General features: G+C 62.4%; 47 protein-coding genes and 1 other RNA gene (1 of these 48 running past the window's edge). 19 read left to right on the forward strand and 29 right to left on the reverse strand.

Going from position 1 to position 57,671, the window contains the following annotated elements:
- The 14 genes from AB5Y50_RS18060 to AB5Y50_RS18125 all read right to left on the reverse strand — a co-directional run.
- Positions 1-298, reverse strand: a 298-nt coding sequence (locus tag AB5Y50_RS18060) for a recombinase family protein (protein ID WP_368163135.1), incomplete at its 3' end; no start/stop codon positions are given.
- Between the two features lie 13 nt (positions 299-311).
- Positions 312-524, reverse strand: a complete 213-nt coding sequence (locus AB5Y50_RS18065) for an Hha/YmoA family nucleoid-associated regulatory protein (RefSeq protein ID WP_010673871.1) — start codon at positions 522-524, stop codon at positions 312-314.
- A gap of 378 nt (positions 525-902) precedes the next feature.
- Complete coding sequence (locus tag AB5Y50_RS18070) at positions 903-1,706, reverse strand: DUF5677 domain-containing protein (RefSeq protein WP_127904506.1); 804 nt, start codon at positions 1,704-1,706, stop codon at positions 903-905.
- Between the two features lie 245 nt (positions 1,707-1,951).
- Positions 1,952-2,599: a hypothetical protein gene (locus AB5Y50_RS18075; RefSeq protein ID WP_010676217.1), complete on the reverse strand. Its 648-nt coding sequence runs from the start codon at positions 2,597-2,599 to the stop codon at positions 1,952-1,954.
- Between the two features lie 88 nt (positions 2,600-2,687).
- Positions 2,688-3,836, reverse strand: a complete 1,149-nt coding sequence (locus AB5Y50_RS18080) for a site-specific integrase (RefSeq protein WP_010674959.1) — start codon at positions 3,834-3,836, stop codon at positions 2,688-2,690.
- 97 nt (positions 3,837-3,933) lie between these two features.
- Positions 3,934-4,030, reverse strand: an RNA gene (ffs, locus tag AB5Y50_RS18085) — signal recognition particle sRNA small type.
- A gap of 102 nt (positions 4,031-4,132) precedes the next feature.
- A complete protein-coding gene (locus AB5Y50_RS18090; RefSeq protein ID WP_010674601.1) occupies positions 4,133-4,921 on the reverse strand; it encodes a sulfite exporter TauE/SafE family protein in 789 nt (262 codons plus the stop codon).
- 92 nt (positions 4,922-5,013) lie between these two features.
- Positions 5,014-6,450 (reverse strand): arginine-ornithine antiporter, encoded by a 1,437-nt coding sequence (arcD, locus tag AB5Y50_RS18095; RefSeq protein ID WP_368163152.1) that lies wholly within the window; start codon positions 6,448-6,450, stop codon positions 5,014-5,016.
- Positions 6,451-6,815: 365 nt separating this feature from the next.
- Positions 6,816-7,577: an SDR family oxidoreductase gene (locus tag AB5Y50_RS18100; RefSeq protein ID WP_010674599.1), complete on the reverse strand. Its 762-nt coding sequence runs from the start codon at positions 7,575-7,577 to the stop codon at positions 6,816-6,818.
- Positions 7,578-7,648: 71 nt separating this feature from the next.
- Entirely contained in the window at positions 7,649-8,569 is a 921-nt protein-coding gene (gene mmsB, locus AB5Y50_RS18105) for a 3-hydroxyisobutyrate dehydrogenase (protein WP_010674598.1), read from the reverse strand.
- 27 nt (positions 8,570-8,596) lie between these two features.
- Positions 8,597-9,697 (reverse strand): enoyl-CoA hydratase/isomerase family protein, encoded by a 1,101-nt coding sequence (locus tag AB5Y50_RS18110; RefSeq protein ID WP_029314467.1) that lies wholly within the window; start codon positions 9,695-9,697, stop codon positions 8,597-8,599.
- A 78-nt stretch (positions 9,698-9,775) separates the two neighbouring features.
- Positions 9,776-10,567 (reverse strand): enoyl-CoA hydratase, encoded by a 792-nt coding sequence (locus AB5Y50_RS18115; protein ID WP_010674596.1) that lies wholly within the window; start codon positions 10,565-10,567, stop codon positions 9,776-9,778.
- Positions 10,568-10,685: 118 nt separating this feature from the next.
- Positions 10,686-11,843 (reverse strand): acyl-CoA dehydrogenase family protein, encoded by a 1,158-nt coding sequence (locus tag AB5Y50_RS18120; RefSeq protein WP_010674595.1) that lies wholly within the window; start codon positions 11,841-11,843, stop codon positions 10,686-10,688.
- An 81-nt stretch (positions 11,844-11,924) separates the two neighbouring features.
- Positions 11,925-13,436 (reverse strand): CoA-acylating methylmalonate-semialdehyde dehydrogenase, encoded by a 1,512-nt coding sequence (locus AB5Y50_RS18125; RefSeq protein WP_049636828.1) that lies wholly within the window; start codon positions 13,434-13,436, stop codon positions 11,925-11,927.
- A gap of 257 nt (positions 13,437-13,693) precedes the next feature.
- On the opposite strand from AB5Y50_RS18125, the gene AB5Y50_RS18130 reads away from it, so the two are divergent.
- The 8 genes from AB5Y50_RS18130 (at position 13,694) to AB5Y50_RS18165 (ending at position 25,688) form a co-directional block, all read left to right on the forward strand.
- Entirely contained in the window at positions 13,694-14,842 is a 1,149-nt protein-coding gene (locus tag AB5Y50_RS18130; protein WP_049636827.1) for an isovaleryl-CoA dehydrogenase, read from the forward strand.
- Entirely contained in the window at positions 14,839-16,455 is a 1,617-nt protein-coding gene (locus tag AB5Y50_RS18135) for a carboxyl transferase domain-containing protein (RefSeq protein WP_049636826.1), read from the forward strand. Before AB5Y50_RS18130 ends, AB5Y50_RS18135 begins: the two co-directional genes overlap by 4 nt.
- A gap of 9 nt (positions 16,456-16,464) precedes the next feature.
- Entirely contained in the window at positions 16,465-17,313 is an 849-nt protein-coding gene (locus AB5Y50_RS18140; RefSeq protein WP_049636825.1) for an enoyl-CoA hydratase-related protein, read from the forward strand.
- Positions 17,314-17,422: 109 nt separating this feature from the next.
- Positions 17,423-19,387 (forward strand): biotin carboxylase N-terminal domain-containing protein, encoded by a 1,965-nt coding sequence (locus AB5Y50_RS18145; RefSeq protein WP_010674589.1) that lies wholly within the window; start codon positions 17,423-17,425, stop codon positions 19,385-19,387.
- Positions 19,384-20,355, forward strand: coding sequence for a hydroxymethylglutaryl-CoA lyase (locus AB5Y50_RS18150; RefSeq protein WP_010674588.1), 972 nt, complete (start codon positions 19,384-19,386; stop codon positions 20,353-20,355). Before AB5Y50_RS18145 ends, AB5Y50_RS18150 begins: the two co-directional genes overlap by 4 nt.
- A 54-nt stretch (positions 20,356-20,409) precedes the next feature.
- A complete protein-coding gene (locus AB5Y50_RS18155) occupies positions 20,410-20,823 on the forward strand; it encodes a MerR family DNA-binding transcriptional regulator (RefSeq protein ID WP_010674587.1) in 414 nt (137 codons plus the stop codon).
- Positions 20,824-21,106: 283 nt separating this feature from the next.
- Complete coding sequence (locus AB5Y50_RS18160) at positions 21,107-24,001, forward strand: DUF748 domain-containing protein (protein ID WP_041201608.1); 2,895 nt, start codon at positions 21,107-21,109, stop codon at positions 23,999-24,001.
- A 1,090-nt stretch (positions 24,002-25,091) separates the two neighbouring features.
- A complete protein-coding gene (locus AB5Y50_RS18165; protein ID WP_029314465.1) occupies positions 25,092-25,688 on the forward strand; it encodes a GPR1/FUN34/YaaH family transporter in 597 nt (198 codons plus the stop codon).
- A gap of 80 nt (positions 25,689-25,768) precedes the next feature.
- Here AB5Y50_RS18165 and AB5Y50_RS18170 read toward each other — a convergent pair whose 3' ends face one another.
- Positions 25,769-26,578 (reverse strand): zinc-dependent peptidase, encoded by an 810-nt coding sequence (locus AB5Y50_RS18170; protein WP_029314463.1) that lies wholly within the window; start codon positions 26,576-26,578, stop codon positions 25,769-25,771.
- Positions 26,579-26,596: 18 nt separating this feature from the next.
- The gene (locus AB5Y50_RS18175; protein WP_010674583.1) at positions 26,597-26,965 is read right to left on the reverse strand and encodes a GNAT family N-acetyltransferase; all 369 of its coding nucleotides are present in this window, start codon (positions 26,963-26,965) and stop codon (positions 26,597-26,599) included.
- Positions 26,966-27,340: 375 nt separating this feature from the next.
- Here AB5Y50_RS18175 and AB5Y50_RS18180 point away from each other — a divergent pair, with 375 nt between their 5' ends.
- The gene (locus AB5Y50_RS18180; protein ID WP_010674582.1) at positions 27,341-28,840 is read left to right on the forward strand and encodes a sodium:alanine symporter family protein; all 1,500 of its coding nucleotides are present in this window, start codon (positions 27,341-27,343) and stop codon (positions 28,838-28,840) included.
- A 67-nt stretch (positions 28,841-28,907) separates the two neighbouring features.
- Here the strand turns inward: AB5Y50_RS18180 and AB5Y50_RS18185 are convergent, their stop codons facing one another.
- The gene (locus tag AB5Y50_RS18185; RefSeq protein WP_010674581.1) at positions 28,908-29,714 is read right to left on the reverse strand and encodes a crotonase/enoyl-CoA hydratase family protein; all 807 of its coding nucleotides are present in this window, start codon (positions 29,712-29,714) and stop codon (positions 28,908-28,910) included.
- A gap of 158 nt (positions 29,715-29,872) precedes the next feature.
- Here AB5Y50_RS18185 and AB5Y50_RS18190 point away from each other — a divergent pair, with 158 nt between their 5' ends.
- The 5 genes from AB5Y50_RS18190 to AB5Y50_RS18210 all read left to right on the forward strand — a co-directional run bounded on the left by AB5Y50_RS18190 (position 29,873) and on the right by AB5Y50_RS18210 (position 36,163).
- Positions 29,873-31,660, forward strand: a complete 1,788-nt coding sequence (locus AB5Y50_RS18190) for a putative nucleotidyltransferase substrate binding domain-containing protein (RefSeq protein WP_041211372.1) — start codon at positions 29,873-29,875, stop codon at positions 31,658-31,660.
- 2 nt (positions 31,661-31,662) lie between these two features.
- Entirely contained in the window at positions 31,663-32,289 is a 627-nt protein-coding gene (locus AB5Y50_RS18195) for a 3'-5' exonuclease (protein WP_029314461.1), read from the forward strand.
- 107 nt (positions 32,290-32,396) lie between these two features.
- Positions 32,397-32,708 (forward strand): DUF485 domain-containing protein, encoded by a 312-nt coding sequence (locus tag AB5Y50_RS18200; RefSeq protein WP_010674578.1) that lies wholly within the window; start codon positions 32,397-32,399, stop codon positions 32,706-32,708.
- The gene (locus AB5Y50_RS18205) at positions 32,705-34,360 is read left to right on the forward strand and encodes a cation acetate symporter (protein ID WP_010674577.1); all 1,656 of its coding nucleotides are present in this window, start codon (positions 32,705-32,707) and stop codon (positions 34,358-34,360) included. The genes AB5Y50_RS18200 and AB5Y50_RS18205 overlap by 4 nt, the downstream gene beginning before the upstream one ends.
- 210 nt (positions 34,361-34,570) lie before the next feature.
- Positions 34,571-36,163 carry an ABC-F family ATPase gene (locus tag AB5Y50_RS18210; protein ID WP_010674576.1) on the forward strand — a complete coding sequence of 531 codons (1,593 nt, stop codon included), beginning with the start codon at positions 34,571-34,573 and terminating at the stop codon, positions 36,161-36,163.
- A gap of 201 nt (positions 36,164-36,364) precedes the next feature.
- Here AB5Y50_RS18210 and ppiD read toward each other — a convergent pair whose 3' ends face one another.
- From ppiD to tig, 6 genes are all read right to left on the reverse strand, one after another.
- Positions 36,365-38,278: a peptidylprolyl isomerase gene (ppiD, locus tag AB5Y50_RS18215; protein ID WP_010674575.1), complete on the reverse strand. Its 1,914-nt coding sequence runs from the start codon at positions 38,276-38,278 to the stop codon at positions 36,365-36,367.
- 149 nt (positions 38,279-38,427) lie between these two features.
- Positions 38,428-38,700, reverse strand: a complete 273-nt coding sequence (hupB, locus tag AB5Y50_RS18220) for a nucleoid-associated protein HU-beta (RefSeq protein ID WP_005315375.1) — start codon at positions 38,698-38,700, stop codon at positions 38,428-38,430.
- Positions 38,701-38,940: 240 nt separating this feature from the next.
- On the reverse strand, positions 38,941-41,295 hold the full coding sequence (gene lon / locus AB5Y50_RS18225) for an endopeptidase La (protein ID WP_010674574.1): 2,355 nt from the start codon (positions 41,293-41,295) through the stop codon (positions 38,941-38,943).
- Between the two features lie 139 nt (positions 41,296-41,434).
- A complete protein-coding gene (gene clpX / locus AB5Y50_RS18230; protein ID WP_010674573.1) occupies positions 41,435-42,709 on the reverse strand; it encodes an ATP-dependent protease ATP-binding subunit ClpX in 1,275 nt (424 codons plus the stop codon).
- A 70-nt stretch (positions 42,710-42,779) separates the two neighbouring features.
- Positions 42,780-43,403, reverse strand: a complete 624-nt coding sequence (gene clpP, locus AB5Y50_RS18235; RefSeq protein ID WP_005324106.1) for an ATP-dependent Clp endopeptidase proteolytic subunit ClpP — start codon at positions 43,401-43,403, stop codon at positions 42,780-42,782.
- An 86-nt stretch (positions 43,404-43,489) separates the two neighbouring features.
- Positions 43,490-44,800 carry a trigger factor gene (gene tig, locus AB5Y50_RS18240; RefSeq protein WP_010674572.1) on the reverse strand — a complete coding sequence of 437 codons (1,311 nt, stop codon included), beginning with the start codon at positions 44,798-44,800 and terminating at the stop codon, positions 43,490-43,492.
- Positions 44,801-45,230: 430 nt separating this feature from the next.
- Between tig and AB5Y50_RS18245 the strand changes: the two genes are divergently transcribed.
- Both AB5Y50_RS18245 and yfbR read left to right on the forward strand, forming a co-directional pair.
- Positions 45,231-45,665 (forward strand): YccF domain-containing protein, encoded by a 435-nt coding sequence (locus AB5Y50_RS18245; RefSeq protein ID WP_010674570.1) that lies wholly within the window; start codon positions 45,231-45,233, stop codon positions 45,663-45,665.
- 84 nt (positions 45,666-45,749) lie between these two features.
- Positions 45,750-46,340, forward strand: a complete 591-nt coding sequence (gene yfbR / locus AB5Y50_RS18250; protein ID WP_010674569.1) for a 5'-deoxynucleotidase — start codon at positions 45,750-45,752, stop codon at positions 46,338-46,340.
- 130 nt (positions 46,341-46,470) lie between these two features.
- Here yfbR and lolE read toward each other — a convergent pair whose 3' ends face one another.
- The 3 genes from lolE to AB5Y50_RS18265 are packed head-to-tail and all read right to left on the reverse strand — an operon-like array spanning position 46,471 to position 49,686.
- Positions 46,471-47,712: a lipoprotein-releasing ABC transporter permease subunit LolE gene (gene lolE / locus AB5Y50_RS18255; RefSeq protein ID WP_010674568.1), complete on the reverse strand. Its 1,242-nt coding sequence runs from the start codon at positions 47,710-47,712 to the stop codon at positions 46,471-46,473.
- Positions 47,712-48,410, reverse strand: a complete 699-nt coding sequence (gene lolD, locus AB5Y50_RS18260; RefSeq protein ID WP_010674567.1) for a lipoprotein-releasing ABC transporter ATP-binding protein LolD — start codon at positions 48,408-48,410, stop codon at positions 47,712-47,714. Before lolD ends, lolE begins: the two co-directional genes overlap by 1 nt.
- A gap of 40 nt (positions 48,411-48,450) precedes the next feature.
- On the reverse strand, positions 48,451-49,686 hold the full coding sequence (locus AB5Y50_RS18265; protein ID WP_010674566.1) for a lipoprotein-releasing ABC transporter permease subunit: 1,236 nt from the start codon (positions 49,684-49,686) through the stop codon (positions 48,451-48,453).
- A 76-nt stretch (positions 49,687-49,762) separates the two neighbouring features.
- Here AB5Y50_RS18265 and AB5Y50_RS18270 point away from each other — a divergent pair, with 76 nt between their 5' ends.
- A complete protein-coding gene (locus AB5Y50_RS18270; RefSeq protein ID WP_010674565.1) occupies positions 49,763-50,338 on the forward strand; it encodes a PilZ domain-containing protein in 576 nt (191 codons plus the stop codon).
- A 42-nt stretch (positions 50,339-50,380) separates the two neighbouring features.
- The gene (gene mfd / locus AB5Y50_RS18275) at positions 50,381-53,845 is read left to right on the forward strand and encodes a transcription-repair coupling factor (protein WP_029314454.1); all 3,465 of its coding nucleotides are present in this window, start codon (positions 50,381-50,383) and stop codon (positions 53,843-53,845) included.
- 585 nt (positions 53,846-54,430) lie between these two features.
- Here mfd and fbp read toward each other — a convergent pair.
- On the reverse strand, positions 54,431-55,465 hold the full coding sequence (fbp, locus tag AB5Y50_RS18280) for a class 1 fructose-bisphosphatase (protein WP_029314452.1): 1,035 nt from the start codon (positions 55,463-55,465) through the stop codon (positions 54,431-54,433).
- Positions 55,453-55,695, reverse strand: a complete 243-nt coding sequence (locus AB5Y50_RS18285; RefSeq protein WP_125117245.1) for a hypothetical protein — start codon at positions 55,693-55,695, stop codon at positions 55,453-55,455. The genes fbp and AB5Y50_RS18285 overlap by 13 nt, the downstream gene beginning before the upstream one ends.
- Before the next feature lie 143 nt (positions 55,696-55,838).
- Here AB5Y50_RS18285 and AB5Y50_RS18290 point away from each other — a divergent pair, with 143 nt between their 5' ends.
- Positions 55,839-57,455 (forward strand): peptide ABC transporter substrate-binding protein, encoded by a 1,617-nt coding sequence (locus AB5Y50_RS18290; RefSeq protein WP_010674562.1) that lies wholly within the window; start codon positions 55,839-55,841, stop codon positions 57,453-57,455.
- A 47-nt stretch (positions 57,456-57,502) separates the two neighbouring features.
- Here AB5Y50_RS18290 and AB5Y50_RS18295 read toward each other — a convergent pair whose 3' ends face one another.
- Positions 57,503-57,671, reverse strand: partial view of a DMT family transporter gene (locus AB5Y50_RS18295; protein WP_010674561.1) — the 3' portion only. 752 nt of this gene lie beyond the right edge of the window; the window shows 169 of its 921 coding nt (coding positions 753-921); its start codon lies off the right edge, out of view; its stop codon occupies positions 57,503-57,505.

Below are 57,671 nucleotides of genomic sequence, written 5' to 3' on the forward strand. Positions count from 1 at the left end.
TCGTCTCTAAGTTCTGGTCCAGTACACGCAGGGTCACGCCCTTGGCTTCCAGTTGTTCCGTAATGTCCAGCAGGTCAGCGAGAGAACGGCCCAGACGGTCCAGCTTGGTGATCACCACATCGTCCCCCTCTCGGACATACCGCAGGAGTTCGGCTAGTTGCTCACGGCCATCTGTGCTGGTCCCTGATACCTTCTCTTGGTACACACGCTCACAACCGGCCTTTGTCAGCTTATCCAGTTGAACATCCAACGATTGACCGACAGACGACACACGTGCATAACCGATAACCTGTCCCATCACTCTCTCCTACTCAATCAACCAATGCCCAAGCTGTCATAGGGACTTTCCCCGCATCAAAATGCCTTCCAGCAGCTATCTCTGCTTGCCGGTGGTCAATCGCTGCGATGACCTTCAGCTCCTCTTGGAGGCCCGTAGCAGCAGCCTTATCAAGCATCCTTGGGGCAACTCTATCCAGTGACTTCCTGTCCTTGAATCGGCGAAGCCTGATAACCAAGTCATTCATGCGGAAATCTCCTTCATCTTCTTCCTATTGCTTCAACGTGAGTCCTTGTCGGTGTTACGCTGTCACATTAAGGTCTTGATCCAATGGGACTTAGATTATGAAACAGAAATGAGACGGTCAATCCCCCACGTGAAAAATCGTCTCACTGGGTATACCAATTGGGACGGTCGGAATGATAGAAGATAGAGTTGGACAAATCTGTAGATAAACCCAGAGTGAAGGTGGCAGATCATTAGAGTCACATGACAGGGAAGAGAGCTGGAAGTTTCATGGATGACCCGCCAGCATACCCCCAAGGGGGGGAATGAAGATGCTGGTGATTCCTTGAAAGGGCCTATAAATTTTTTTCAAAAATCACCAACATTGTCTTTTCAATGGTTATTTAATTTTGAGATGCTCAAGACCATTAAAAAGAACAGAGAAGTTGTTATTTGCCATACTAAAAATCGGAACCAACCATTCGAGGATCATGATGTGATAGTACAATTCTTGAGCACAATAAACCCCTTTCCCTCTCTCATGTTCTGCAAGCCGATAGAATGCCATGGGAAACGTATGGACTTGAGATGATAGAAATCGGTAGATCGCTCTAAATGATGGAGTTGAGATGCCTATTTTTGTTACAAGATCATCTTGGGACATGTTGAATGCTTCAACCCCACGTAAATAGTGATTTCTCTTCTTCTCAGGTAACGCGGAAAAAATTGGATTAGCATTTAACTCATCCTTACAGATTAACAGAACTTCATTATCCTTTAATAATTCTGCTTTTTTCTCTTCATTTGCTTCCAAGTCACATGTGAATTTAATCCGTGAAACATGGTCGTGCAGATTAAGAAGTCGCCATCTGAAATCCCACTCGTCCTTTGATACATCATCAATGCACAAGTAGAAAAACATCAGGTAGTTCTCAAGAAACACTCTACTTAGGGATGCAACAGATGCAAAATCCCAATGCTGTATTTCGAGCTTACGATTTGAGTTTGGAAGAATTTTTTGCATTGACTTGCCTGTCACACATAACTTCGTGAACAATGCTGATGCGTACCAATGCTTCCCCTCAGGCGCAGGGATTCTGCTGTATTTTACAGACAGAGCAATTGCTGTATTTAATAATGCAGAAAACTCGTCATAAAAATCTTTATACATTGGCCCGTTATAACTAATGTTTAATTTTTCCATTTTCTCTACACTATTTTAGTGAAAATTAAATTGGCATTATGTCCTCGCCATGGAATGCCGCGCAATTAAAATGAAAGGATCCTGTGAATCTTGCCAGCTAAACCTCAGGCCATCCTTCCAGCCCTGCATACGGTCAGCCTTCCTGTACTCACCGACCAGTAGGCTCTCTCACACATTCTCATCTCCCCCTTCCTCAGATGTTTTTGTGACGTACTAGGGGGTAAACATGGCGAGCTTATTGACCATTATTCCACTTTCGGCGATTGGATAATACTGGTGTTTCCCCTATTATCAGCAGGCTCGCCAGGTAAGAGTCCGGATAGTAATAAATGCTCTCCATCAGGGGAGCTCATAAACTCTATCAGTTCACTCTTGGCTTTTTCGGCGACAGTCAGGAGAGAATGTAACGCCTCTCTATTGTCCTTGATGATGCTGGCTGCAATCGCCAAATAGCGGATTGCCTCTTGGCAATTGGCCTCCGAGTTCAACGTAAATTGTGACAGGAAATGATGCACCAGCTCATTTCGTAACCCGACCAGCTGTTTGAGTTTTTCATTCATCCACTCCCCGCCTTCCAGGCCAAAACTGAAGCGGAAGTAAACTCGGCCGTTCAGAGCGTCATCATCAATTTCTTGCTCATTCTCCAACGTCGTTCTTTGGTTCCACTGACCAACCAAATACCCCAATGTTTTTCCGCCTAGAAGCTGACGGTCACGTTCTACGTTACGAGCCAACTCATCGGAGAACCCGCTCACCTTTAGAGTGGGCAGGGCTGCTTTGAGCATCAATTCAAACTGTTGCAACTGGAGGAGACATCGCCCGTACTCCAACGCAATTTGCTCTTTCAGGTCATTCAAACCAGATTGAGCCGTGTCAGGCCTATGGTGTTCCAATGGAGCTCTTCCTTGTGCTCATTAGCATCCAGCTAATAGTGGCTATTTGAGTTGAAGTACCTACTAGATGTTCACCAATGTAGCGCGTTCATAGTGCGACTTCGATAGCTGCCTGTAGCTTCTCGACTGCTATTCCACCACCATACCTGTCGTAGCTGATGGCACCATTGGTATGCCCCAAGATTGCCGCTGCATACTGTAACGGCACCCCATGATCCTTCAACACTGTTGCCACAGTATGCCGCAAGCTGTGGAAGTCTTTGTCTACAGGACGATGACGACTGAACCACTGCCCCCAAAGATGGCTGTAACCGTCTTGTCGATGAGGTAGCTCAGGGAACAACCGTCCCCCTTCCCTTTCCTGCACAAAGTCGATAAAGCCACCAGCAATCAGCGAGGAGTGAATAGGGATCAGGCGGGCACTGTTGGCCGTCTTGAGCTTCTGGTCTGGGCGGTTGTCTCTGATGTTCAGGCACCACACCCTGTCGACCTGCTGCACATCGTCCGCGTACAACTGGCAGATCTCATTGGCTCTCGCTCCGGTATACAGGCCGAGCAGCGCAATCCACTTGCGGTATGGCTCCTGCTGCTTCGCCCATTGGATCAACCGTTGCTTCTCCGCAGATGTATAGCTACTTCGAGCATTGACCTCTTTGACCCGTTGTAGCTTGAGCCCAGCGAAGTGATTAACGATGCCTTCGTGGTGATTGCCGAGCCAAACGAACAACAGAGAGAGCTTCTGGAGGTACTTGTTGATAGTCGTCGGGCTCTTGCCTGAGTTCAGCAATTCGTCCTTGAACTTGACCACATCGGCCTTGCTGTAAGCGGTGGGAGATCTATCCCCCAGCGACTTGATGAAGTAACCGATGTAGTTCTTCTGGTTACTAAGCTCTTTTGGTGCCCAGGAGAGCGCCTTCTCTTTCAGATAACGGTCACTCAGTTCTGAGAGTACTGGAGATGCAATGGCAGAGGGACCCACAGGGGCAGAACTGGCCGCTGAGGGTGTCTGTTGCTGTAGTCGCTGAGGCTCCGGCAGGGAGCTTGGCTGAGGTTCTGGCTGGACAGTCTCAGGCTTTACCCGAGAACGCGCACAGGCGAGCAACTGAGCCACCTTGTCACGTGCGACCAGCTTGTCCCGAGTACGGAGAGATTTCTTGATGTCCTTGCGGCGTCCACACGAAAGAACGGTCACCTTGCGGTAGTACCAGATACCTTGCGGAGAGAGCCAGAGATTCACGATGAAGACTCCTGATTCATCCACACAAAGTGGATTACCAAGAGGTCTTAAGGGGGCTATTAGCTGTAACTTATTGAATTGCAGAAACAAGTGGTGGCCCTACCAGCCACATCCCGGCACTCGAGTCCCCCGCCTTGGCTGCTACCTTCCGGTCCTGACCAGGTCGACGGGTTATCAATGCGAGAGGACCAATAGGACCACCGGCGAGGAGAATAGGCAAACTGGCCCCTCAATGCAATGGCTTTCTACCGCATCGCGAGCCGTTCGCCTTATTTTTCAACAATCTGGCCAAGGGTTCAGCTAAAGAGCATGAATTTGGCACCCACCAGCAACATGAGCAGGGCAAAGGCCTGCTTGAGCCGCCGGGGTGACATACTGTGTGCCAGTCTGGCGCCCAGACGGGCAAACTGGGTGCTGGTGAGCACGATGCCAAGCAGGGCCGGCAGATAGATGAATCCGACGCTCCACTCGGGCAGATCGGCGTCTCCCCAACCGGCATAGAGGTAGCTGAGGCTGCCTGCCAGGGCGATGGGCATGCTGCAGGCGGCGGAGGCGGCCACGGCGTTGCGCATGGGCACCGAGTTCCAGGTGAGGTAAGGCACGGTCAGCGAGCCGCCACCGATGCCGAACAAGGCCGACATCCAGCCGATGACGGTGCCGGCGATCCCGGTACCAAGGGGGCCCGGCATGTGTCGCTCCGCTTTTGGCCTCAAATTGAGCCCCATCTGCAGGGCCATGGTCCAGGCGAAGCAGCCGATGATGATGTTGAGGGTGCTGGCGCTCAGCAGATTGGCGGTCATGCCGCCGAGCCAGGCACCGACCAGCATGCCGGCGCCCAGGCGCCGAATCATCCCCCAGTCCACCGCTCCTGCCTCCTGGTGCGCACGCAGGGAGCTGAAACCGGTGAAGATCATGGTGGGCAGCGAGGTGCCGAGGGCCAGATGGGTGATGATCTCCGGCGCCACGCCCTGTGCGTGAAAACTCAGGACCAGCACGGGGACGATGATGAGGCCGCCGCCGATACCGAACAGCCCGGCCAGCATGCCCGCGAAGGCCCCCAACACCAGATAGCCCACAAACAGCATAAACATTCCTTCAATAACGAAACAGCGGTCAACTTGACCGCCATTGCCCATAAAAAAAGAGATGGCATCTTGCCATCCCTTTATTGTGCCGATTAATGCAGGGGAATGGTACCGTCCATCACCTTGTAGAACGCCAGCACGGCGCAACCGAGCAGGGCTGCCGTCATCCCCTGCTCCAGCCGGTTGAGGCTGCGCAGGCCGTGGTGCTGGCGCGCCTTCCAGTAGATGAAGATCCCCGGGCTGTAGAGCAGCGCCACCAGCAAGAGGTACTCCACCCCGGCGGCATAGACCAGCCAGCAGCCATAGACGGTGGCCACCAGGGCCAACAGCAGGTCGCGCTTGCGCTGATGGGGCTGGCCCGCGTAGGTCTCCCCTTTCAACGCCAGCTTGAGGCCGTAAGCACCGGAGAAGACATAGGGCACCAGGGCCGCCGAGGTGGCGATGTTCACCAACGCCAGATAGGTGCTGTTCTGGAAGTAGATGATGATGAGGAAGATCTGCACCAGGCAGGTGGAGCACCAGAGCGACACCTTGGGGGAGCCGTTCTTGTTCTCCTTGGCGAACCAGGCCGGGAAGACCCCGGTCTTGCCCGCGATGTAGGGCACTTCCGCCGCCAGCACGGTCCAGCTCAGCAGGGCCCCCATCACCGAGATCACCAGGCCGATGTTGATGAGCCAGGCACCCCAGGGGCCGACCACGGCTTCCAGGATCATGGCGGTGGAGGGGTTCTTGAGGGCCGCCAGTTGCGGCTGGTTCATGACCCCCAGGGAGAACAGGGTCACCATGACGTAGAGCGCCAGGGCCCCCAGCAGCGCCAGCACGGTGGCGCGGCCCACGTCCTTGCGATGGCGGGCACGGGCGGAGACCACCACGGCCCCCTCGATGCCGATGAAGACCCAGAGGGTCACCTTCATGGTGGACTTCACCTGATCCATCACGGAGCCGAGCTCGGGACTCCCCTGCCCCCAGAGATCCAGGGTGAAGGTCTCCATGTTGAAAGCGAGCAGGATGGCCACGCAGAAGACGATGAGGGGCACCATCTTGGCGATGGTGGTGACGATGTTCACCAGCGCCGCCACCTGGATGCCGCGCAGCACCAGGGCATGCACCGACCAGATGAGCAGGGAAGCGAGCGTGATGGCGAGCGGGGTGTTGCCGTCACCGAAGATGACATTGTCCGGCGTGTCGAAGAAGTAGCTCAGCGCACTGAACACCACGATGGCGTAGGAGACGTTGGCCAGCAGCTGGCACAGCCAGTAACCCCAGGCGGCGTTGAAGCCGACGAAATCCCCGAACCCCGCCTTGGCGTAGCTGAAGATGCCGCCATCGAGATCCGGTCGACGCATGGAGAGATTCTGGTAGACCAGGGCGAGGCAGATCATGCCGATCCCCGTGATGGCCCATCCCAGGGCGACTGCCCCGGCACTGGCGTGCGCTGCGATGTTTTGCGGCAGACTGAAAACCCCGGCACCGACCATGGAGCCGATCACCAGCGAAATGAGGGCACCCAGCCCCAGTTTCTTGTCCATCTCAAACCTGTTTTATTAGGCGGCGGCTGAGCATCCGTATTCATACAGCGCGCGACATGGGAGGGGCTAGAAATCCGTACCCCGTGAAAAAGGCGGCAACTATATTGCATGACTATTCCGGCCGCAATCCCTCTTGCCGTCAATCATGAGCCGCCTTGACCGCGCGCAATTTTACAGCACTGACCCGGGGTGCCTGTGAGCTGGTTCAAATTAAGAAAGACCCGTTGATATTTCACGACTTTTCATGATGTCGCCCCGCTTTTCAAAAGCCGGACCTGCATGGCTATGCACCCTTGCACTGGGGCCTTTCCCCTGCAAAAACGCCCCTGCAGGAGGGGCGTCAGAGAGGGTATATGCAGGGGGGACTAGAGCCTCAAGCCGCCGTCCAGCTCGATCATCCGCCCGGACAGATAGTCGTTGGCAAGGATGAACTGCACCGTCTGGGCCAGCTGCGCCGCCTGCCCCAGGGTGCCCACCGGGATGGCCTGTTGCATGCGGGCCATGGCTTCGGGCTTCATCGCCGCCGTCATGTCGGTGGCAAAGACGCCGGGGGCGATGCCCATCACCCGGATGCCGTGACGGGCCAGCTCCTTCCCCCAGGTGACCACCAGAGAGGCCACCCCCGCCTTGCTGGCGGCATAGTTGCTCTGGCCCATGTTGCCGGCCCGGGCGATGGAGGAGATGTTGATGATGACGCCCCCCTCCCCGCCGGTGGCCATCAGCGCCGCCCCCTCGCGCCCGCACAGGAAAGTGCCGGTGAGATTGACGTCGATGACGCTCTGCCACTGGGCCAGGCTCATCTTCTCCGTCAGTGCCCCCTCCTTCACCTTGATCAGCATGCCGTCGCGCAGGATGCCGGCACAGTTGACGAGGCCGTGCAGCGCACCGAACTGATCCTTGATGGCGGCGAAGGTCGCCTCGACCTCTGGCTCGCTTGCCACGTTGCAGACGAACAGGGCGCAGCGGCCGTCACGGCTGCGCACTTCTGCCTCGGTCACCTCCAGATCGGTGCGGTTGACATCGATGAGCGCAAGCACGGCCCCCTGCTCCGCCAGACTCAGAGCGATGGCGCGGCCCAGCCCCCTACCCGCCCCCGTGATGGCGATGACTTTCCGTGTGATATCCATAAATGCTCCTGGTGAGATGGCCGGTGACTGTCGAGTCAAAGACTATCGGGTAAATAGGTAGATAGCGGCCCTTAACCCGGCGCTGTCTTGTCCCGATAGAGCTCGAGGATGCTGGAAAAATCCTTGTTCTCCTGGCCCAGGCTCGCGTGCAGGTTGAAGAGGTTGCGGGCCAGGGCCCCCATGGGCACGGCGCTGTGGGCATGTTCCGCCAACGCCATGGCGAGCCCCAAATCCTTGACCATCAGCCGGGTCATAAAGCCCCCTGCATACCCACGGGACGCCGGCACGTTCTCCATCACACCGGGCCAGGGGTTGTAGCGCTCCAGGCTCCAGTTGTTGCCCGAACTCTTGCCCATGATGGTGGAGAGCACGACGGGATCCAGCCCCTCCTTGACCCCGAGCGCCAGCGCCTCGGCGGTGCCCGCCATGTGGATGGCGAGCAGCATGTTGTTGCACATCTTGGCGATCTGGCCGGCGCCAAGCGCCCCGGCGTGAAACAGGTTCTGCCCCATGCAGGCGAGCACGGGTCTGGCCGCTTCATAATCCGCTTGTTCGCCGCCGACGATGAAAGTGAGCGTGCCCGCCGCCGCACCGGCCACCCCTCCCGAGACGGGGGCATCGAGAAAACGGATGCCGCTCGCCTTCGCCGCCGCCCCCACCTGACGGGTCGAGGCCACGTCTATGGTGGAGCAGTCGATGACCAAGGTGCCGGGCGACAGGGCCGCCAGCAGATCCTGGCCACCCCGCTCACCGACACTCTCCCCCAGCCAGAGGCTGCGCACGTGCTCCCCCGCTGGCAGCATGCTGATGACCAGCTCGCAGCCGCTCACCGCTTCCCGGGCATTCCCGGCGGCAATGCAGCCAGCCTCGATGGCCCGGCTCAGGCTCTCGGGCACCAGATCAAACACCTGCATCCTGTGCCCCGCCCTGGCCAGGTTGGCGGCCATGGGGCCCCCCATGTTGCCAAGCCCGATAAACCCAATCCTTGTCATGGTGTGCTCCTTGTGTGTGATCCCGCGTCAGCGGAGGCGCAAGGGGTTGTCCCCCTCGGGCCAGCGATAGAAGGCATCCAGCCAGGCCTCGCCCGCCTGCGGGGCCTGCCAGCGAGGGGATTTGTCCTTGTCGATGAGCAGAGCCCGCACCCCTTCCACGAAGTCCCCTCTGAGCACGCAATTGACCGAGAGGGTCAGCTCGTCGGCAAACACCTCGGCCAGGGACTGGCGCCGTGCCTGCCAGAACTGGCGCCAGAGGATGGCGCGGCTGATGGGGCTGCCGCGAAGGCAGGTCTCCCGCCCCTGAGTCAGCGCCGGTTCGTCCAGCTCGGCGCCCTCGAGGCGTGCCAGCACCCCTTGCAGAGAGCGGCCAGCCAACAGCGCATCGATGCGGGCCTGGTGGGGCAGCAGTACGGGAGGGGGCAATGCCTGACCAGGGACCTCCTGCAAATCGGTGAGCAGCACCTCGATCTGCTCGCAGGGGTCGCCTGCGGACCAGTCGAGGGCGGCGAGGCGCGCCGGCAGCTCCACCCGCTCGCGGCTCCCCATGGCGTGATCCGCGAGCCCCAGGCCGATGGCGTCCGCCCCGTTGAAGCGGGCACCGGTGAGGCCGAGCCAGAGTCCGAGCCGCCCCGGCATCCGGCTCAAAAACCAGCTGGCCCCCACATCCGGATAGAGGCCTATGGTCACCTCCGGCATGGCGAACAGACTCTTCTCTGTCACCACCCGAAAAGCGGCCCCGGCAAAGAGGCCGATGCCGCCCCCCATGCAGATGCCGTCCGCCACGCAGACAAGGGGCTTGCCGTAGCAGTGGATGTGATGATCGAGCCGGTACTCCTGCAGGAAGAAGTCGCGGGCATAGCCGAACAATTCAGAGTGGCTCGCCTCCTGCTTGCGGTAATAAAAGGAGCGGATGTCACCACCGGCGCAGAATGCCTTCTCGCCGGCCCCTTGCAACAACACGCAGACGATGGCCGGATCCTGCTCCCAGCGGGTCAACGCCCCCTGCAACAACTGGATCATCTCAAGGCTCAGGGCGTTGAGGGAGGCGGGGCTGTCCAGAGTCAGCATGCCGATGTGGCGGCCATCCGCCGTGGGGTGGGTCTCGATGAGCACGGGCTCACTCATGGGCAGCCCCCGTAGACCGGGTATCTGCCCCTGCGACATGGCGGGTCGCCATCAATACCTCATTCATCCTTCGCTCCCTCACTCTTTCGGTTTGGATTGGTCGTAACGCCAGCGCGGGGCCCGCTTCTCCAGGAAGGCCGCCACCCCTTCGCGCTGATTGGCATCGTCAAACAGGGCGAGAAAGAGGCTGCGCTCGAGTGGCAGCGCCGCGTCCCTGTGGGTGCTTCGCCCCTGATTGATGAGCTGTTTGCAGGCGCGCAGGGCGCTCGGGCTCTGGCGCTCCACCAGCTGGGCCATCTGCTGCGCCGCCTCCCAAGCGTGCCCCTCGGTCACCACCTCCTCCACCAGCCCCATCTCGTAGGCCAGGGTGGCGCTCACCTTCTCGCCGCAGAGGATCATCCGCTTGGCCCAGCCCGGCCCCACCAGCTCGGTGAGGCGCTGGGTGCCGCCGGCGCAGGGCAACAAACCCACCGAGGCCTCTGGCAACCCCAGCTTGGCCTGCTGCTCGGCGATGCGGATGTCGCAGGCCAGCGCAACTTCGAGCCCCCCTCCCATGGCATAGCCGTTGATGGCGGCGATGCTGACCCCGTGAAAGCGGGCCAGCGCCTCGAAGGCGTGGCCAAAGGCCTCGGCCACCTCGCGGGCATGCGCCAGGCTGCCGTCGGCGAACATCTTGAGATCGGCGCCGGCGCAGAAGAATTTCTCTCCAGCACCGCGGATCACCAGGGCCACCACGTCGGGGCGACCATCCAGCTCCACCATCATCTGTAAGAAGGCTTTCAGGCTGGCGAGCGTCCAGGTGTTGGCGGGTGGGTGATCGAGGGTGATGTAGGCCACGTGGCCGTGATATTCGAGCCTGATCCTTGTCATTGCGTTGTCCTTGTCAAAAAACCTGCCCCATGATGACAGGGTTGAATGGAGCCAACCTGCACCTGGCTCACAAAGCCTGAGGACGCGCCGACTGCGTCCTCAGAGCAGGCCCCTCCCGCTACTCCAGCGACAGGCCAGGGTCGGCCAGCAGGCGGCGGGCGATGATGAGCCGCATCACTTCATTCGTCCCTTCCAGAATGCGGTGCACCCGGGTGTCGCGCAGATAGCGCTCGAGCGGATACTCGCGGATATAACCATAGCCGCCAAAGAGTTGCAGGGCGTCGTCGCAGATGCGGTGACCCACGTCGGTGGCAAAACGCTTGGCCATGGCGCACCAGGCGCTCTTGTCCGGGCTGCCCCCATCGAGTTTGGCGGCCGCCTGGCGCACCAGCAGGCGGGCGGCGGCGAGCTCGGTGGCCATGTCGGCCAGGCGAAACTGCACGCTCTGGAATTCGCTGATCGGGTGTCCAAATTGCTGGCGCTGCTGCACATGGGCCAGGGCATCGTTGAGAGCCTGCTGGGCTGTGCCCAGCGAACAGCTGGCGATGTTGATGCGCCCCCCATCGAGCGCCTGCATGGCGAACTTGAACCCTTCCCCCTCCTCCCCCAGCCGGAAGCGAGCGGGAATGCGCACGGCATTGAAGTTCACCTCCCGGGTCGGCTGGCTGTTCCAGCCCATCTTTTCCTCCGCCTTGCCGTAACTCACGCCAGGGGTCTGGGCCGGTACCATGAAGGCAGAGATCCCCTTGGCCCCCTCGCCACCGGTGCGGGCCATCACCACCAGCACGTCGGTGCTGCCGGCGCCCGAGATGAACACCTTGCTGCCGTCGAGGAGGTAATCTTCGCCATCGCGCACGGCGCGGGTCTTGAGGGCCGCAGCGTCGGAGCCCGCCCCCGGCTCGGTGAGGCAGTAGGAGCCCAGCAGCTCGCCGCTGGCGAGCCTGGGTACCCACTCCTCGGCCACCTCGGCAGGCAGCCAGCTGCCCAGCATCCAGCTCACCATGTTGTGGATGGTGAGATAGGCGGTGGTGGAGGTGCAGCCCATGGCGAGGCGCTCGAAGATGAGGCTGGCATCGAGCCGGCTCAGGCCCAGACCGTCATACTGCTCCGGGGTATAGAGGCCGCACAGGCCCAGCGCCGCCGCCTGCTTGATGGTGGGGATGGGGAACTCGTGCTCCCTGTCCCAGTGCGCGGCATGGGGTTTGAGCGCCAGATCGGCGAAGGCGCCGGCCGACTCGACACAGGCCCGTTGGGATTCGGTCAGGGTAAAATCCATCTTGTTCGCTTCCTTTGTACTTGTTCCGTCGATCCGTTGCTGTCAATGGGGGCACCCGGGCAAAGTGGGCAACCCCTGCCGTCAGCGCAGCTGAATGGTCATATTGGGGCCGCTGGGAATGTCTTCGTCGAACCAGCGCTCCGTCACCGTCTTGGTCTCGGTGTAAAAACGCACCGCCTGCTTGCCGTAGGCGTGCAGATCCCCGTAGAAGGAGCCGCGCCAGCCGGTAAAGGAGAAGAACGGCAGCGGCACCGGGATGGGCACGTTGATCCCCACCTGGCCCACCGCCACCTCGTGGCGAAACTTGCGGGCGGCGGCGCCACAGCCGGTGAAGAGGGAGGTGCCGTTGCCATAGGGGTTGGCGTTGATGAGGGCAAGCGCCTCATCCAGGCTCCCCACCTCGAGGCAGGCCAGCACGGGCCCGAAGATCTCCTCCTTGTAGATGCGCATCTCGGGGGTCACGCCGCGAAACAGGGTCGGCCCCACCCAGTTGCCCACCGGGTAGCCGGGGACGTCGCAAAAACGGCCGTCCAGCAGGCACTCGGCTCCCTCGGCAATCCCCGCCTCGATAAGCCCCTCCACCCTGACTTTCGCCTCCGGGCTGATGAGGGGGCCGTAGGCGGCCTCGGGATCGTGCCAGACACCGGGTTTCACCTTGGCGAACTCGGCGGCGAGCTCGGGGATCCACTCCCTGGCGCTCCCCACGAACACCGCCACGCTGATGGCCATGCAGCGCTGACCGGCGGCGCCGACTCCGGCTCCCACCAAGTTGCCGAGTACCTGCGCCTTGTTGGCATCCGGCATGATCACCATGTGATTCTTGGCGCCGACAAAACACTGGGCCCGCTTGAGTTGCGACGTGGCGCTGCGATAGACGTGGCCGCCGACCCGGGCCGAGCCCACGAAACTGACTGCCTTGACATCGGGATGGGCCAGCAGCGCATCCACCTGCTCGGCGCCGCCATGCACCACCGACAGAATGCCCTTGGGGGCCCCCGCCTCGGTAAACAGCTCGGCCAGGCGCATGGGGGTGAGGGGATCCTGCTCGGAGGGCTTGAGCACGAAGCCGTTGCCGCAGGCCACCGCCAGCGGGAACATCCACAGCGGTATCATGGCCGGAAAGTTGAACGGCGTGATGCCGACGCAGACCCCGAGGGGCTGCACCCAGGAGTGGCCGTCGACCCGGCGCGCCACGTTGCCCATGGTCTCCCCCAGAGTCTGGCTCGCAATGGCGCAGGCCTGCTCCACCACCTCGATGCCCCGCCAGACGTCGCCCTTGGCATCCGCCAGGTTCTTGCCGGTTTCCTGGGCCAGCAGGGTCGCCAGCTCGTCGTGATGCACTTTCAACAGATGCTGGTAGTTGAACATCACCCGAGCCCGCTCGGGGGCCGGCACCTCCCGCCACTGCAGGTAGGCGTCGTGGGCGGTACGTACCGCATGCTCGATCTCGGCCGGGGTAGCCTTAGGCACCCGCGCCAGCAGACTCTGATCCGCCGGGTTGGTCACCTCTATCCACTCGTCGCTTGCGGACGGACACGCCTCGCCACCGATGTAGAGCGGCAGATCCCCGTACTGGGTGTGATGCTGGCTCATGCCCCCCTCCTAGCCCGTTGGCAGGCGATGGCAGGCCACCCTGGGCCGGCCACATCCATGTTGCTGTTGCACATCCTGTTCACTCCTTGCGCTCCTCTGCCCGAGTAGCCCCTTGCGGCGGGCTGCCATCGAATTTACCTTAGACTAACAATCAATTTACGTTTACGCTAACGTAAACTTGAATCACGAATGGACTGACCAGTCATCACCCTGATGGCAGGGGAAATCGGCAGTCCACTGCACCAAGGAGAGCACGGATGCATGCCCTGATGGATGAAACCCTCCAGGCCCTGACCGAACAGGTCGAGGCTTTCTGCCAGAAAGTGATCGCACCGCGCGCCAGCGAGATCGATCAGAACAACGCTTTCCCCCGGGATCTCTGGCCCCGGATGGGTGAGCTGGGGCTGCACGGCATCACGGTGGCAGAGGAGTATGACGGGGTGAACCTCGGCTATCTGGCCCATGTGCTGGTAATGGAGCAGGTGAGCCGCGCCAGCGCCTCGGTCGGCCTCTCCTACGGCGCTCACTCCAACCTCTGCATCAACCAGATCCACCGCCACGGCACCCCTGATCAGAAGGCGAGATACCTGCCTGATCTGGTCAGCGGCAAACACGTGGGGGCGCTGGCCATGAGCGAGCCGGGCGCCGGCTCCGACGTGGTGAGCATGCGCCTCACCGCAATGCGCGAGGGGGATAACTTCGTGCTGAACGGCAACAAGATGTGGATCACCAATGGGCCCGATGCCGACACCTTCGTCATCTATGCCAAGACCGATGCCGCCGCCGGGCCCAAAGGGATTTCCGCCTTTATCGTCGAGGCGGGGACTCCCGGTTTTTCCACCGCCCAGAAGCTCGACAAGCTCGGCATGCGCGGCTCCAGTACCTGCGAACTGGTGTTCGACAACTGCCGGGTGAAGCAGGAGAACCTGCTGGGCCCCCTGCACGGGGGGGTCAAGGTACTGATGAGCGGTCTGGACTACGAGCGGGTGGTGCTGGCAGCAGGCCCCCTTGGCATCATGCAGGCCTGCATGGACGTGGTGCTTCCCTATGTGCGCGAGCGCAAGCAGTTCGGTCAGGCCATCGGCGAGTTCCAGCTGGTGCAAGGCAAGCTCGCCGACATGTATACCCGCCTCGCCAGCAGCCGGGCGCTGGTCTACTCGGTGGCGAGCGCCTGCGATCAGGGCCGTACCAGCCGCAAGGATTGCGCCGCCGCCATCCTGTTTGCCGCCGAAAATGCCACCCAGATGGCCCTCGATGCCATCCAGCTGCTCGGCGGCAACGGCTACATCAACGAATACCCCACCGGCCGCCTGCTGCGGGACGCCAAGCTCTACGAAATCGGCGCCGGCACCTCGGAGATCCGCCGCTGGCTCATCGGCCGTGAGCTGATGGGGGATAACGCATGAGCAGGATCCATTCCCGTCTCGACACCGCGAGCCCCGACTATGAGGCCAATCGGGCCGCCATGCAGGCACTGGTCGACGATCTGAATACCCGCCTGGAGGAGATAGCCCAGGGCGGGGGCGCGGCCAACAACGCCCGCCACCAGGCCCGTGGCAAGCTGCTGCCCCGGGAGCGCATCGACCAGCTGCTGGACCCGGGTTCCCCCTTTCTCGAACTGTCGGCGTTGGCTGGCTGGCAGGTCTATGACGAGCCGGTGCCCGCCGCCGGCATCCTCACCGGCATCGGCCGGGTCTCGGGGCGCCTGTGCATGCTGGTGGTGAATGACGCCACCGTGAAGGGCGGCACCTACTACCCCCTCACGGTGAAAAAACATCTGCGCGCCCAGGCCATCGCCGAGCGGCTGCGCCTCCCCTGCCTCTATCTGGTGGATTCCGGCGGCGCCTTCCTGCCCATGCAGGACGAGGTGTTCCCCGACCGGGAGCATTTTGGCCGCATCTTCTACAACCAGGCTCGCATGTCGGCCCAGAGCATCCCCCAGCTGGCGGTGGTGATGGGGCTCTGTACCGCCGGGGGTGCCTACGTGCCCGCCATGGCGGACGAGTCCATCATGGTCAGGGAACAGGCCACCCTCTTTCTGGCGGGCCCGCCCCTGGTCAAGGCCGCCACCGGTGAGGAGATCAGCGCAGAAGCCTTGGGCGGCGCCGAGGTGCATTGCGTCCACTCCGGGGTGGCGGATCACATGGCCCGGGACGATGCCCATGCCCTGGCCATCACCCGCACCCTGGTAAGCAACCTGGGTGACAACCAGACGGCGGCGTCACCCGCCCCATCCGCTCCCTCCTATGATGAGCCGCACTACCCCATCGAGGAGCTCTACGGCCTGGTGGGCACCAGTCTCAAGCGCCCCTATGACGCACGAGAATTGATCGCCCGACTGGTGGATGGCTCTGTGTTTGACGAATTCAAGGCGTTGTTCGGCACTACCTTGGTGACGGGTTTTTCCCGCATTGAGGGCATGCAGGTGGGGATCCTCGCCAACAACGGCGTGCTGCACAGCGACAGCGCCCAGAAGGGGGCCCACTTCATCCAGCTCTGCAACCAGCGGGGGATCCCGCTGCTGTTTCTGCAAAACATCACCGGCTTTATGGTGGGGAGTACGGCGGAGAAAGAGGGGATCGCCAAGCACGGCGCCAAGCTGGTAACCGCCGTGGCCTGCAGCCGGGTGCCCAAGATCACCCTGATCGTCGGCGGCAGCTTCGGTGCCGGCAACTACGGCATGTGCGGGCGCGCCTATGAACCGGATTTTCTGTTCAGCTGGCCCAACAGCCGCATCTCCGTCATGGGGGGCGAGCAGGCGGCCGGGGTGCTGGTGCAGGTGCGCCGGGACAAGCTGGCCGCCGAGGGCAAGACTCTGGGCGAGCCGGAGGCGGCCGACATTCGCGCCCCGGTGATAGCGCAGTACGAGCGCCAGGGTCACCCCTATTACGCCAGTGCTCGCCTGTGGGATGACGGCGTCATCGACCCGGTCCAGAGCCGCACCGTGCTGGCCCTGGCGCTGGCGGCCTGCCAGGGGGCCGAGCCGGGCCCCGGGCAGTACGGCATCTTCCGGATGTAAGGAGTTCATATGTCAGACCCGCTCTTCAACGATCCCCTTGCCCATTTTCGCCTGGAGCGCCACGGCCCGGTGATCGAGCTGGTGCTCGCCCGCCCGGCCCGTCACAACGCCATTGATGCCGACCTGATGCAGGGGCTGCTCGACTGCCTCGACGAGCTGGCCCACGGCCAGCCGCTGGCCGACCGCCCCCACGTGCTGCTGCTGCGCGCCGAGGGGCCGCATTTTTGCGCGGGCGCCGATCTCGAGTGGATGCGCAAGATGGCAGGGGAGGCGTTCGACCCCCGCGCCTTTGACAAGAATCGCGAGGACGCCCGGGTGCTGGCCCACCTGATGCAGGCACTGGACGAGCTGCCCTTCCCCACGGTGGCCCTGGTGCAGGGGGCCGCCTACGGCGGAGCCTTAGGCCTTGTCTGCGCCTGCGACATCGTGCTGGCCAGCGAAAATGCCCGCTTCTGCCTCTCCGAGGTGACCCTGGGACTGGTGCCTGCGGTGATCAGCCCCTACGTGGTGCGCGCCATGGGGATGCGCCAGGCCCGCCGCTACATGCTGAGCGCGGAGCCTTTCGATGCCATCACCGCCTGCCGACTCAACGTGGTGCACAGGCTCAGCCAGCCTGATCAGTTGCTGGCGGAGGGACGCGCCATGGCCCTGCGGTTGTGTCGCAACGGCCCCCAGGCGATGAAGGAGACCAAGCGGCTGCTGGCCGCCCTCGAAGGGCGCCCAGGCCACCAGCACGAAGAGCAGACCGTCGAGACCATCGCCCGGGTACGGGTCGGTCTCGAGGCCCAGGAGGGGATCCAGGCCTTCTTCGACAAACGCCCCCCAACCTGGCGCCCCCGTTTCAAGGACGAAGCATGACTCAATACCACCTCATCAAGCACCTGCTGATCGCCAACTGTGGTCAATATAACGGGAGTGTGGATCAACACGCTTCGCACTTGTGCGCCTTGAACAACAGGGAGGCAGCATGACCCATCACACTCCCATCAAGCGCCTGCTGATCGCCAATCGCGGTGAAATCGCCGTGCGCATCATCAAGACAGCACGGCGCCTCGGCATTCACACCATCGCCCTCTACTCGGACGCCGATGCCCGCGCCATGCACGTGCGCGAAGCCGACGAAGCCTGGCATCTGGGGCCGGCCCCCGCCCGGGAGAGCTACCTCGACACCGGCAAGGTGCTCAAGATTGCCAAAGAAGCGAATGCCGACGCCATCCACCCGGGCTACGGTTTCCTCTCCGAGAACAGCGACTTTGCCACCGCCTGCGAGCAGCGGGGCGTGCGCTTTGTCGGCCCAAGCGGCGCCGCCATCCTCGCCATGGGGGACAAGTCGGGGGCCAAAGGGCTGATGCAGGCAGCCGGCGTCCCCGTGCTGCCCGGTTATCACGGCGCGGATCAGCATCCCGACTTTTTGCGCGATCAGGCGAGCCAGGTGGGCTTCCCGCTCCTTATCAAGGCGGCCAGCGGCGGCGGTGGCAAGGGGATGCGGCGGGTCGATCAGCTGGCCGACTTTGACGACGCCCTGGCGGCGGTCAAGCGGGAGGCGAGTGCCGCCTTTGGCGACGACCATGTGCTGCTGGAGCGCTATCTCCCCCGCGCCCGTCACGTGGAGGGGCAGGTCTTTGCCGATGCCCTTGGCAACGCCATCTATCTGGGGGATCGGGACTGCTCCTTGCAGCGCCGCCACCAGAAGGTGATCGAGGAGGCCCCCGCCCCCGACATCTCCCCTGCCCTGCGCCGCGCCATGGGCGAGGCGGCCGTGGCGGCGGCCAAGGCCATCGCCTATCGGGGGGCGGGCACCATCGAGTTTTTGCTCTGCGGGGAGGAGTTCTTCTTCATGGAGATGAACACCCGGTTGCAGGTGGAGCACCCGGTTACCGAGGCCATCACAGGCCAGGATCTGGTGGCCTGGCAGCTGGCGGTGGCCGAGGGCAAACCGCTGCCCCTCACCCAGGAACAGGTGGTGCTGCGTGGCCACGCGGTGGAGGCGCGCCTCTACGCCGAAGACGTGGCCGCCGGTTTTCTGCCAGCGAGCGGCCCCATCCACTGGCTCACCTGGCCCAAGGGGGTGCGCATCGACACCGGCGTCACCGCTGGCGATGAGGTGAGCCCCTATTACGACCCCATGATCGCCAAGCTCGTCGCCCACGCACCGAGCCGCAGCGAAGCCTTTGCCACCCTGGCCGATGCCCTGGCAGCCCTGGATCTCGGCCCTCTGGTGCACAACGGCCCGCTCCTGCAGCGCCTGTGCGAAGCGCCAGAGGTGCTGGCGATGCGCCACCACACCCAGTGGCCCATTCCCACCGACACCCTGCCCGTTCCTGCGCTCGCCTGGCCCCTCGCCACCCTCTGGCTCGCCACTTGCGAGCGCGATGCCTCCCCCTGGCAGCAGGCCGCAGGCTTTCGGCTGGGCCCCACCCGCCGCTTTTGCGCCACGGTGCGCATCGGCGAGGAGACCCGCACTCTCACCCTCGCCGAGCGGGCAGGCAGCCTACTCTGGCAAGGCGAGCAGATCCCGTTTGAACTCGGGTCAGAACAGATCCGCCTGTGCCAGGGTGGACATTGGCAGCGCTATCCGGTGCAGCCCCTCGGCGAGGACGCCTATTTGCTGCACCTGGCGGGCAGGCGCATCCGCTTCTCGCTCGATGATCAGCATCATCAGCTCCACCATGATCACGACACGAGCCATGTCCCGGGCATCCTGGCCCCCATGCACGGCATCGTGGTGGCGCTGCAGGTCGAGGCCGGCCAGCCGGTCAGCAAGGGGCAACCCCTGCTGGTGCTGGAGGCAATGAAGATGGAGCACGTCCTCAAAGCTGACCGGGACGGGGTGATTGAGGCCCTGCAGTGCCGCCAGGGCGAACAGGTGAGCCAGGGCGCCGTGCTGGTGCGCTTTGCCGAGGACCATACCGCGCAGGAGGAGCGCTCATGAGCCACACGCACGAGAACCGGGACGACAAGGTCAGCCTGGTGGAGATGGGGCCGCGGGACGGCCTGCAAAATGAGACCGCCACCCTCTCCCTGGCGCAGCGGCTGGCGCTCATCGCCCACCTGGCCGAGAGCGGGTTGCAGCGCATCGAGGTGGGGGCCTTCGTGTCGCCCAAGAAGGTGCCGCAGATGGCGGATTCCGCCGCACTCTTTAATGCCCTGCCGCGCAGGGGGCCGACCCGCTATGGCGCCCTGGTGCCCAATCTGCAGGGTCTGCAGGCCGCCGTCGCCGCACGCGCCGACGAGATAGGTCTCTTCACCGCCTGCTCGGACGGCTTCACCCGAGCCAACATCGGCATCAGCGTGGAGGAGTCCCTGGTGCGCTTCGCTCCCCTGGTGCAGGAGGCGCGCAGCCTCGGCATCAAGGTGCGCGGCTACCTCTCCACCGTCATCGCCTGCCCGTTCGACGGCCCGACCCGCCCGAAACGGGTCGCCGCCCTTGCCGAGCGGCTGCTGGATCTGGGCTGCCATGAGATATCCCTCGGCGACACCATCGGCGTCGGCACCCCGGGCACCGTGGCTCCCATGCTGGATGCGGTGCTGCACGAGATCCCGGCGGGCCGGCTTGCGGTTCATTTTCACGACACCTACGGCCAGGGGCTGGCCAACCTGCTGCCGGCGCTCGAGCGCGGGATCCGCACCATCGACTGCTCGGTGGCCGGGCTCGGCGGCTGCCCCTATGCCCCCGGTGCCTCCGGCAATGTGGCGTCGGAAGAGGTGGTCTATCTGCTGCACGGCCTTGGCATGAGCACCGGCGTCGACCTCGACCAGCTGGCCGCCACCGGCCAGTGGGTGAGCGAGCTGCTGGGGCGCCCCAACGGCTCCCGGGTCGGCCAGGCCCTGCACGGGAGGGGGCGGCGCTTCGCACAAGAGCGTGAGCAGCGCCCCCCGGGAGGCCATCATGCATCATGAACCCGGCCCTTGCCGCGGGGCCAGGACCCCGCCAGCTCATCAGGAGGGCGCACCATGAGAGCCAGACACGCCAGTGGCAAGGAGAGGACCTACAGCATCTCGGAGCTGGCCCAGGAGTTCGACATCACCCCCCGCACCATCCGCTATTACGAGGACGAGGGGCTCATCACCCCGACCCGGGAGGGGCAGACCCGTATCTACAGCCACAAGGACAGGATCCGCCTGAAACTGACCCTGCGCGGCAAGCGCCTCGGGTTCAGCCTGGCGGAGATCCGCGAGCTGTTCGACATGTACGACACCGACCGCTCCAGCCGGATGCAGCTTCACTCCATGATCCAGCTCATCGAGGCCAGACGCCACTCCCTGCGCCAGCAACTGGAGGACATCCAGATGGTGATGGCCGAGCTCGATGCCGCCGAGCAGCGCTGCATCCACTCCCTCGGCGGCTTGAAAACCGACGGGGATTGACAGACTCTGGGGGTATCTCGCCCCCGGTATCCCGGTTTTCCAGTGGATATTCGCAGTGGCAGGCCCTGACCCGGCAACCCCCTTGTTCCCCACATCGCCCGTCACGGCATGCCGGACAGACTGGGCGGTTTGGGCAAGCGGCGAGGTGGGGCAAACGGGGGAAATCCGGCCTTGGTCGCACAATAATTCCCCAGCCCGGTCAGAGTGCGGCGCACCTCATGAGTCCTTCCCATGAACCGGGCACGATTAATTGCTACCATATGCGCATCAAATGGAGACCATCATGCTCAAGCCTCTGCCCGCTCGTCTGCTGCGCTATGCCCTCTATCTTCTCGCGCTCCTGCTCATCGGCATCACCATCCTGCTCTGGCAGGCGCCGACCCTCATCCAGCGCCATCTCCCCGGCTGGCTTGCCACCCATTACGGTCTGCACCTCTCCCTTGGCAAGATAGAGGTGGGGATCCGCTCCCCCTCCCTCGTGCTGGGGCCCAGCGCCCTGCTCGATGACAAGCAGCAAGCACTGGTGTCATTTGAAGAGCTGAAGCTCATTCCCGCCTTGAAAGCGAGCTGGCAGCAGCGCGCCCTGGTACTGGAAGAGGCCACCCTGACCGCCCCCAGGGCAGATCTGGTGCGCCTCGAGGATCTCAAGGGGGAGGCACGCTTCAACCTGACCGATGCACTGGCCTCCCTGCTCGCCCCTGCGCCGGAGCAAACACCGCCAGCTAGCGCCGAGCCCGTGCTGGTGACCATCGGCAAGCTGTCCGTCGAGCAGGGCCGGCTCAGCTACCGGGACAGCCGCAAGCAGAGCAGCCCGGGGTGGGTCCCGCCCCTCACCCTGGACAAGCTCGCCCTGCACCTGCCCGGCTTTTCCAGCGCAGAGGGGGTGCTCAACCCCTATCGCCTGAGCGCCACCGTCAACGAGAAGAGCCCCCTCAAGGCCGAAGGGGAATTCGACATGATGAGCGGCGCCGGCAAGGGCAACCTCAGCCTTGGCAAGGTGGCCATCGCCCCCTTCGCCCCCCTCTGGGCCCCCTATCTCAAGGCGACCCTCGCCAAAGGGGAGGCCAGCGCCGAGCTCGCCTATCGCCTCACCCAGGGCAAGCAGGGACTGGACTGGCAGTTGTCAAAGGGCAAGCTGACCCTGGCCAACTGGCAGCTCACACGCAACAAGGGGGAGGAATTTGCCCGCTTCAAGCAGTTGGCGCTGACCGGGATCCGCATCGATGGCAACAAGCAGCGCCTTGAGCTCGATGCCGCCACCCTCAAGAGCCCGGCCATCACCGCCGTCCTCGACCAACAGCAACAACTGGATCTCGCGGACCTGTTGATCCCCCAGAAGACCCCCAAGGGGGGCAAACAACCGGCCACCCCCGCCAAGCCCTGGCAATGGGCCCTCAAGCAGACCCGCATCGACCAGGGCAGCCTCACTCTGACCGAAGCCACCAGCGGCAAGCCCCTGAAACGGGCCATCTCCGCCCTCGCCCTCACCCTGGGGCCCCTTGGCAGCCAGACCGCCCAACCCAGCCCCCTCACCCTCAACGCAACCCTCGACACCAGGACGACGGTGGCGTTTGACGGCACCCTGGGGCTGACCCCCTTCACCCTGAACGGCGCCATCCGCCAGCAGGGGCTGCCGCTGACCCTGGCTCAACCCTACCTGCAGGATCTGCTGCGCATCAGCGTACGGGACGGCGAGCTTGCCAGCCGCACCAGGCTGGACCTGGCCACCGACCGCCAGGGGGCCATCAGCAAGCTGGAGATAAGCGGTGGACTCGAGGTCGCGGGGCTCAACGTGTTGGATCGGGCCGACAACCAGCGCCTGCTCCAGATAGAGAATCTGCAATTGAGCGGCCTGCACTATGATGGCCTGAGCCAGCAACTGCGCATCGCCGACATCCTGCTGAGCAAACCCTATGCCCGCATCGAGATCAACGAAGAGGGGATCACCAACGTGCAGCAACTGCTGCTGCCGCAACCCGCCGCGAACGCCAGGGAGAGCGCCCCCGCCCCGCACATCGTCATCGATCAGATCCGTACCGCCCAGGGCAACCTGCGCTTCGCCGATCGCAGCCTGAGCCCGGAGTTCGTGGTGGACATCGCCTCCCTCGACGGCCAGAGCCGCCATATCAGCAACACCCCGGGGCAGCGCTCCGAGCTCGCCTTCAACGGCAAGGTGGACCGCTACGCCCCCGTCACCATCCGGGGGGGCGCCAACCTGCTCATCGAGGATCCCGTGCTGGATGTGGCCGTGGCCTTCAACAATCTGGAGCTCACCACCTTCACCCCCTACTCCAGCACCTATGCAGGCTATGCCATCGACAAGGGGCAGCTCTCCATGAAACTCAACTACAAGCTGCAGGGCAACCGGCTGGAGGGGGACAACGACATCACCATCAAGAAGCTGCAACTCGGGGAGAAGGTCAAGAGCGAGCAGGCCAAGGATCTGCCCCTCGGCCTCGCCATCGCCCTGCTGAGCGATTCGAACGGCGTCATCAAGATGAACCTCAAGGTGAAGGGCAATCTGGATCAGCCTGATTTCAGCCTGGGCAACATCTTCTGGGACGTGCTCGGCAATACCCTCGGCAAGGCCATCACCTCCCCCTTCTCCCTGCTTGCGTCCTTGACGGGGGGCACCAAGGATCTCGACGAGCTCCCCTTCCTACCTGGCGATCCCGCCCTGACCCCGACCCAGCAGACCAAGCTGACCACCCTCGCGCAGGCCCTCAAGGAGAGGCCCAAGCTCAGCATGAACATTCGCGGCAAGGTCAACTTCAACGAAGAGCGCCCCATCCTCCAGCGCCAGAAGCTTGAGCGGCTGCTGGCCAAGACCACCGGCAGCCCGGTGGATTTGACGCTGCTGGAGCAGGATCCCGCCATGCAATCCGCACTGGCAGAGGCCTATGAAGCTAAGTTCAACGAAGATCTCGGGGATCTGGCCGACCGGTTGCGACTCGATGAAGGGAGCGAGGCCCTGCGCGCCCAGGCGGTGCTCCTGCTACGGGATCAGCAGCTCATCACCGCCAAGTCCCTGCGAAACCTCGCCATGCGCCGCGCCCAGAACACCAAGGAGTATCTGGTGGATACCCAGGGCATCGCGCCGGAGCGCCTCTTCGTGCTCGACAGCCAGGTGAAGGAGACGGACAAGGAAGCCAAGGTGGTGCTGACCCTGGACAACTGATCCGGCGCCCGCCGGATGCCCCTCTTGTTTGCCCCGACGGCATATGGCCCAAGGGGCTCCCACCCCCGACCCCCACCGGATAACGCCTTCCTGGCCATTTAAGGTGCCCACCGCCCAGATACCCGTGCGGTGCCAGTTGCTCGACCCTTTCTCATCCCTTTCTTTCCCGCCGGAGCGAGCGGGCGGTGGCTGGTCCCGCGCTTTGCCCCTGCTGTTCCCTTTGTGCCTAGCGGCGGCGACATCATGGTGGAGCTGCCTTATCCCTGCTTGCCTCCCCTTCTCTAACCTCCCCCGACCCCTGCCATCAGGATTTATCTCTCGCTAGCCGTCTCGAAAGATCTCGTTATCCCGTTATCCCGTTATCCCGTTATCCCGTTATCCCGCATGTCGGCATGTCGGCATGTCGGCATGTCAAAATAGATGGCCCGATTAGATATACAGTGTCTAATCGGGCCAATCCTGAACACCCTCTCGCGCACGCCAAAGGGCCAACCCCGCGCCCCCCTTCCATTTCGAAGCGTCTTTACTGGGCCCATGGCCCATCCCGCCTCTGGCTTTCTGACAAGGGCAGCCTCTGATCCTGCCCGTTAATCTTGCGCCCCTTTCGCCCGTGGCAGTCAACACAGCGCGCCTGCGGGTTTCTCAGGCGCCCCGCCCTTGTGTAGGGAACACGGTGGCGAGCGCGGGGTTGACGAGAAAATGGGGAGCGCAACGGACACTGCGATGGCAAGCGATACGGGAGGTCCATGCGCCACAAACAGGAGGGAAACACTCTGGTCTGATGGCATATGAACTCATTTTTCAATCAAACCGCCATGACGCGACCATCCGGGGCGCGTTTCCCTCACCAGTCCCAGTCACCATCGTCGTTGCCGACTTTCATGCCAAGTTGCCTTTTATACAAAATCGCAACGTTGAAAACGTTTTTCATTCACCACTCGTCTACCTGAATGGCACGAATGGTTGGCCACTTAAACTTTCGTGTTCTTTTTTTACCATTTCTGTGTGTCCCCCCCTTGCCCGGGACCCTGAGCCTGCCTAAAATCGCGCGTCTTTTATCAACCCCACCTCTATTGTTGGAGAACACCACGTGAGCGAAAAATTGGCCAACCCTGCCCCTCTGGGTCTGATGGGTTTCGGTATGACCACCATTCTGCTGAACATCCATAACGCAGGTTTCTTCCCCATCAGCGCCATGATCCTGGCCATGGGTCTGTGCTATGGCGGTCTGGCCCAGATCATCGCCGGCATCATGGAGTACAAGCGTGGCAACACCTTCGGTGTCACCGCCTTCATCTCCTACGGCACCTTCTGGTGGAGCCTGGTGTTCCTGCTGGTGATGCCGACCATGGGTCTGGCCGAGGCCACCCCGCACGCCTACATGGGCTGGTACCTGCTGATGTGGGGCATGTTCACCCTGTTCATGCTGATCGGGACCGTCAACTTCCCCCGCGTGAAGCAGTTCGTGTTCGCCTCCCTGACCGTGCTGTTCTTCCTGCTGGCTGCCCGTGACTTCACCGGCAGTACCCTGATCGGCACCATCGCCGGTTTCGAAGGCATCATCTGCGGCGCCAGCGCCATCTACCTGGCCATGGCCACCGTGATCAACGAGCAGTTCGGTCGCACCGTGCTGCCCATCGGCGAGCAGAAGAAAGCCGCTCCCGCCCAGCTCAAAGCCGCTGCCTAAGCACCCGGCGACATCGCTGTCACGAAAAAGGCACCCTCAGGGGTGCCTTTTGTGTTTCTGCCGCCCGGACGCAGTGCCGGTCAGCCCTGCGCTCCGGGATCTCCGGCCAGCAACCGGGTGGCCGGGTAGCGGGCAGCGGGATCCTGACCGTAGAAGCGGGCGAACTGGTCATAGACCGCAGGGTAGACGACACGCAGACGCAACGGATCGGTGAAGAAGCTCTCGCTGCACACCGCGAAGAATTCGGCGGGGTGCGAGGCGGCGTAGGGGTCTATCTCGGTCACCTCCTCTCTGGTCAACTGATCGTTCATCTCGTCAAACGCACCTTGCAGCGCCCGGGTCCATTGCTGGGGATCCATGCCCCGCGGCAGGGGCGGTGCACCGTCCGCATCCCCTCCCAGCATGTCGAGCTTGTGGGCAAGCTCATGGATCACCAGGTTGAATCCGTCCCAGTCCCCGTCCTGCTGCAATTCGCTCCAGGCCAGCACCAGTGGCCCCTGGGGCCAGGATTCACCGGCGTTCTCCTCTTCAAATTCGCTCACCAGCCCGAACTCGTCCTGCACCTCCTGACGACGGGTCACGGGCTCGGGGATGATGATCACCTCGTGGAAACCTCGATACCAATCGAACCCCAGGTGCAGGATGGGCAGCACTGCCTGCAGGGCCAGCACCCCCTGCTGGCGGGGCGTCAGTTCCACCCCGATCTGGGTGAGGGTCTTGCGCGAGAGAAAATGGCGCGCCAGCTCCATCAGCCTCTGCGCCTCTTCTTCTTCAAGCCCCTGCAAGATGGGCACCGCCGCCAGCGCCTCGCGCCACTCCTGCTCTTCTGGGAGACGAGGCTCCCGGGGAGATGCACCACCCAATACCTCTTTCAACCTGGACCAGAACACACAGACTCCTCTTGCCAATCAGACAGCTTTCACAAAACGTTTCGGACGCTCGCAATACCCTTGCGCCAGATAAAATCGGTGCGCCCCTTCGCGCTTGAGGCTGCTGGAGAGCTCCAGCTGGCCGCACCCCAGAGCTGCCGCCCGCTGCTCTGCCGCCGCCAGCAGCAGGGCCCCGATGCCCCCGCCCCTTGCACCCTCATCGACAACCAGCGCCGAGATCAGGCCCCAGGCTGGTGCAAGGTGCATGGGTTGCAAGTGGTGCCACACCAGCACCCCCACCGGGATCCCCTCGCACAGGGCTACCAGTACCTCCCGCGCCGGATCGGGCTGGGCCAGCCTGGCGCTGACCGCCCCGTCAGGGTTGGGGTAGCCCAACTGGGCAAACAACCCCGTCAATCCGGCCCCATCCGCCTCCCCGGCGAGGCGAATGATGTATCTGTTTTCCCTTGTTGCCACTCCTGGCCTCCTATTTGCATTACCTCAATCAGCCCTCTGGGCATGGCAAAGCGGCAGATGATGGGTATGTACCGAATCTTGTCCAGTTCCATTCACCATTTGTTAATGTCAATTCACAAATTAACAAAGCCACAACACTTTTCACTAGGAAGGCCCTGAACAAACCGATATGTTAAATCCCGCGGACTAACCAGTCGAAAGTCCCGCACAATCCTGAGTGACCCCCTTGGTCACCGCATATTTCAATGTTAAGGGAGCGAGGCATATAGACCTCGCCAAGACAGCGCAACAAAGGAGTTGTTGTACATGAATGAGATCGTCAATGCCATCAATGGCGTGATTTGGAGCCCAGCGCTCATCTATCTGTGTCTGGGGGTAGGCCTCTACTTCTCCCTGCGCAGCCGTTTCCTGCAACTGCGCCACTTGAAAGGCATGATACGCCTGATGTTTCAGGGCAAGGGCAACGATGCCGGTGTCTCCTCCTTCCAGGCACTCTCCATGACCCTGGCCGGTCGCGTCGGTACCGGCAACATCGCCGGTGTGGCCACTGCCATCACCTTCGGCGGCCCGGGCGCCCTGTTCTGGATGTGGATGGTCGCCTTCCTTGGCGCCAGCTCCGCCTTCGTGGAGTCCACCCTGGGCCAGGTCTACAAGGAGAAGATCAACGGTGAATATCGCGGCGGTCCGGCCTTCTACATCGAGAAGGGCCTGGGCATGAAGTGGTATGCCTGGACCTTCGCCATCGCCACCATCTTCGCCTGCGGCGTGCTGCTGCCGGGCGTGCAGGCAAACTCCATCGGCTCCAGCCTGCAGACCGCCTTTGCCATCGACCCCAACGTGACCGCCGCCGGTCTGGCGCTGCTGCTCGGTTTCATCATCTTCGGCGGCGTCAAACGCATCGCCAATTTCGCCAGTACCGTGGTGCCCTTCATGGCGCTGGGTTACATCATCGTGGCCTGCGTCATCATCGCCCTGAACATCGGCCAACTGCCGGGCGTGATCCTGCTCATCTGGAAGAGTGCCTTCGGGATGGAAGCCGGCTTCGGCGCCATTCTGGGTCTGGCCATCATGTGGGGTGTCAAGCGCGGGGTCTACTCCAACGAAGCCGCCCAGGGGACTGGCCCCCACGCCTCCTCCGCCGCGGCGGTGAGCCACCCGGCCAAGCAGGGCCTGGTGCAGGCGTTCTCCGTCTATATCGACACCCTGTTCGTCTGCTCCGCCACCGGCTTCATGCTGCTCATCACTGGCCTGTACAACGTGCAGGGTCCGGACGGTGCCGCCCTCTACACCGGCATCGCCGGCATCGCGGCAGGCCCCGGCTATGTGCAGACCGCCATGGAGAGCATGATGCCAGGCTTTGGCAACTACTTCGTCGCCATCGCCCTGTTCTTCTTCGCCTTCACCACCATCGTGGCCTACTACTACATCGCCGAAACCAACATCGCTTTTGTCAACCGCAAGATTAACCGCCCCTGGCTCACCTTCCTGCTGAAGATTGCGCTGATGGCTGCCACCGTCTACGGCACCGTCAAGACCGCCGATCTGGCCTGGGGCCTGGGTGACATCGGGGTCGGCCTGATGGCCTGGCTCAACATCGGTGCCATCCTGATGCTGCAAAAGCCGGCTTTCGCCTGTCTGAAAGACTACGAGGCACAGCTGGCCAAGGGTCTGGATCCCGTGTTCCACCCGGAAAAGCTCGGCATCAAGAACGCGGACTACTGGATTGAAAACCGCGCCGAAGTAAACCTGATGCGCGAGCAAACCGGCCACCCCTTCGAGGCGGACCCGGATACCGTTGCCAAGTAATCAGACGGCACAATGCAAAATGGCAGCTTCGGCTGCCATTTTCATTTGTGTTGGATGGGTGAGGGGTTCAAAGCGCGTTGCGGCGCGGTCCGAATGGCAGGCGCCAGCGAAACAGGCTGTTGAGGGTCGCCCGCCACTGGTTGGGGCGCCCCAGGATCTGCCTCTGCAACCGGGTCTCTTCCTTGAGCATGGCCTCGTCACTGCGAGCCCAGGCCTGGGTGTAGAGCTGCTTGATCCCCGCCAGCGCATCCGGCGACTTGGTGATCAGGGTCCGGGCAAAGGCCCGCGCCTCTTCCAGGGGATCCGCGCACACCCGGCTCACCAGGCCGAGGGACTTGGCTTCGCTGGCTTCCAGCTCGCGCCCGCTCATGGCAAGCTCCATGGCGGTATCCATCCCCATCAGGTTGCGCAGGGTGACGCTGCCGCTCATGTCGGGGATGATGCCCCACTTGATCTCCATCACCGAGAAGCGGCAATCCGGGGTGCTGAAGCGAAAATCGGCGCCGAGCGCTATTTGCAGGCCGCCGCCAAAACAGACCCCCTGGGTCACCGCAATCACGGGCACCGGCAGTTGATGCCAGCCATAGGCCACCCGCTGGGCCAGGTTGGTCGCCTCGTCCGCCTCGCGCTTGAGGATCTCCAGCGCCGCCACAGGCTGCCTCAGCATGGATTTCACATCCAGCCCGGCGCAGAACGCCCGCCCCTCCCCGTGCAGGATCACGGCCCGCAGCCCTTTTTGCCGGGATAGCGCGTTCAGCGTCTCGTCGATGGCGTCGAACATGGCCCGATCCAGCGCGTTGAGCTTGTCCCCCCGGCAGAGCATCACCTCGGCGATCCCCTCCTGAAACACCCATTTGACCCTTGGCTTTTCCATCTCCGTCTTCGTCCTTTTGATTCAACTGGTCATACCACAACGTTACCAGAGTGTTATGGGCAGGTACAGGGAGGCCGCCCCGGGCCTGCGACTAAAGTCGGCTGGCCCGGTGGTAGAGCCTTTGTCAGACTGGCCCCATGGTCACGGTGGAGCCTCTCATGTCACTTCTGTTCAATTTTGCCCGTCCACCGTTCGACGGCCTGGACGAGGAGGCACGCCAGCGGCTCGGTCAGCACCTCAGCATCTGCTACTTTCGCGCGGGCCAGACGGTGCAGCACGCCGGGGAGGAGCCCGCCGGGCTCTACCTCATCATCAAGGGGGCCGTGGAAGAGTCTGCCCCCCATCAATCCTTTGGCGACTATGGCGAGGGGGACATGTTCGACGTCCGTGCCCAGTTTGACGGGCACTGCCGCCACCGTTTCGCCGCCCTGGAAGATACCCTCTGCCAGCTCATTCCCCGCCCCGTCTTTCTGGCCCTGTGCGACGCGCACCCCCATATCGCCCGCTACTTCACCGCCACCCTGGCGGAGCGCCAGCGGGAGCAGGAGCGGCGCAGCCAGCTCGGGCAGCAGAACCTGGCGGAGTTCATCCTGACCCGCATCGCTCCCGACCATCTGCAGGCGCCGCTCATCGTGGAAAGCAGCCTCTCGCTCCTGGCCGCCACCGAGGCCATGGTGGCCAGGGGCACCGACTGCCTGCTCTATCCCGGAGCAGACGGCAGCCTGAGCCTGGCCACCCGCAAGACCCTGCTCCACGCCCTCACCCTCAAGGGATTGCCGCTCAGTGCGCCGCTGGCGGTGCTGACCCCCACCCCGCTGACGGGTCTGCCACTGGGGAGCTATCTGTTCGATGCCCTGCTGCTGATGACCCGCCACCGCATCAAGCGCCTGGTCATCTGGCAGGGGCAGGAGGTGGCAGGCATCCTGCATTTGACCCAGGTGCTCGGGCTCTTCTCCACCCACTCCCATGTGTTGACCCTGCGCATCGCCCGCGCCGACTCCCCGGCCGCCCTCGAGGCGGTCGCCCGGGAGCAGCAGCAGCTCATTCGCTCCCTGTTTGCCCAGGGGATCCACACCCTGTTCCTGATGAAGCTCATCGCCACCATCAACGAGCAGTTGATCGCCAAGGCCTTTTCCCTGGTGATCCCCGCGGCGCAGCAAGAGCAGGTGTGCCTGCTGATGCTGGGGTCGGAGGGGCGTGGCGAACAGATCCAGAAAACCGATCAGGACAATGCCCTGATCCTGCCGGATGGCCTGCCGTGGCCCACCCAGTCGGCGGATCTGGCCGCCTTCAGCGCCCTGCTGGCGCGCCTGGGTTATCCCCCTTGCCCGGGCAGGGTGATGGTCAACAACCCGGCCTGGGTGAAGCCGCTTGGCGGCTGGCTGCAAGGGATAGAGCAGGCCTGTGTGCGCGCCAGCGAAGCGGATCTGCTCTGGCTCGCCACCCTGGCAGATGCCCAGGCCATCACGGGAGATCGCGCCCGGCTCGCCCCCGTCGCCCGTCACCTGCGGGCCTGCCTCGCCGACCGGCCGGATCTGCTGGCGGAGATGGCAAGGGCCGCCGTCGCCTTTCACGCCCCCCTCACCCTCTTTGGCAGGCTGGAGCAAGCCCCGGAGGGGCTGGATCTCAAGCGGGGCGGCCTCTTCCCTCTGGTCCACGGCGTCCGGGTACTCTCCCTGGAGGCGGGGATCCTGGAGACCTCGACCACGGGGCGCATCGAGGCCCTGGTGGGCCAGGGACGCCTCAGCCGGGACTATGGCACCAATCTGGCGGAGGCCTTCCGGCTGTTCATGCGGCTTCGGCTGCGCAGCCAGTTGCAGGAGGGAGACGGACGGGTGCGGGTGGCCGACCTCGGCCCCGCAGAGCGGGATCTGCTGCGCCATGCCCTGCACCAGGTGAAGAAGTTCCAGCAATGGCTCACCTTGCACTTTCGTCTTAGGCAATAGCGATGTGGATGCACTGGCGCCGCCGCTGGCTTGGCAGGACGTTTCGGGAGGGGGAGTTTGCCCCGCTCTTTGCCCGCCCTGCTGGCGACGAGTGGGTGGCGCTGGACTTCGAGACCACCAGCCTGGATCCGGCGCTGGCGGAGATCGTCTCCATCGGGGCGGTGCGCATCCGGGGCAACCGGATAGAGACGGGCGATGCCCTTGCCATCCGGGTCCAGGCTCCCGCCAGCCTGAGCGCCGGGTCCGTGGTGATCCACGGCCTGCGCCATCAGGATCTGCAACAGGGAATGGCACTGGAGCCCGCGCTGCGCGCGCTGCTGGAGTTCATCGGCCCCCGTGAGCTGGTGGGGTATCACATCGCCTATGACCTGCGCATTCTCAACCTCGCCTGCCAACGGCTGTGGGGGCTCACCCTGCCCCAGCGCGGCATCGAGGTGAGCCGCCTCTATCACGATCACCTCTATCGCCGCTATCCCGACGCCGCCATCGATCTGCACCTGGCCGCGATCTGTCGCCATCTGGCGCTGCCAGCCCTGCCCCCCCACGACGCCCTGAGCGATGCTGTCACCGCCGCCCTTGTCTTTGTACGCCTGCATCAGGGCGGCCCGCTGGCTTATCCCAAAGTCTAATTGTTCGGAAATAACATTTAATTCACATTTTGCTTACATGGACAGCCGTGCTGTCCGGTAGGGAACCCCTCATCCACCGCTGACATTCACTGTCATGGAGAACTGCAATGGAACAGCAACCGTATCTTCGGATCCAGCAAGATCCCAACTTCCAGACACTGGTCGCCAAACGCCAGCGTTTTGCCTGGACCCTCTCCATCCTGATGCTGGGGCTCTACCTGGCGTTCATCCTGCTCATCGCCTTTGCACCGGGCTGGCTTGGCACCCCCTTGAGCGAAGGCTCCAGCATCACCCGTGGCATCCCGGTCGGGATTGGTCTCATCGTATCGGCCTTCGTGCTGACCGGTATCTACGTATTTCGTGCCAACGGCGAGTTCGACGAACTGAACCAGAAGATCCTCAAGGGAGCGCAATCATGAAAGGCAAGTTTCTGCTGCCGCTGGCAGGTCTGATCTCCACCCCCTTGCTGGCGGCCGACGCCATCAGCGGCGAGGTGCAACGCCAACCCCTCAATATCTCGGCCATCGTGATGTTCGTGATCTTCGTGGCCGCGACCCTGTTCATCACCTACTGGGCCTCCAAGCGCAACCGCTCGGCTTCCGACTACTACGCCGCCGGCGGGCGCATCACCGGCTTCCAAAACGGTCTGGCCATCGCCGGTGACTACATGTCCGCCGCCTCCTTCCTCGGCATCTCTGCCCTGGTCTACACCTCGGGCTACGACGGTCTCATCTACTCCATCGGCTTCCTGGTGGGCTGGCCCATCATCCTGTTCCTGATCGCGGAGCGGCTGCGCAACCTCGGCAAGTACACCTTTGCCGACGTGGCCTCCTACCGCCTCAAGCAGACCTCGGTGCGCAGCCTCTCCGCCAGCGGCTCCCTGGTGGTGGTCGCCCTCTACCTCATCGCCCAGATGGTCGGTGCCGGCAAGCTCATCGAGCTGCTGTTCGGCCTCCAATACCATGTGGCCGTGGTGCTGGTCGGCATCCTGATGGTGCTCTACGTGCTGTTCGGCGGCATGCTGGCCACCACCTGGGTACAGATCATCAAGGCGGTGATGCTGCTCTCCGGTGCCTCCTTCATGGCCATCATGGTGATGAAGTCCGTCAACTTCGACGTCGGTACCCTGTTCAGCGAAGCGGTCAAGGTGCATGCCAATGGTGCGGCCATCATGAGCCCGGGCGGCCTAGTCGCCGACCCCATCTCCGCCATCTCCCTTGGGCTGGCCCTGATGTTCGGTACCGCCGGTCTGCCCCACATCCTGATGCGCTTCTTTACCGTGAGCGATGCCAAGGAAGCCCGTAAATCGGTGTTCTATGCCACCGGCTTCATCGGCTACTTCTACATCCTCACCTTCATCATCGGCTTTGGCGCCATCCTGCTGGTCAGCACCAACCCGGACTTCAAGGACGCCACCGGCGCCCTGCTGGGGGGCACCAACATGGCGGCCGTCCATCTGGCCGACGCCGTGGGTGGCAGCCTGTTCCTGGGCTTCATCTCCGCCGTGGCGTTTGCCACCATACTGGCGGTCGTGGCCGGGCTGACCCTGGCGGGGGCCTCAGCGGTCTCTCACGACCTCTATGCCTGCGTCATCAAGGAAGGCAAGGCCAACGAGGCCGACGAGCTGCGTGTCTCCAAGATGACCACCCTGGTGCTGGGTGTGGTCGCCATCGGCCTTGGCATCCTGTTCGAGAAGCAGAACATCGCCTTCATGGTGGGCCTGGCCTTCTCCATCGCGGCGAGCTGCAACTTCCCGGTGCTCTTCCTCTCCATGTTCTGGTCCCGCCTGACCACTCGTGGCGCCGTCTATGGCGGCTGGCTCGGTCTCATCAGCGCCGTGACCCTGATGATCCTGGGCCCCACCGTCTGGGTGAAGGTGCTGGGTCATGCCCAGGCCATCTTCCCCTACGAATACCCGGCGCTCTTCTCCATGGGGCTGGCCTTCATCGGGATCTGGTTCTTCTCGGTCACCGACAAGTCCCAGGCAGCCTCCGACGAGCATGCGAAGTTCTTCCCGCAGTTCGTCCGCTCCCAGACCGGGCTCGGTGCCTCCGGCGCCTCCGCCCACTAAGTGGCATCCCACGCATCCAAGCCGGCCCAGTGCCGGCTTTTTTCATGACCGCCCCCTCGCCTCCCCTCTGCAAGAGAGGCCGGAGCCCGTTGCCGGCCTGGTCGTGAAATCTTCCCCCCTGCAATGGGGCCAGATCACAGTTCCTGCTAAAACTTTCGGGGGATCTGTGCCATAATGCGCGCCATTTGACAGACCAACCGGGACATTCCAGTGCTTTCAAGCAACAACATCACCATGCAGTTCGGCGCCAAGCCGCTGTTTGAGAACATCAGCGTCAAGTTTGGCGGCGGCAACCGCTACGGCCTCATCGGTGCCAACGGCTGTGGCAAGTCCACCTTCATGAAGATCCTCGGCGGCGATCTCGAACCCACCGGCGGCAATGTGAGCCTGGATGTCAACGAGCGCATCGGTAAGCTGCGCCAGGATCAGTTCGCCTACGAAGAGATGCGCGTACTGGACGTGGTCATGATGGGCCACACCGAGCTGTGGGCCGCCATCGCCGAACGCGATGCCATCTACGCCAACCTGGAGGCCACCGACGACGACTACATGAAGGCCGCCGAGCTGGAAGGCCTGGTCGCCGAATATGATGGCTACACCGCCGAATCCCGCGCAGGCGAACTGCTGCTGGGTGCCGGTATTCCCATCGAGCAGCACAACGGCCCGATGAGCGAAGTGGCCCCGGGCTGGAAACTGCGGGTACTGCTGGCGCAGGCGCTCTTCTCCAACCCCGACATCCTGTTGCTGGACGAACCGACCAACAACCTGGACATCAACACCATTCGCTGGCTGGAGCAGGTGCTCAACGATCGTGAAAGCACCATGATCATCATCTCTCACGACCGTCACTTCCTGAACTCCGTCTGCACCCACATGGCGGATCTGGACTACGGCGAGCTGCGGGTCTACCCGGGCAACTACGACGAGTACATGCTGGCTGCCACCCAGGCCCGCGAGCGCCTGCTGGCCGACAACGCCAAGAAGAAGGCCCAGATCGCCGATCTGCAATCCTTCGTCTCCCGCTTCAGCGCCAACGCCTCCAAGTCCAGCCAGGCTACCTCCCGCCTCAAGCAGATCGACAAGATCAAGATTGAGGAAGTGAAGGTATCCAGCCGTCAGAACCCCTTCATCCGCTTCGAGCAGGACAAGAAGCTCTACCGCAACATCCTGGAGATCGAAGGCGTCTCCAAGGGTTATGGCGACGGTCCCCTGTTCAAGGGGCTCAACATGATGCTGGAAGTGGGCGAGAAGGTCGCCATCCTGGGTACCAACGGGATCGGTAAGTCCACCCTGATCAAGACGCTGGTCGGTGCCCTGGCACCGGATACCGGCACCATCAAGTGGTCCGAGAACGCCCAGATCGGCTACTACGCCCAGGATCACGCCGAAGACTTCGACACCGATCTCAATGTGTTCGACTGGATGGCCCAGTGGAAGCAGGAGAACGAAGACGAGCAGGCGGTGCGCTCCGTGCTGGGTCGTCTGCTCTTCTCCCAGGACGACATCAAGAAGCCGGTCAAGGTGCTCTCCGGTGGTGAACAGGGCCGGATGCTGTTCGGCAAGCTGATGATGCAGCGCCCCAACATCCTGATCATGGATGAACCGACCAACCACCTGGACATGGAATCCATCGAATCCTTGAACCTGGCGCTGGAGATGTACAAGGGCACCCTGATCTTCGTCTCCCACGACCGCGAGTTCGTCTCCTCCCTGGCGACCCGCATCCTGGAGCTGACCGAAGACGGCATCCGCGACTTCGGCGGCACCTACGAGGATTACCTGCGCACCCAGGGTGTGGTGTAATCCCCCGCCTTCAAGCAAAGTGATCAGAACCGGCGCCTCGTGCGCCGGTTTTTTTATGCCTGCTGGCAACGCCGAGCGGGATGCAAACTAGGACGACGTATCCCCCCTGCGAGCGGGCAGCAGCTCTCCCTTGTGCCGCGTGCAGATAAAAAAACGGCTCCATCATGGAGCCGTTTTCACACTTGGGGCCGTGAGGCTGACTTACTCGACAGTGGCTTCCACGTCGGTGAAGTATTCGATCTTGGCCGCCTTGCGCAGCTCGTCGATCAGCGACTTGTAGTCGGCCTGTGCCTTGCCCTGACCCAGCTGACCTTGCAGCAGGCTCACCATCTGGGACGGCTCCTTGATGACGTTGACCTTGTCCAGCGCCACCACCACACGATCACCGTTGGCTTCGGTCACCAGCTCGACGCTCGGCTTGCCATCGGTCGGATGGGGCATGCGGAACGCCTGGGTCACCAGGTTCTGATCCATCTCCTGGGCGAAACGGGATACGCCGGTATGGGTATCCACTTTCAGACCCAGCGCGGTCAGGTCGGCCTGAACGTTCTGACCGGCCTTGAGCTTGTCCAGCAGACCCTGGGCCTTGCCACGGGCCACTTCACTGGCCTTGTCGTGCTTGATGGCGGTGATCACCTGCTCTTTCACCTCGGCAAGCGGCTTGGCCGCCTTCGGCTGGTGACCCATGATGTGCAGCACCAGCGCCTTGCCGTCAGCCAGCTCGATCACGTCGGAGTTGGTGTTGTCATCGCGCAGCTGTTCGGAGAATGCCACGGAGAGCACCTTGGGATCATTGAGCGGTGCCGGCGCATCGGCCTGGCTGAAATAGCCGGTGGACTGCACCTGGAGACCCATAGCTTCGGCGGTCAAGTCCAGGGAGTCCGGGTTCTCGAAGCTGCTGTCGGCCATCTTCTGCTGCTCGGCGAAGAACTGCTCCTTGGCCTTCTCAGATTGCAGACGGGCGATGGTATCGCTCATCACGTCCACGAAGGGCTTGGTCTTGGCAGGCTCGACTCCCAGCAGCTTGATGATGTGGAAGCCGAACGGGCTCTTCACCACGGCGGAGAGATCGCCAGCCTTGGCCAGCGCGAACGCGGCTTTCTCGAAGGCAGGATCCATCACCCCTTTCTCGAACCAGTCGAGCTCCCCGCCCTTCTTCGCAGAGAAGGTATCGGAGGAGTCGGCCTTGGCCAGCGCGGCGAAATCGTCACCTGCCTTGGCCTTGGCCAGCACGGCCTCGGCTTTCTGCTCGGCGGCCTTTTCATCCTTGCCAAACGGGATCAGGATGTGCGCCACCTGACGGCGCTCGGGACGCTGGAACAGATCCTGATGCTGGTCGTAGTAATCCTGGGCATCCTGCTCGGTGACCTTGATGTTCTTGCCAAGGTTCGCGGCATCGAGCAGCAGATAGTCGACCTTGACCGTCTCGTCGTTCATGAAGCGAGCGCTGTTGGCCTTGTAGAACTGCTCCACCTCGGCATCGCTCACCTCGATCCCGTCCACATAGGCGGAAGCGGCCAGACGGATCAGGCGCAGGTCACGGGTCTGGTTGTAGAGACGATCCAGTTGCTCGGCTTCACCCTTGAGGGCGAACTCCGATCCCAGCACGGCGCCCATCAATTGCTGGCGCACCATGTCCTGGCGCAGGGAGTCGCGGAACATCTCGGGGGTCATGCCGGCACGGCGAATGAGCTGCAGGTAGCGGTCATTGCTGAACTTGCCGTTCTCGGCAAACTCGGGCATGGCGACGATGGCCTGCTTGATCTGCTCATCGCTGACGCGCAGACCCAGGGAGCGGGCCTTGTCATCGATCAGCGCCTGATCGATCAGACGGTCCAGCACGCCACGGCGGAACTGTTTCATGTAATCGGGATTGGCGGCCAGCTGGTTGAAGGCCTCACCCATTTGGGATTCCATACGGGCCCGCTCATTGCGGTAGGCATTCTCCAGTGCGGGGGCACTGATGTCATTGCCGTTGACGGTGGCGGGGGCGGTACGTGCCGGGCCATTGAGGTAGCTGCCTACCCCGGCCAAGGCAAAGGAGAGGATGATCAGGCCCAAGATAACCTTGGCTACCTTGCCCTGCGCCCCTTCGCGTAGTTTATCCAACATCATGTTTGTACTTATGCTCCCGAACTCGATGGGCGTAAATAATGAAAAGGCGCACCGATTGCGATGCGCCTTGGTCAAGCAGTATGAGGGAGAGCCCTCTCACTTGTCTGGTCAGAGACCAAGGACGGTGCCGATAGATATCAGCGACCGGCTTAGTTGACCGCGTCTTTCAGGGCCTTGCCGGCTTTGAAGGCAGGAACTTTACCGGCAGCGATTTCGATGGTCGCACCAGTTTGCGGGTTGCGGCCGGAACGGGCTGCACGCTCGCGAACGGCGAAAGTACCGAAACCAACCAGAGCAACCTGGTCACCCTCTTTCAGGGCTTCGCCCACGGCATCGATGAAGGCATCCAGCGCACGGCCAGCGGCAGCTTTGGAGATATCAGCACCGTCTGCAATCTTGTCAATCAGTTGAGATTTATTCACTCTTATATTCCCCTTTTATCGAACATCGCTGCGGCGCTGATTTCCCTGGCCACAACAAGTGGAGGTTTTATAACAAGCCTCCTGATCAGTTGCAAGTGACAATCTGGCGCAAACCCGCGCCACATCACGCATTGCGACTCATCATGAGTACCCGATCGGTGGTCAAGGCTACTTCCGTTGTCCGGTGCATGCAAGCCTTAACCACCCCCCGAATGCGCCAAATTTGCGGCGCATCAACATTTACACGACAGAAACGCGTTCGAAACCTTGCGGATTGTCCTGCAACGCCAGTGCAAGCACCTCATCAATCCAGCGAACCGGATAGATTTCAAGATCTTGTTTGACGTTGGCCGGGATCTCCTCGAGGTCACGTTCGTTCTCTTTCGGGATCAGCACACGCTTGATGCCACCACGGTGGGCCGCCAGCAGTTTCTCCTTGAGACCACCGATGGGCAGCACCTCGCCACGCAGGGTGATTTCACCCGTCATGGCCACGTCGGCACGCACCGGGTTGCCGGTGAGGCTGGAGACCAGGGCGGTACACATGGCGATACCGGCGCTCGGGCCGTCTTTCGGGGTCGCCCCTTCCGGCACGTGCACGTGGATGTCGCGCTTCTCGTAGAAGTCGCCGTTGATACGCAGCTTCTCGGCACGGGCCCGCACCACCGTCATGGCCGCCTGGATGGACTCCTGCATCACGTCACCGAGGGAACCGGTGTAAGTGAGCTTGCCCTTGCCCGGCATGTTGGTGGTCTCGATGGTGAGCAGATCGCCCCCCACTTCGGTCCACGCCAGCCCGCACACCTGACCAATCTGGTTCTGGTCGGTGGCCTTGCCATAGTCAAAGCGCTGTACCCCCAGGAACTCCTTGAGGTTCTCCTGGTTGACCTGAACATGCTTGATGCTCTTGTCCAGCAGGATGCGTTTGACTGCCTTGCGACAGATTTTGGAGATTTCACGCTCCAGGCTGCGCACACCCGCCTCGCGGGTGTAGTAGCGAATCACCCCGATCAGCGCCGAATCCTCAATGGTGATCTCGGATGGCTTCAGGCCGTTGCGCTGGATCTGCTTGGCCACCAGGTGCTGCTTGGCAATGTTGAGCTTCTCGTCCTCGGTGTAACCGGACAGACGGATCACTTCCATCCGGTCCAGCAGCGGACCCGGTATGTTCATGGAGTTGGAGGTGGCCACGAACATCACGTCCGACAGGTCATAATCCACTTCCAGATAGTGATCGTTGAAGCTGCTGTTCTGCTCGGGATCCAGCACCTCCAGCAGGGCGGAAGCGGGATCGCCACGCATGTCCGAGCTCATCTTGTCGATTTCGTCGAGCAGGAACAGCGGGTTCTTCACGCCGACTTTCGCCATCTTCTGGATGAGCTTGCCGGGCATGGAGCCGATGTAGGTACGGCGGTGACCACGGATCTCCGCCTCGTCACGCACCCCACCCAGGGCCATGCGCACATACTTGCGGCCGGTGGCCTTAGCGATGGACTGGCCCAGGGAAGTCTTGCCCACCCCGGGAGGCCCGACCAGGCAGAGGATGGGGCCCTTAAGCTTGTTCACACGCGCCTGCACTGCCAGGTATTCGAGGATGCGATCCTTGACCTTGTCCAGGCCATAGTGATCCGCATCCAGCACCTCCTGGGCCTTGCCTAGGTCTTTCTTGACCTTGGAGCGGGCCTTCCAGGGCACCTGCACCATCCAGTCCACATAGCTGCGCACCACGGTGGCTTCCGCCGACATGGGGGACATCATCTTGAGCTTGGCGAGCTCGGCCTGGGCCTTCTCGCGGGCATCCTCCGGCATCCCGGCCTCTTCAATCTTGCGATTGAGGGCTTCGAATTCATCCGGGCTGTCTTCCAGCTCACCCAGCTCTTTCTGGATGGCCTTCATCTGCTCGTTGAGGTAATACTCCCGCTGGCTCTTCTCCATCTGCTTCTTGACCCGAGAGCGGATGCGTTTCTCGACCTGCAACAGGTCGATCTCCGACTCCATCATGGCCATCAGAAACTCGATGCGCTCGGACACGGAGGCGATTTCCAGCACCTTCTGCTTGTCTTCGAGCTTGAGCGGCATGTGGGCAGCCATGGTATCGGCCAGGCGCGCCGCATCGTCAATCGCCGAAATCGAGGTGAGTACCTCGGGCGGGATCTTCTTGTTGAGCTTGATGTAACCTTCGAACTGGCCGATGGCAGAGCGCACCAGCACGTCCTGATCCTTCTCCTCGATGGGGGCGGACGCGATGTACTGGGCCTCCCCGACAAAGAAGTCGCGATCGTCGATCATCCGCTCAAGGCGGGCACGCTGGCCCCCCTCCACCAGCACCTTGACGGTGCCGTCCGGCAGCTTGAGCATCTGCAGAATATTGGCCACTGTCCCGACGGAGAAAATTTCCTCCACCGTCGGTTCGTCAGTCGACGCATCCTTCTGGGCCACCAGCAGGACTTTCTTGTCCTGCTCCATGGCCGCTTCCAGACAGCGAATGGATTTTTCCCGCCCCACAAAGAGTGGAATGACCATGTGGGGATAGACCACCACGTCACGAAGAGGCAGGACGGGAATCTCGATGCGTTCTGAACGCTCTAGGTTCATATATGTCCTCTCGGCTTGTTATACCGTTGGCAAAGGCTTGGCTGAGTATATGGGGGCGCAAAGATGAGATTCAATCGCCTTGGCCGTAAAAAGCATGAAAGGGGCAAAAAGCCCCTTTATGTGATTAAAAATCAGACAGTTACTCTGAGGCTGCGGCCTGAGTCTCGGGATTGTCGTAGATCATCAGGGGCGCGGAGTCTCCCTTGATCACCGTCTCGTCGATCACCACCTTGCTGACCCCTTTCAGGGAGGGCAGGTCATACATGGTGTCGAGCAGTACGGCCTCGACAATGGAACGCAGACCCCGGGCACCGGTTTTGCGCTCCATGGCCTTGCGGGCAATGGCATTGAGCGCGTCGTCACGAAACTCCAGCTCCACCTCTTCCAGGGCGAACAGCGCGGCATACTGCTTGGTCAGCGCGTTTTTCGGCTCTTTCAGGATCTGGATGAGGGCAGCCTCGTCAAGCTCGGTCAGGGTCGCGACCACCGGCAGACGGCCGATGAACTCGGGGATGAGACCGTACTTGATGAGATCTTCCGGCTCCACCTTGGCAAAGTTCTCGCTCAGGGTTGCCTTGGCATTCTTGGATTTCACCTCGGCGCCAAAACCGATGCCGGTGCCCTTGACGGAGCGCTGCTCGATCACCTTGTCCAGCCCCGCGAAAGCACCACCACAGATGAAGAGGATCTTGGAGGTGTCGACCTGCAAAAACTCCTGCTGCGGGTGCTTGCGACCGCCCTGGGGCGGCACGGAGGCGATGGTGCCTTCGATCAGTTTCAGCAGTGCCTGCTGCACCCCTTCCCCGGAGACGTCGCGGGTGATGGAGGGGTTGTCCGACTTGCGGGAGATCTTGTCGATCTCGTCGATGTAGACGATGCCACGCTGGGCCTTCTCCACGTCGTAGTCGCACTTTTGCAGCAACTTCTGGATGATGTTCTCCACGTCCTCGCCCACATAACCGGCTTCGGTCAGGGTGGTAGCATCGGCCATGGTGAAGGGCACATCCAGCAGACGAGCCAGGGTCTCGGCCAGCAGAGTCTTGCCGCTGCCGGTGGGGCCAATCAGCAGGATGTTGGATTTGCCCAGCTCCACGCCACCGGACTCGCTGCCGCTGCGAAGACGCTTGTAGTGGTTGTAGACAGCCACTGCCAGCACCTTCTTGGCGTACTCCTGACCGATCACGTAGTCGTCCAGATGGGCGCGGATCTCATGAGGGGTCGGCAGCTCGCTACCATCGCGCTTGGGAGAGATCTCGCGGATCTCTTCGCGGATGATGTCGTTGCACAGCTCGACACACTCATCACATACGTAGACGGAAGGGCCAGCGATCAGCTTGCGCACTTCATGCTGGCTTTTGCCGCAGAAAGAGCAATACAGCAGCTTGTCGCCCTCACCCTTGCGTTTCTCTGTCATTCAGCGACCTCGTTTTATCAATAGAGGATGGATCGTCCTGCTGAGTTTACAACAGGACGGGGTACCCTGCTCAGCCGCGCTGGCTCAGGATGCCGTCAACCAGACCATAGGCAACGGCCTGCTCGGCGGACATGAAGTTGTCACGGTCGGTGTCGCGCTCGATGGTGGCCATGTCCTGACCGGTATGGAACGCCAGACGATCGTTCAGGGTATTCTTGATTTTCAGGATCTCCTGGGCATGGATCTGGATGTCAGAAGCCTGCCCCTGGAAGCCGCCCAGCGGCTGGTGGATCATCACTCGGGCATTGGGCAGGCAGAAACGCTTGCCCTTGGCGCCACCGGCCAGCAAGAAGGCCCCCATGGAGCAGGCCTGCCCCATGCAGACGGTGCTCACGTCCGGCTTGATGAACTGCATGGTGTCATAGATGGACATACCCGCAGTGACGGCGCCACCCGGCGAGTTGATGTAGATGCTGATGTCCTGATCCGGGTTCTCGGACTCCAGGAACAGCAGTTGGGCCACCACCAGGTTCGCCATGTGATCCTCGACCTGACCGGTCAGGAAGATCACCCGCTCTTTCAGCAGACGGGAATAGATGTCGTAGGAACGCTCCCCTTTCGCGGTTTGCTCTACCACCATCGGGATGAGCGCATTGCGTGGGGATTCAGTCACATCGTTATAGTTCTTGTACATAAGGCATTGTCCCTAAAATAAAATGGCCCGAGTGGAGATCACACGAGCCATTATACTTAACAGTTTTGACCTTAAGTCAAATGTTCTTAGGCAGCGGCACCGGACTTGTTGATCACTTCGTCGAAGGCAACTTCTTTCTCGGTGACTTGCGCCTTGGACAGGATCAGATCGATGGCTTGATCTTCAATGGCCAGGTTGCGCACGCCGTTCAGCATCTGCTCGTTCTGCTGATAGTACTCGATCACTTCTTTCGGATCTTCGTAGGCAGTGGCCATGGACTCGATGATGCTGGTCACACGGGCGTCGTCAGCCTTGATCTCGTTGGTGCGGATGACGTCACCCAGCAGCAGACCAACGCGGACACGGCGCTCGGCCTGGGCCTGGAACAGCTCGGCCGGCAGCTCGGGGGCGTTGCCGCCCTGGAAGCCACCGAAGCGCTGCAGAGCCTGCTGACGCAGGGTGTCGATTTCCTGGGCAACAGCAGCCTTCGGCAGATCGATCTGGTTGGCTTCAACCAGGCCGTTCAGTACCTGCTCTTTCACGCTGTTTTTCAGGGCCTGGGCCAGTTCGCGCTCCATGTTCTTGCGCACTTCAGCCTTCAGCTCTTCAACGCTGCCGCTCTCGATGCCGAAACGCTTGACGAACTCTTCGGTCAGCTCGGGCAGCACTTGCTCTTCAACCTTGTGCAGCTTGGAGGCAAACTTGGCAGCCTTGCCCTTCAGGGCTTCGGCGTGGTAGTCAGCCGGGAAAGTCACCTCGATGGTGAACTCGTCGCCCGCTTTCTTGCCCAGGATGGCGTCTTCGAAGCCCGGGATCATGCGGCCAGCGCCCAGTTCCAGGGTGAAGCCTTCAGCCTTGCCACCGTCGAACTCTTCACCGTCGATGGAACCGACGAAGTCCATGGTCACACGCATGCCGTTGGCGGCAGCCACAGCGGCTTCAGTCCAGGTGGCGTGCTGCTTGCGCAGGGTGTCGATCATGTTTTCCAGGTCGCTGTCCTTAACGGTGGCAACCGGCTTCTCGACCTTGATGCTCTCCAGACCGGCAACTTCGAACTCCGGATACACTTCGAAAGTGGCGGTGAACTCGAAATCCTGACCTTCTTTGATTTCTTTCGGATCCATGGTCGGGGCGCCAGCCGGGCTCAGTTTGTTCTCGATGATGGCCTTGATGAAGTTGTTCTGCATCATTTCATCGGCAACGCGGGCGTGAGCCATGGCACCGAACATCTTCTTGATGATGGCAACCGGAGCCTTGCCAGGACGGAAACCGTCGATGCGACGGGTTTTGGCCAGGCCATTCAATTCTTTGCGCACGGCGGCGTCAACGGTAGCGGCCGGTACAGTGATGGTAAGACGGCGTTCCAGACCCTGGGTTGTCTCTACAGAAACTTGCATTCTTTTACCTCGTTCAACTCAGCACTGCGTGCTGACCCTTTATTGCCCCCGGGCAAGCCCGGAGTCTTCCTGTTTATAAAGACAACGACTGTCTTTGTGATGAGAAAATATGACGCGACATTATAGCGGCGTGCAGTGGTCGCGTCGAGCCGCACATCCCCCATCCGGGGCACAGACAGCACAATTTGCGCAAGACTTTCTCCTATATGGGGAAGCCTTGCACCGAGTTCAAGCATTCCATCCGCAATAATTTGCACTGGCTCACTCTTTTTCACGGTAAACGGGCCATTTTGATCGCCATCCGCCGCCAATCGGGCACAAAAATGGCGTGCTGCGACCCAAATTGTCCACCTTCTCGCCTGTGCCATTGCGTCCCCCGGCCGGCCTCGCTATGGTGACAGCCAATTCACGTGCTGCTGGAGTCACCCACATGTCCTTTTTCCGCTTCTTGTTCAATCTGTTCTGGTTCGTGCTGGGAGGCGTCTTCATGGGGCTGGCCTGGTGGCTGGCGGGGCTGCTCTGCTTCGTCTCCCTCATCGGGATCCCCTGGGGACGCGCCTGCTTCGTCATCGGCACCTTCACCTTCTTCCCGTTTGGCAAGCAGGCGGTGAGCCGCAAGAGCATGACGGGCCAGAGCGACATCGGCACCGGCGCCCTGGGGCTGATTGGCAACATTCTCTGGTTTGTGCTCATCGGGGTCTGGCTGGCCATCGGCCACATTGCCTCGGCGCTGGCCTGTTTCGTCACCATCGTCGGCATCCCGTTCGGCATCCAGCACCTCAAGCTGGCCCTCATCAGCCTGGCCCCCATCGGCCAGATGATAGTGACCAACCACGAGGCCGAATCGGGTCGCTACATCCGCTGAGGGCCCATCTCAGGCTATCCTTGCGGGTGGAAAAAAGGGCAGACTAGGGTCTGCCCTTTTTCATTGCCCCATTCGAGGTCTTCCATGCTGCCCAGCCATTTTTTTGCCAACCTCGCCCGTATGCGCCTCATCTACCGCTGGCCCCTGATGCGCAACATCCAGCCCGAAAACATCGCCGAGCACAGCCTGCAGGTCGCCATGGTGGCCCACGCCCTCGGTCTTATCAGCAATCGCCTGTTCGGCGCTCAGGTGGATGCAGACCGGGCCGCCGTCATGGCCCTCTACCACGACAGCAGCGAGGTGCTGACCGGGGATCTGCCCACCCCGGTCAAGTACTTCAATCCCGAAATCGCCCGCGAATACAAGAAGATTGAGCTTGCCGCCGAGCAGCGCCTGCTGGGCATGTTGCCGCCTGAGCTGGTAGAGGACTTTCGCCCCCTGCTCGACTCCGGCGCCCAGGACGAGGCCCTCACCAGCCTGGTGAAGGATGCAGACACCCTCTGCGCCTACACCAAGTGTCTGGAGGAGCTGAGCGTCGGCAACCGGGAGTTCGAGCCCGCGCGAAAGCGCCTCGAGCAGATGCTGGACGCCAGGATGAACCCCGCCATGCGCTACTTCATCGATGTCTTCGTGGGGAGTTTTTCACTGCCTCTCGATGAGTTGAATGCCCATTGATGCCATTAACACGGCACCGGGCATCATCTCCTCCTGCGTATTGCCCCGATAACCGCCACGTCGGGGGTTTCCCCACAAAAGAGTGACAATAAAAAGGGCCCCGCAGGGCCCTTTATCACATCCATGGGCATCAATGCCCCAGTTCCCGGGACGGCACCAGGCCGCTCGCCCGCCAGGCAGGATAGAGGGTCGCCACCAGGCTCATCAGGATGGCGGCGCCGGTCACGATGAGCAAGTCCTGCATGTGCAGCTCGGTCGGCAGGAAGTCGATGAAGTAGATGTCGGGATTCAGGAAACGGTGCCCGATAACCCCTTCGATGGCGCTCAGGATCTGGGTCAGCTTGCTGGAGAGCAGACCGCCAAGCAGGGCGCCGAGCAAGGCTCCCGCCACCCCGTTCACCATCCCCTGGATGACGAAGGTAAGCCGGATCTGGCCCGGGCTCGCCCCCATGGTCTTCAAGATGGCAATCTCGCTGCGCTTCTCATTCACCGCCATCACCAGAGTAGAGACGATGTTGAAGCAGGCCACCGCCACCACCATCAGCATCACCACGTACATCACGGTGCGCACCATCTGGATGTCCTGATAGAGATAACCCTGACGGCTCATCCAGCTACTGATATAGACGTAGTGCGGGAATTTCTGGGCCGCCGCCACCGTGATGGACTGGGCCTTGAGCACGTCGTTCACCTTGAGGCTGAACCCCTCCACCGCGCTGCCCATGCCGGTGATGGCCTGGGCGTCCGCCAGGTGCATGAAGCCGAGCAGGCCGTCGAGCTGGCCGCCGATCTCGAGCAGCCCCACCACGGTGAGCGCCTCCCGTTTCGGGTTCTTGATGCCGGCGGCATCACCCGCCTGGGGCAGCAGCAGGGTGACGGTGTCCCCTGTCTTGACCCCCAGCTTGTCGGCGATGATCTTGCCGAGGATGACCCCGTGTTCACCCGCCTGCAGCTCGCGAAGGCCCCGACCCGTCATGAAGTTGCCCGCATCGGAGAGATTGGCTTCCAGCTCCGGCAGCACCGCACGCAGCTGGACCCCCTTGAGGGCGGAGCCGTGCTCCAGCAGGCCGTCCAGGCGAATGACGGGGGCAGCCGCCTCCACCCCGGGCTGAGCCAGCAGGTAGTCCCTGAGCCGCGGCCAGTCAGGCAGTGGCGCCTCCATGCCGATGAGCTCGCCGTGGGGGACCACGGAGAGCACCCGGTTCTTGAGCTCCCGCTCGAACCCGTTCATGGCGGAGAGGCCAAGAATGAGGGCCATCACCCCGAGGGCGATGCCGATGAGGGAGGAGGCCGAAATGAAGGCGATGAAGCCGTTGCGACGGCGGGAGCGGCTGTAACGCAGGCCCAGGAACAGGGGCAGCGGTTTGAACATCAGGCGACCTCCGCCATGATGCCGCTCACCAGGGTGACCCGGCGGTGGAGCTTGGCCGCCAGGCTCAAGTCATGGGTCACCACCACGAACGCGGTGCCAAGCTCGCGATTGAGCTCGCACAAGAGCTCATAGACGGCGGTGGCGCTGGCGTGATCCAGGTTGCCGGTGGGCTCATCCGCCAGCACCAGGCTGGGTTCGTTGACCAGGGCTCGGGCGATGGCCACCCGCTGGCGCTCGCCACCGGAGAGCTCGGACGGTCTGTGGTTGAGACGGTGGGAGAGCCCCACCCGCCCCAGCATCTTGCTCGCCTTCTCGGTGGCGCTGGCCACCGACTCACCGGCGATCAGCAGCGGCATGGCCGCATTTTCCAGTGCGCTGAATTCCGAGAGCAGGTGGTGGAACTGGTAAACGAAACCCAACTCCTGGTTGCGAAACCTCGCCTGGGTGCGGCTGTCCCAGCCATGGATGTCCTGCCCCTTGAACAGCACGGCGCCGCTGGAGGGGTTGTCCAGCGCCCCCATCAGGTGCAGCAGGGTGGTCTTGCCGGAGCCCGAGCTCCCCACCACCGCCAGCATCTCCCCGGGGGCAACGTCCAGCTCGATCCCCTTGAGTACCTGGGTCTCCAGATTGCCCTCTTTGTAGACATGATTGAGGGCCTGGCAGCGCAGCAGCGGCTCGCAGGAGACGGATTGATTCATAACGGGGGCTCCACTTGCACCAGTAACAACAGAAGATGAATTATTCATAACGCAGCGCCTCCGCCGGTTTGACCCGGGCCGCGCGGGAGGCCGGGTAGAGGGTGGCACTGAAGCTGAGCAGCACGGCGCCCAGCAAAATGGTCATGACCTGGGCCGGCTCGACGATGACCGGTAGACCGCTGCCCCCCGCCGCCATATAGAGGTTGAGCCCAAGGGCATTGAGCAGAGGATTGAGGCCGAAGCAGAGCGCCAGCCCCGCCAGCCCCCCGAACAGGGCGCCGATGACGCCGCTCGACGCCCCCAGCACCATGAAGATCTTGACGATGCCGGATTCGCTCATGCCCATGGTACGCAGGATGGCCACCTCCCCTTCCTTGTCGGTGACCACCATCACCAGGGCGGAGAGGATGTTGAAGGTGGCGACCGCGATGATCAGCACCAGCATCAGCCCCATCATCCGTTTTTCCATGGCCACCGCCTGGAACAGCTCGCCGCGCTCGCGGCGCCAGTCCTGCCACTCCAGCCCGTCCGGCAACGCGGTCTTCACCACCTCGTCGGCGGCGAAGGGATCGTCCAGCCAGAGGCGGATGCCGCCCACCTTGTCTGCGGGCAGGCGCAGCATGCGCTGGGCATCCCCCAGGGCAATCAGGGCCACCTGGCTGTCCACGTCGGCGCCGACCCCGAAGATGCCGGAGACGGTGAAAAGACGCTGGGCCGGCACCCGGCCAAAGGGGGTGAAGCGGGTACCTTCGGTCAGGATGAGACGCACCTGGTCGCCGATGGAGACCTTGAGGCGGCTGGCCACCCCCTGCCCCAGCACGATGTGGTATTCACCGGCCTGCAGGCTGTCAAGGCGCCCACCCAGCATCTGGGCGTGCAGGATGTCATCCTTGGGCCAGCGGGCGGGATCAATCCCCTGCACGCTCACACCGGTGAGCTGACCGGGGCTTTGCAGCATGCCTTCGCTGTCGAGCATGGGGGCCGTGGCCACCACGTGGGGCAGGCGGGCCAGATCGGGCAGACCTTCGGGCTCGGCCTCGATGCGTCCGGCCTGATTGGTCACCACCACATGGGGGATCACCCCGAGGATGCGTCCCTTGAGCTGGCCTTCGAACCCGTTCATCACCGAGATCACCACCATCAGGGCGGCGACCCCGATGGCGATGCCAAAGGTGGAGAACAGGGAGATAAAGGAGACGAAGCGGTTACTGCGTCGCGAGCCTGCATAACGCAGGCCGATGGCCAGCGACAGTGGCTGAAAAAGTCCGGTCTTCAAGGATATCTACGTTGCCAACGAAATAAGATACCGGATAATAAAGGGAAACCGTCTATGACAACAAGGGATAGCCTCCATGCAGGAACAGTTCTTCAGCGTCACCCATGCCACGCCGGTCAATGTGATCCCCATGCCGGCCGACTTTCGTCTGCCGACGCTGGAGGCCCTGGAGGCCGAGTTGCCCGAGCCGTTTCGCATCGCCTCCGCCATCACCTCCATCGATCTGGTGAGCAGCCGGTTGCTGCGCAGCCAGAACGAGTCCATGCACGATCTGGTGGAGATCATCAATCAGCAGTCCCGCAAGATCGACATGATCATGGGCTATGTGCTGGCGGCCCAGGATCACCCTGAGCACCGCTTCCACACCCTGCGCTTTGGCGCCGGGCAGCTCACCTACCTGCACCCCCACCAGGGGCACGGGGAGGCCCCCGCCCTGCACCAGATCGTGCGGCTCAAGATCTTCCTGCGGGAAGAGGCCTCCGCCGTCTACTGCTACGGCGAGGTTGTGCAGCGGAACGCCGGAGAGCACGGCACCCATGTGGTGCTCGACTACGTGCGCATCCGCGAGGATGACCGGGAGCTGCTGGTGCGCGCCAGCCTGCATGTGCAGTCGAAACAGCTCAAGCTGCGTGCCCAGGAACGTCAGCGCTAACCCAGGTCCATGTCAAAAGAACGCCAACAGTAAAAGACTCCGATGATGCCAATGACCCTCCCCGCCTTGCCCGCCAAAGCGGGCCAGAAGACAACGTTCGGCCAGCTGGTCGGCAGCAGCCTGGCGCTGGTTGCCGCCCGCCTCACCCGGGAAGCCCGAAGACCCGTCCTGCTGGTCACCGCCGATACCCCGAGCGCCCTGCGCCTTGAACAGGAACTGGGGTTCCTGCTGGCGGATCAGGATTGCCCGGTGCTGCTGTTCCCGGACTGGGAGACCCTGCCCTACGACAGCTTCTCTCCCCACCAGGACATCATCTCCCAGCGCCTCGAGACCCTCTACCAGTTGCCGCAGATGCGCCACGGCGTGCTCATCGTGCCCATCTCCACCCTGATGCTGCGCACGGCGCCCCAGGCTTATCTCGACAAATACAGCCTGATGGTCACAAGCGGCCAGCGCCTCAACCTGCAGCAGCTGCGCGGGCGTCTGGCGCAGGCGGGCTACGTGGCGGTGGAACAGGTGCTGGAGCACGGCGAATTCGCCGCCCGCGGCTCCCTGCTGGATCTCTTCCCCATGGGGAGCAGCCGCCCCTATCGCATTGATTTTTTCGACGACGAGGTGGACTCCATCCGCCCCTTCGATCCCGAGACCCAGCGCTCCAGCGAGCCGGTGAAGTCGGTGAGCCTGCTGCCCGCCCGGGAATTTCCCACCGACGAGGGGGCCATCGAGCTGTTTCGTGGCCAGTATCGCGAACAGTTCGAGATCTCCCGGGCCGAGGGCTCCGTCTATCAGGAGGTGAGCAAGGGGCGCTGGCCCGCCGGCATCGAATACTACCTGCCGCTCTTCTTCAACCAGACCGCCAGCCTGTTTGACTACCTGCCAGGCAACACCCTGCTGCTCACCGTGGGGGAGATCTACCCCGCGGCCCAGCGCTTCTGGAACGACATCGGCCAGCGCTATGAAGATAGGCGCTGGGACAACACCCGTCCCCTGCTGCCGCCCCAGCAGATCTATCTGCCGGTGGAGCAGCTCTTCGCCGCCCTCGGGGACTATGGCGCCGTGCGGCTGCAGGAAGCGACCGTTGACGGCGGAGCGGGTCAGCAGGATCTGCCCCTCGCCCCCCTGCCGGATCTGCAGCTCGACCACAGCAAGGAACAGCCCCTGCTGGCCCTTGACGGTTTCCTGCAAGGCTTTGCCGGGCGCACCCTGTTTGCGGTGGAGTCCGAGGGGCGGCGCGAGGGGCTCGGGGATCTGCTCGCACGGATCAACCTGCAACCCCGGGAGTTTGCCTCCCTCGACGCCTTCCTCTCGAGCGATGCGCGCCACGGGCTGCTGGTCTGTCCCCTGGAGCGGGGCTTCCTGCTGCAAGAGCCCAGCCAGACGCCCCTTGCCCTCATCACCGAAGCCGAGCTGCTCGGCGGCAAGATCCGCAGCAAGCGCCAGCGGGACAAGAGCAAGAACTTAAGCTCGGATGCGGTGATCCGAAACCTGGGCGAGCTGACCCAGGGCCAGCCGGTGGTGCACCTGGATCACGGGGTCGGTCGCTATCTGGGGCTCGAGACCATAGACGCAGGCGGCCTGCCCACCGAGTTTCTGACCCTGGAATACGCCGGCGGCGACAAGCTGTTCGTGCCGGTCACCAGTTTGCACCTGATCAGCCGCTACACCGGCTCGGACAACCCGCCCAGCCACAAGCTCGGCGGCGAGGCCTGGGTCAAGGCGCGGCGCAAGGCGGCCGAGAAGGTGCGGGACGTGGCGGCCGAGCTGCTGGATGTCTATGCCATGCGGGCAGCCCGCCACGGCTTTGCCTTCAAACACGACCGGGAGGCCTACCGCCAGTTTGCCGCGAGCTTCCCGTTCGAGGAGACCGAGGATCAGCTCAATGCCATCAACGCTGTGCTCGGCGACATGTGCCAGGCCAAGAGCATGGACCGCCTGGTGTGCGGCGACGTGGGCTTTGGCAAGACCGAAGTGGCGATGCGGGCGGCCTTTGTGGCCGTGCACGGCGGCAAGCAGGTGGCCGTGCTGGTGCCCACCACCCTCCTGGCCCAGCAGCACTACGACAACTTCCGCGACCGATTCGCCAACTGGCCGGTGCGGGTGGAGGTACTGAGCCGCTTCCGCTCCGCCAAGGAGCAGAGCGCCGTGATGAAGGAGATGGCCGAGGGCAAGGTGGACATCATCATCGGCACCCACAAGCTGCTCGGCGCCGAGCTCACCTTCAAGGATCTGGGCCTGCTCATCGTCGACGAGGAGCACCGCTTCGGGGTGCGCCAGAAGGAGAAGATCAAGGCGCTGCGCGCCGACGTGGATATCCTCACCCTCACCGCGACCCCCATTCCCCGCACCCTCAACATGGCCATGTCCGGCATGCGGGATCTCTCCATCATCGCCACCCCGCCCGCCAAGCGGCTCGCCATCAAGACCTTCGTGCGCCAGCACGAACCTGCGGTGGTGCGCGAGGCGGTACTGCGGGAATTGAAGCGTGGCGGCCAGGTCTACTACCTGCACAACGACGTGGAGAGCATCGAGAAGTGCGCCGCCGATCTTGCCGAGCTGGTGCCGGAGGCGCGCATCGGCATCGCCCACGGCCAGATGCGCGAGCGGGAGCTCGAGCGGGTGATGTCGGACTTCTACCACCAGCGCTTCAACCTGCTGGTCTGCACCACCATCATCGAGACCGGCATCGACGTGCCGAGCGCCAACACCATCATCATGGACCGGGCGGATCACCTTGGTCTGGCCCAGCTGCACCAACTGCGGGGCCGGGTGGGGCGCTCCCACCACCAGGCCTATGCCTACCTGCTCACCCCCCATCCCAAGCTGATGACCAAGGATGCGGCCAAGCGGCTGGAGGCCATCGCGTCCCTCGAAGATCTCGGCGCCGGCTTTGCGCTCGCCACCCACGATCTGGAGATCCGGGGCGCGGGCGAGCTGCTCGGCGACGATCAGAGCGGCCAGATCGAATCGGTGGGCTTCACCCTCTACATGGAGATGCTGGAGCAGGCGGTGGAGGCGCTCAAACATGGCAAGGAGCCGTCGCTCGAGCAGCTGATGAGCCAGCACACCGAGGTGGAGCTGCGCCTGCCCGCCTTGCTCCCGGACGACTACATCCCGGACGTCAACATGCGCCTCTCCATGTACAAGCGCATCGCCAGTGCCGCCGATGAGCAGGAACTGCGGGAGCTCAAAGTGGAGCTGATCGACCGTTTCGGCCTCTTGCCTGAGGCGACCAAAACGCTGATGGAGCTGGCCGCCTTCCGCCAGCGCGCCACGGCGCTGGGCATTCGCCGGGTGGAGATGAGCGAGCGCGGCGGCTATCTGGACTTTACCCAGGAAACCCGCGTCAACCCGGCCTATCTGGTCAAGCTGCTCTCGGAGCAGCCGCGCATCTACAAGATGGACGGGCCGACCCGGCTGCGCTTCCAGGTGCCGACCCAGGACAGGGCCATGCGCCTCAAACTGGTGGACGGCCTGCTGGCGGATCTCGCCCGCCATGCCACCCCCTGAGGGGAAGCATGACGTCAGCAGGGCGCGACCTGCCGCCCATAACAACGGGAGCCCCAGGGCTCCCGTTTCGTTGCTGGCAAGGGGCGGCATCTCGCCCCCGGCCCGCCTTCTTGCCCCCGACGCCTCGGTTCGCCCTTCTGGCAGCACCATTTTGCCGCCGAATCCATCTGTTGATACGATGCATTGAGTCATAACCCATCTGAAAAACAGATGGATGTGGGGATGATCGTGGGCAAAAAACGGGGTCAACGCACCTCGATAGCCCCGCAGATGGCCCGTGCCGTATTTATCCCGCCCACGTATCCAGACCAGGTATCCAGGCCAGGCATCCCGGCAAGGGGGCCACCAGCCATTGCACCGCGACAACCGAGGCGCCGCGTCAGTCCGTCAGTCCGTCAGTCCGTCAGTCCGTCAGTCCGTCAGTCCGTCAGTCCGTCAGTCCGTCAGTCCAGTCCAGTCCAGTCCAGTCCAGTCCAGTCCAGTCCAATCCAGTCCGCCAGCATATCAACCTGGTTCAACCCGCCAGCACGCCAATAAGAACGGGAGCCTTGACGGCTCCCGTGACGAAGGGACGCTGGCCCGGGCTCAGCCCTGGTTGGCCGGATCCTCGTGGGCGGAGAACTCCCGCATGAAGGCCTCGGCCCGCTCCACCATCCTGGTGGACCCGACGAAGTAGGGGGTCCGCTGGTGCAGGGCGGTAGGCTGGATGTCCATGATGCGGCCAAAGCCATCGGACGCCTTGCCACCGGCCTGCTCCACCAGGAAGGCCATGGGGTTGCACTCATAGAGCAGGCGCAGCTTGCCGTTCGGGGAGTTGGTGCCGGACGGGTAGATGTAGATGCCCCCCTTGAGCAGGTTGCGGTGGAAATCCGACACCAGGGAGCCGATGTAGCGGGAGGTGTAGGGCCTGTGAGTCGCCTCGTCACGCTCCTGGCAGTATTTCAGGTACTTCTTCACCCCGTCCGGGAACTTGATGTAGTTGCCCTCGTTGATGGAGTAGATCTTGCCCTCCTCCGGAATGCGGATGTTCTCGTGGGAGAGGCAGAAGCAGCCGATGGAGGGGTCATAGGTGAAGCCGTTGACCCCAAAGCCGGTGGTGTAGACCAGCATGGTGGAGGAGCCGTAAACCACGTAGCCCGCCGCGACCTGACGGTGACCCGGCTGCAGGAAGTCCTCCAGAGTGACCCCGGCGCCCGGTTTGCTGACCCGGCGGTAGATGGAGAAGATGGTCCCGACCGAGACGTTGACGTCGATGTTGGAGGAGCCGTCGAGGGGGTCTATCAGCACCACGTACTTGGAGTGACGAGAGAGCTCGGAATCGAAGGAGACGAAGTCCTCCTCCTCCTCAGAGGCCATGCCGCACACCTCGCCACGGGCCTCCAGCGCCGCCTTGAAGCGCTCGTTGGCATAGACGTCCAGCTTCTGCTGCACCTCGCCCTGCACGTTTTCGGCGCCGATGGAGCCGATGATGTCCGCCAGACCCGCCTTGTTGATCTCCCGGTTCACCACCTTGGCGGCCAGGCGGATGGAGCTGAGCAAGGAGGTCAGCTCGCCGGTCGCGGTCGGGTAGTCCGCCTGCTTTTTGACGATGAACTCGCCCATGGTGATCATGTTTCGCATTCTTGTTCCTTTAAGATCGTTTCCGTTGGCCGTTGAAAACGTTTGCAAGTGTCGGCAAAAAAAGTGCCGATCCCCGGCAGCGTTGTTTTGTAACCCAATGTAACGCCTGTTTTTTGTTTTTGCAGCGAATTAAGCCGTTCTTTAAATCGCCAGAAAACCGCGCCACCACGGGCTTTCGCCGTGAAACAAGGGTGCCATCCGGCATCTTTTGGGGGGTTAATTCGTGACAAGAATGCATCCTGGCCGACGCGGCTGCCCGCCTTGCTCCCCCTGGCGCCCGGCAATGTTGCGCCAGAGGCTCCCCTCTTGAGATCTCCCCCCCAATCCCGCACACTGGCTGCGCTTTGGAAGCAAAAAAACATAAGGATATTCAATGAAAAAGTCGCTTATCGCCGGGGCGGTTGCCGCTCTGCTCACCCTCCCCGTCCTCGCTGCCCAGGTGCCTGAAGGCACCCAGCTTCTGCCAGCCGCCCAGCAAGTGTTCGTGCGCAACATCGGCACCGAGCCTGCCTCCATCGATCCCCAGATGGTGGAAGAGAGCGCGGGCAGCGACGTCGTCAACGATCTGTTCGAGGGGCTCTATACCCTGGATGGCAACGGCAAGCTGCAGGCGGCGGGCGCCCTTGGCTACGAGCTCGATGCCACGGGCACCGTCTACACCTTCAAGCTCAGACCCGATGCCAAATGGTCCAACGGCGAGCCGGTGACGGCGGCGGACTACGTCTATGGCTGGCAGCGGGCGGCGGACCCCAAGAACGCCTCCAACTACGCCTGGTTCATCGAGCTGACCGGCGTCGCCAATGCCAGCGACGTGGTGCAGGGCAAGCAGAGCCCGGATGCCCTGGGGATCAAGGCGCTCGATGACTACACCCTGCAGATCACCCTGAAAAACCCGGTCCCCTTCTTCCTCAAGACCCTCTCCCACTACACCACCTTCCCGGCGCCCAAGGCCACCATCGAGAAGTTCGGTCATGAGTGGGTCAAACCGGCCAACATCGTCTCCAACGGCGCCTTCGCCCTCAAGGAGTGGACCCCGAACGAGCGCCTCATCGCCGAGCGCAACCCCCACTACTGGGACAACGAGCACACCGTGCTGAACAAGGTGATCTATCTGGAGATCGTCTCCGATACCGCGGCCTACAACCGCTATCGTGCGAGCGAGCTGCACTACACCACCTATCCCCTGGAGCAGTATCAGCAGATCAAGCGCCAGAGCCCGGAGGAGCTGGTGAGCGCCCCCATGCTCGCCACCTACTACTACGTCTTCAACACCCAGCGCAAACCCTTTGACGACGTCAGGGTGCGCAAGGCACTGTCTCTTGCCATCGACCGGGACACCATCACGGAGAAGATCCTGGGACAGGGGCAGCTCTCCGCCTTCAGCCTGACCCCGCCGAGCGTGGACGGCTTCGAGCTCAAACGCCCCGCCAGCGAGCTGATGAGCAAGGAAGAGCGCATCAAGCAGGCCAAGGCGCTGCTTGGCGAGGCGGGTTACGGCCCTGACAAGCCGCTGACGGTGGACATCCTCTACAACACCAACGAGGGGCACAAGAAGATAGCGCTCGCCATCTCCTCCATGTGGAAGCACAATCTGGGGGTCAAGGCGGAGCTCAACAACATGGAGTGGAAGACCATGGTGTCGGCCCTGAACGAGGGTGACTTCGGGGTGAGCCGCTACTCCTGGAACGGAGACTACAACGATGCCTCCACCTTCCTCGACATCATGACCTCCAGCAGCAGCGCCAACAGCGGCAAGTGGTTCAACAAGGAATACGACGCCCTCCTGGCCAAGGCCCATGACGCCAAGGACCCCGCCGAGCGCAACCGCCTCTATCAGCAGGCCGAGGTGCTGATCGACGAGGAGGCCCCCATCGCCCCTGTCTACTTCTACGTGAAATCACGGCTGCTCAAACCCAACGTCAAGGGCTACCCCTACCAGAACCCGCAAGACCTTGTCTATGCCAAGGATCTCTATCTGACGGCGCAGTGACGCTGGGCACCGAACCAAAAGACCGCCTCGAGGGCGGTCTTTTTCTCCTACTTTTCCTGACAGCCCGCCACTGCAAGCCGGGCGCCCCTTCGCACCGTCACGGGCCTGACCAGCAACTGCGCCAGCAGCACCCCCATCAGGGTCATGCCGCCACCGATGAGGTGATAGCTGGTGAGCCGCTCCCCGAGCCAGCTGATGGCAAGGGCTGCCGTCATG

The sequence above is a fragment of the Aeromonas sp. s6 genome, from assembly GCF_040907815.1.
In the GTDB taxonomy this organism is placed as follows: Bacteria; Pseudomonadota; Gammaproteobacteria; order Enterobacterales; family Aeromonadaceae; genus Aeromonas; species Aeromonas caviae.

Excerpts from the sequence above, each read along its gene's own strand:
- AB5Y50_RS18065 (WP_010673871.1), bottom strand. The coding sequence starts at position 524 with ATGAATGACTTGGTTATCAGGCTTCGCCGATTCAAGGACAGGAAGTCA.
- AB5Y50_RS18070 (WP_127904506.1), bottom strand. The coding sequence starts at position 1,706 with ATGGAAAAATTAAACATTAGTTATAACGGGCCAATGTATAAAGATTTT.
- AB5Y50_RS18090 (WP_010674601.1), bottom strand. The coding sequence starts at position 4,921 with ATGCTGTTTGTGGGCTATCTGGTGTTGGGGGCCTTCGCGGGCATGCTG.
- arcD (WP_368163152.1), bottom strand. The coding sequence starts at position 6,450 with ATGGACAAGAAACTGGGGCTGGGTGCCCTCATTTCGCTGGTGATCGGC.
- AB5Y50_RS18100 (WP_010674599.1), bottom strand. The coding sequence starts at position 7,577 with ATGGATATCACACGGAAAGTCATCGCCATCACGGGGGCGGGTAGGGGG.
- mmsB (WP_010674598.1), bottom strand. The coding sequence starts at position 8,569 with ATGACAAGGATTGGGTTTATCGGGCTTGGCAACATGGGGGGCCCCATG.
- AB5Y50_RS18110 (WP_029314467.1), bottom strand. The coding sequence starts at position 9,697 with ATGAGTGAGCCCGTGCTCATCGAGACCCACCCCACGGCGGATGGCCGC.
- AB5Y50_RS18115 (WP_010674596.1), bottom strand. The coding sequence starts at position 10,567 with ATGACAAGGATCAGGCTCGAATATCACGGCCACGTGGCCTACATCACC.
- AB5Y50_RS18120 (WP_010674595.1), bottom strand. The coding sequence starts at position 11,843 with ATGGATTTTACCCTGACCGAATCCCAACGGGCCTGTGTCGAGTCGGCC.
- AB5Y50_RS18125 (WP_049636828.1), bottom strand. The coding sequence starts at position 13,436 with ATGAGCCAGCATCACACCCAGTACGGGGATCTGCCGCTCTACATCGGT.
- AB5Y50_RS18130 (WP_049636827.1), top strand. The coding sequence starts at position 13,694 with ATGCATGCCCTGATGGATGAAACCCTCCAGGCCCTGACCGAACAGGTC.
- AB5Y50_RS18135 (WP_049636826.1), top strand. The coding sequence starts at position 14,839 with ATGAGCAGGATCCATTCCCGTCTCGACACCGCGAGCCCCGACTATGAG.
- AB5Y50_RS18140 (WP_049636825.1), top strand. The coding sequence starts at position 16,465 with ATGTCAGACCCGCTCTTCAACGATCCCCTTGCCCATTTTCGCCTGGAG.
- AB5Y50_RS18145 (WP_010674589.1), top strand. The coding sequence starts at position 17,423 with ATGACCCATCACACTCCCATCAAGCGCCTGCTGATCGCCAATCGCGGT.
- AB5Y50_RS18150 (WP_010674588.1), top strand. The coding sequence starts at position 19,384 with ATGAGCCACACGCACGAGAACCGGGACGACAAGGTCAGCCTGGTGGAG.
- AB5Y50_RS18155 (WP_010674587.1), top strand. The coding sequence starts at position 20,410 with ATGAGAGCCAGACACGCCAGTGGCAAGGAGAGGACCTACAGCATCTCG.
- AB5Y50_RS18160 (WP_041201608.1), top strand. The coding sequence starts at position 21,107 with ATGCTCAAGCCTCTGCCCGCTCGTCTGCTGCGCTATGCCCTCTATCTT.
- AB5Y50_RS18180 (WP_010674582.1), top strand. The coding sequence starts at position 27,341 with ATGAATGAGATCGTCAATGCCATCAATGGCGTGATTTGGAGCCCAGCG.
- AB5Y50_RS18185 (WP_010674581.1), bottom strand. The coding sequence starts at position 29,714 with ATGGAAAAGCCAAGGGTCAAATGGGTGTTTCAGGAGGGGATCGCCGAG.
- AB5Y50_RS18190 (WP_041211372.1), top strand. The coding sequence starts at position 29,873 with ATGTCACTTCTGTTCAATTTTGCCCGTCCACCGTTCGACGGCCTGGAC.
- AB5Y50_RS18195 (WP_029314461.1), top strand. The coding sequence starts at position 31,663 with ATGTGGATGCACTGGCGCCGCCGCTGGCTTGGCAGGACGTTTCGGGAG.
- AB5Y50_RS18200 (WP_010674578.1), top strand. The coding sequence starts at position 32,397 with ATGGAACAGCAACCGTATCTTCGGATCCAGCAAGATCCCAACTTCCAG.
- AB5Y50_RS18205 (WP_010674577.1), top strand. The coding sequence starts at position 32,705 with ATGAAAGGCAAGTTTCTGCTGCCGCTGGCAGGTCTGATCTCCACCCCC.
- ppiD (WP_010674575.1), bottom strand. The coding sequence starts at position 38,278 with ATGATGTTGGATAAACTACGCGAAGGGGCGCAGGGCAAGGTAGCCAAG.
- lon (WP_010674574.1), bottom strand. The coding sequence starts at position 41,295 with ATGAACCTAGAGCGTTCAGAACGCATCGAGATTCCCGTCCTGCCTCTT.
- clpX (WP_010674573.1), bottom strand. The coding sequence starts at position 42,709 with ATGACAGAGAAACGCAAGGGTGAGGGCGACAAGCTGCTGTATTGCTCT.
- clpP (WP_005324106.1), bottom strand. The coding sequence starts at position 43,403 with ATGTACAAGAACTATAACGATGTGACTGAATCCCCACGCAATGCGCTC.
- tig (WP_010674572.1), bottom strand. The coding sequence starts at position 44,800 with ATGCAAGTTTCTGTAGAGACAACCCAGGGTCTGGAACGCCGTCTTACC.
- AB5Y50_RS18245 (WP_010674570.1), top strand. The coding sequence starts at position 45,231 with ATGTCCTTTTTCCGCTTCTTGTTCAATCTGTTCTGGTTCGTGCTGGGA.
- yfbR (WP_010674569.1), top strand. The coding sequence starts at position 45,750 with ATGCTGCCCAGCCATTTTTTTGCCAACCTCGCCCGTATGCGCCTCATC.
- lolE (WP_010674568.1), bottom strand. The coding sequence starts at position 47,712 with ATGTTCAAACCGCTGCCCCTGTTCCTGGGCCTGCGTTACAGCCGCTCC.
- lolD (WP_010674567.1), bottom strand. The coding sequence starts at position 48,410 with ATGAATCAATCCGTCTCCTGCGAGCCGCTGCTGCGCTGCCAGGCCCTC.
- AB5Y50_RS18270 (WP_010674565.1), top strand. The coding sequence starts at position 49,763 with ATGCAGGAACAGTTCTTCAGCGTCACCCATGCCACGCCGGTCAATGTG.
- mfd (WP_029314454.1), top strand. The coding sequence starts at position 50,381 with ATGATGCCAATGACCCTCCCCGCCTTGCCCGCCAAAGCGGGCCAGAAG.
- fbp (WP_029314452.1), bottom strand. The coding sequence starts at position 55,465 with ATGCGAAACATGATCACCATGGGCGAGTTCATCGTCAAAAAGCAGGCG.
- AB5Y50_RS18290 (WP_010674562.1), top strand. The coding sequence starts at position 55,839 with ATGAAAAAGTCGCTTATCGCCGGGGCGGTTGCCGCTCTGCTCACCCTC.